Source organism: Rhodococcus sp. P4_B6, assembly GCF_056402215.1.
Window position 1 is genome coordinate 1 of record NZ_JBFUHV010000042.1, and the last position, 57,493, is coordinate 57,493.

At 68.9% G+C, this 57,493-nt stretch carries 53 protein-coding genes, 2 pseudogenes and 2 riboswitches (1 of these 57 cut by a window edge); of the genes and pseudogenes, 37 read left to right on the forward strand and 18 right to left on the reverse strand.

The genetic code is table 11. From position 1 onward, the window contains the following. Window positions 1-641, forward strand: a pseudogene (locus AC1DWT_RS20885) (anti-sigma-D factor RsdA); the annotation flags it as partial. Between the two features lie 100 nt (window positions 642-741). On the opposite strand, the gene AC1DWT_RS20890 reads toward AC1DWT_RS20885, so the two are convergent. Then, window positions 742-1,146: a DUF5319 domain-containing protein gene (locus AC1DWT_RS20890; protein WP_005239778.1), complete on the reverse strand. Its 405-nt coding sequence runs from the start codon at window positions 1,144-1,146 to the stop codon at window positions 742-744. A 241-nt stretch (window positions 1,147-1,387) separates the two neighbouring features. On the opposite strand from AC1DWT_RS20890, the gene guaB reads away from it, so the two are divergent. The 4 genes from guaB to guaA all read left to right on the forward strand — a co-directional run bounded on the left by guaB (window position 1,388) and on the right by guaA (window position 7,673). Then, complete coding sequence (gene guaB / locus AC1DWT_RS20895) at window positions 1,388-2,911, forward strand: IMP dehydrogenase (protein ID WP_005239781.1); 1,524 nt, start codon at window positions 1,388-1,390, stop codon at window positions 2,909-2,911. Between the two features lie 33 nt (window positions 2,912-2,944). Then, entirely contained in the window at window positions 2,945-4,084 is a 1,140-nt protein-coding gene (locus AC1DWT_RS20900) for a GuaB3 family IMP dehydrogenase-related protein (RefSeq protein ID WP_072945780.1), read from the forward strand. A gap of 210 nt (window positions 4,085-4,294) precedes the next feature. Next, window positions 4,295-6,037 (forward strand): GMC family oxidoreductase N-terminal domain-containing protein, encoded by a 1,743-nt coding sequence (locus tag AC1DWT_RS20905; RefSeq protein ID WP_206015200.1) that lies wholly within the window; start codon window positions 4,295-4,297, stop codon window positions 6,035-6,037. A gap of 64 nt (window positions 6,038-6,101) precedes the next feature. After that, the gene (gene guaA / locus AC1DWT_RS20910) at window positions 6,102-7,673 is read left to right on the forward strand and encodes a glutamine-hydrolyzing GMP synthase (protein WP_477922002.1); all 1,572 of its coding nucleotides are present in this window, start codon (window positions 6,102-6,104) and stop codon (window positions 7,671-7,673) included. Window positions 7,674-7,734: 61 nt separating this feature from the next. Here the strand turns inward: guaA and AC1DWT_RS20915 are convergent, their stop codons facing one another. Next, complete coding sequence (locus tag AC1DWT_RS20915; protein ID WP_072945785.1) at window positions 7,735-7,962, reverse strand: hypothetical protein; 228 nt, start codon at window positions 7,960-7,962, stop codon at window positions 7,735-7,737. Next, window positions 7,955-9,421, reverse strand: a complete 1,467-nt coding sequence (locus AC1DWT_RS20920; protein ID WP_206015202.1) for a PspC domain-containing protein — start codon at window positions 9,419-9,421, stop codon at window positions 7,955-7,957. The genes AC1DWT_RS20915 and AC1DWT_RS20920 overlap by 8 nt, the downstream gene beginning before the upstream one ends. A 68-nt stretch (window positions 9,422-9,489) precedes the next feature. Between AC1DWT_RS20920 and AC1DWT_RS20925 the strand changes: the two genes are divergently transcribed. The 5 genes and pseudogenes from AC1DWT_RS20925 (at window position 9,490) to AC1DWT_RS20945 (ending at window position 13,001) form a co-directional block, all read left to right on the forward strand. Continuing rightward, a complete protein-coding gene (locus AC1DWT_RS20925; RefSeq protein WP_072945790.1) occupies window positions 9,490-10,866 on the forward strand; it encodes an ATP-binding protein in 1,377 nt (458 codons plus the stop codon). 213 nt (window positions 10,867-11,079) lie between these two features. Next, window positions 11,080-11,223, forward strand: a pseudogene (locus tag AC1DWT_RS20930) (YbaB/EbfC family nucleoid-associated protein); the annotation flags it as partial. A gap of 211 nt (window positions 11,224-11,434) precedes the next feature. After that, on the forward strand, window positions 11,435-11,749 hold the full coding sequence (locus AC1DWT_RS20935) for a WXG100 family type VII secretion target (protein ID WP_206015203.1): 315 nt from the start codon (window positions 11,435-11,437) through the stop codon (window positions 11,747-11,749). A 39-nt stretch (window positions 11,750-11,788) separates the two neighbouring features. Continuing rightward, window positions 11,789-11,929, forward strand: coding sequence for a hypothetical protein (locus tag AC1DWT_RS20940; RefSeq protein ID WP_206015204.1), 141 nt, complete (start codon window positions 11,789-11,791; stop codon window positions 11,927-11,929). Window positions 11,930-12,341: 412 nt separating this feature from the next. Next, window positions 12,342-13,001, forward strand: coding sequence for a response regulator (locus AC1DWT_RS20945; protein WP_015889975.1), 660 nt, complete (start codon window positions 12,342-12,344; stop codon window positions 12,999-13,001). 12 nt (window positions 13,002-13,013) lie between these two features. Here AC1DWT_RS20945 and AC1DWT_RS20950 read toward each other — a convergent pair whose 3' ends face one another. Further along, window positions 13,014-14,225 carry a serine/threonine-protein kinase gene (locus AC1DWT_RS20950; protein WP_206016243.1) on the reverse strand — a complete coding sequence of 404 codons (1,212 nt, stop codon included), beginning with the start codon at window positions 14,223-14,225 and terminating at the stop codon, window positions 13,014-13,016. Between the two features lie 211 nt (window positions 14,226-14,436). Between AC1DWT_RS20950 and AC1DWT_RS20955 the strand changes: the two genes are divergently transcribed. From AC1DWT_RS20955 to AC1DWT_RS20990, 8 genes are all read left to right on the forward strand, one after another. Next, window positions 14,437-15,276 (forward strand): hypothetical protein, encoded by an 840-nt coding sequence (locus tag AC1DWT_RS20955; protein ID WP_206016244.1) that lies wholly within the window; start codon window positions 14,437-14,439, stop codon window positions 15,274-15,276. Beyond that, complete coding sequence (locus tag AC1DWT_RS20960; RefSeq protein WP_206015205.1) at window positions 15,273-16,826, forward strand: DNA polymerase Y family protein; 1,554 nt, start codon at window positions 15,273-15,275, stop codon at window positions 16,824-16,826. Before AC1DWT_RS20955 ends, AC1DWT_RS20960 begins: the two co-directional genes overlap by 4 nt. A gap of 164 nt (window positions 16,827-16,990) precedes the next feature. Further along, the gene (locus tag AC1DWT_RS20965) at window positions 16,991-17,374 is read left to right on the forward strand and encodes a VOC family protein (RefSeq protein ID WP_015889979.1); all 384 of its coding nucleotides are present in this window, start codon (window positions 16,991-16,993) and stop codon (window positions 17,372-17,374) included. A 39-nt stretch (window positions 17,375-17,413) separates the two neighbouring features. Next, window positions 17,414-18,199, forward strand: coding sequence for an alpha/beta fold hydrolase (locus AC1DWT_RS20970; RefSeq protein WP_206015206.1), 786 nt, complete (start codon window positions 17,414-17,416; stop codon window positions 18,197-18,199). A 92-nt stretch (window positions 18,200-18,291) separates the two neighbouring features. Then, window positions 18,292-19,266 carry a R2-like ligand-binding oxidase gene (locus AC1DWT_RS20975; protein ID WP_072945806.1) on the forward strand — a complete coding sequence of 325 codons (975 nt, stop codon included), beginning with the start codon at window positions 18,292-18,294 and terminating at the stop codon, window positions 19,264-19,266. A 35-nt stretch (window positions 19,267-19,301) separates the two neighbouring features. Further along, the gene (locus AC1DWT_RS20980) at window positions 19,302-19,814 is read left to right on the forward strand and encodes a hypothetical protein (protein WP_095860894.1); all 513 of its coding nucleotides are present in this window, start codon (window positions 19,302-19,304) and stop codon (window positions 19,812-19,814) included. 10 nt (window positions 19,815-19,824) lie between these two features. Then, window positions 19,825-20,403, forward strand: a complete 579-nt coding sequence (locus tag AC1DWT_RS20985) for a YdeI/OmpD-associated family protein (RefSeq protein ID WP_095860893.1) — start codon at window positions 19,825-19,827, stop codon at window positions 20,401-20,403. Between the two features lie 29 nt (window positions 20,404-20,432). Further along, window positions 20,433-21,311, forward strand: coding sequence for a sucrase ferredoxin (locus tag AC1DWT_RS20990; protein WP_206015207.1), 879 nt, complete (start codon window positions 20,433-20,435; stop codon window positions 21,309-21,311). Window positions 21,312-21,316: 5 nt separating this feature from the next. Here AC1DWT_RS20990 and AC1DWT_RS20995 read toward each other — a convergent pair whose 3' ends face one another. Both AC1DWT_RS20995 and AC1DWT_RS21000 read right to left on the reverse strand, forming a co-directional pair. Further along, complete coding sequence (locus AC1DWT_RS20995; protein WP_206015208.1) at window positions 21,317-23,311, reverse strand: SDR family oxidoreductase; 1,995 nt, start codon at window positions 23,309-23,311, stop codon at window positions 21,317-21,319. 32 nt (window positions 23,312-23,343) lie between these two features. After that, the gene (locus AC1DWT_RS21000; RefSeq protein WP_095860890.1) at window positions 23,344-25,464 is read right to left on the reverse strand and encodes an MMPL family transporter; all 2,121 of its coding nucleotides are present in this window, start codon (window positions 25,462-25,464) and stop codon (window positions 23,344-23,346) included. Between the two features lie 93 nt (window positions 25,465-25,557). Further along, window positions 25,558-25,698: riboswitch (cobalamin riboswitch) on the forward strand. Between the two features lie 99 nt (window positions 25,699-25,797). Here AC1DWT_RS21000 and AC1DWT_RS21005 point away from each other — a divergent pair. From AC1DWT_RS21005 to AC1DWT_RS21035, 7 genes are all read left to right on the forward strand, one after another. Next, window positions 25,798-26,793 carry an ABC transporter substrate-binding protein gene (locus AC1DWT_RS21005; protein ID WP_206015209.1) on the forward strand — a complete coding sequence of 332 codons (996 nt, stop codon included), beginning with the start codon at window positions 25,798-25,800 and terminating at the stop codon, window positions 26,791-26,793. After that, on the forward strand, window positions 26,790-27,875 hold the full coding sequence (locus tag AC1DWT_RS21010; RefSeq protein WP_206015210.1) for a FecCD family ABC transporter permease: 1,086 nt from the start codon (window positions 26,790-26,792) through the stop codon (window positions 27,873-27,875). Before AC1DWT_RS21005 ends, AC1DWT_RS21010 begins: the two co-directional genes overlap by 4 nt. After that, the gene (locus tag AC1DWT_RS21015) at window positions 27,872-28,648 is read left to right on the forward strand and encodes an ABC transporter ATP-binding protein (RefSeq protein WP_206015211.1); all 777 of its coding nucleotides are present in this window, start codon (window positions 27,872-27,874) and stop codon (window positions 28,646-28,648) included. The genes AC1DWT_RS21010 and AC1DWT_RS21015 overlap by 4 nt, the downstream gene beginning before the upstream one ends. Next, complete coding sequence (locus tag AC1DWT_RS21020; RefSeq protein ID WP_206015212.1) at window positions 28,641-29,384, forward strand: (2Fe-2S)-binding protein; 744 nt, start codon at window positions 28,641-28,643, stop codon at window positions 29,382-29,384. Before AC1DWT_RS21015 ends, AC1DWT_RS21020 begins: the two co-directional genes overlap by 8 nt. Window positions 29,385-29,517: 133 nt before the next feature. Beyond that, window positions 29,518-32,772, forward strand: coding sequence for an error-prone DNA polymerase (locus AC1DWT_RS21025; RefSeq protein ID WP_206015213.1), 3,255 nt, complete (start codon window positions 29,518-29,520; stop codon window positions 32,770-32,772). Window positions 32,773-32,796: 24 nt separating this feature from the next. After that, a complete protein-coding gene (locus AC1DWT_RS21030; protein WP_206015214.1) occupies window positions 32,797-33,690 on the forward strand; it encodes a DUF4349 domain-containing protein in 894 nt (297 codons plus the stop codon). After that, window positions 33,687-33,995 carry a rhodanese-like domain-containing protein gene (locus AC1DWT_RS21035; RefSeq protein WP_072948971.1) on the forward strand — a complete coding sequence of 103 codons (309 nt, stop codon included), beginning with the start codon at window positions 33,687-33,689 and terminating at the stop codon, window positions 33,993-33,995. The genes AC1DWT_RS21030 and AC1DWT_RS21035 overlap by 4 nt, the downstream gene beginning before the upstream one ends. Window positions 33,996-34,016: 21 nt before the next feature. On the opposite strand, the gene AC1DWT_RS21040 is transcribed toward AC1DWT_RS21035, so the two are convergent. Continuing rightward, window positions 34,017-35,066, reverse strand: coding sequence for a TDT family transporter (locus tag AC1DWT_RS21040; RefSeq protein ID WP_095860884.1), 1,050 nt, complete (start codon window positions 35,064-35,066; stop codon window positions 34,017-34,019). 89 nt (window positions 35,067-35,155) lie between these two features. Between AC1DWT_RS21040 and AC1DWT_RS21045 the strand changes: the two genes are divergently transcribed. After that, a complete protein-coding gene (locus AC1DWT_RS21045; RefSeq protein WP_072948974.1) occupies window positions 35,156-36,100 on the forward strand; it encodes a LysR family transcriptional regulator in 945 nt (314 codons plus the stop codon). Here the strand turns inward: AC1DWT_RS21045 and AC1DWT_RS21050 are convergent. Further along, on the reverse strand, window positions 36,081-36,548 hold the full coding sequence (locus AC1DWT_RS21050) for a tRNA (cytidine(34)-2'-O)-methyltransferase (protein ID WP_095861070.1): 468 nt from the start codon (window positions 36,546-36,548) through the stop codon (window positions 36,081-36,083). The genes AC1DWT_RS21045 and AC1DWT_RS21050 overlap by 20 nt on opposite strands. A 43-nt stretch (window positions 36,549-36,591) precedes the next feature. Between AC1DWT_RS21050 and AC1DWT_RS21055 the strand changes: the two genes are divergently transcribed. From AC1DWT_RS21055 to AC1DWT_RS21065, 3 genes are read left to right on the forward strand one after another with little or no spacing between them, the layout of a single operon-like run. After that, the gene (locus AC1DWT_RS21055; RefSeq protein WP_095860883.1) at window positions 36,592-37,197 is read left to right on the forward strand and encodes a pentapeptide repeat-containing protein; all 606 of its coding nucleotides are present in this window, start codon (window positions 36,592-36,594) and stop codon (window positions 37,195-37,197) included. Between the two features lie 57 nt (window positions 37,198-37,254). After that, window positions 37,255-38,115, forward strand: a complete 861-nt coding sequence (locus tag AC1DWT_RS21060) for a bifunctional methylenetetrahydrofolate dehydrogenase/methenyltetrahydrofolate cyclohydrolase (RefSeq protein ID WP_174705571.1) — start codon at window positions 37,255-37,257, stop codon at window positions 38,113-38,115. 1 nt (window position 38,116) lies between these two features. Then, a complete protein-coding gene (locus AC1DWT_RS21065) occupies window positions 38,117-38,401 on the forward strand; it encodes a DUF3017 domain-containing protein (protein ID WP_072948979.1) in 285 nt (94 codons plus the stop codon). A 30-nt stretch (window positions 38,402-38,431) separates the two neighbouring features. Here the strand turns inward: AC1DWT_RS21065 and metX are convergent, their stop codons facing one another. Next, a complete protein-coding gene (gene metX, locus AC1DWT_RS21070) occupies window positions 38,432-39,556 on the reverse strand; it encodes a homoserine O-acetyltransferase MetX (RefSeq protein WP_072948981.1) in 1,125 nt (374 codons plus the stop codon). Further along, the gene (locus AC1DWT_RS21075) at window positions 39,553-40,836 is read right to left on the reverse strand and encodes a bifunctional o-acetylhomoserine/o-acetylserine sulfhydrylase (RefSeq protein WP_072948983.1); all 1,284 of its coding nucleotides are present in this window, start codon (window positions 40,834-40,836) and stop codon (window positions 39,553-39,555) included. The genes metX and AC1DWT_RS21075 overlap by 4 nt, the downstream gene beginning before the upstream one ends. Before the next feature lie 116 nt (window positions 40,837-40,952). After that, window positions 40,953-41,073: riboswitch (SAM riboswitch) on the reverse strand. Window positions 41,074-41,348: 275 nt separating this feature from the next. Here AC1DWT_RS21075 and AC1DWT_RS21080 point away from each other — a divergent pair. The 5 genes from AC1DWT_RS21080 (at window position 41,349) to yhjD (ending at window position 46,954) form a co-directional block, all read left to right on the forward strand. Beyond that, window positions 41,349-42,572, forward strand: a complete 1,224-nt coding sequence (locus AC1DWT_RS21080) for an NADP-dependent isocitrate dehydrogenase (RefSeq protein ID WP_072948985.1) — start codon at window positions 41,349-41,351, stop codon at window positions 42,570-42,572. A gap of 202 nt (window positions 42,573-42,774) precedes the next feature. After that, window positions 42,775-43,998, forward strand: a complete 1,224-nt coding sequence (locus AC1DWT_RS21085) for an MFS transporter (protein ID WP_083395565.1) — start codon at window positions 42,775-42,777, stop codon at window positions 43,996-43,998. A gap of 35 nt (window positions 43,999-44,033) precedes the next feature. After that, window positions 44,034-44,840, forward strand: coding sequence for an exodeoxyribonuclease III (locus tag AC1DWT_RS21090; RefSeq protein WP_095861069.1), 807 nt, complete (start codon window positions 44,034-44,036; stop codon window positions 44,838-44,840). Between the two features lie 52 nt (window positions 44,841-44,892). Continuing rightward, entirely contained in the window at window positions 44,893-45,927 is a 1,035-nt protein-coding gene (trpS, locus tag AC1DWT_RS21095) for a tryptophan--tRNA ligase (RefSeq protein ID WP_095860882.1), read from the forward strand. Window positions 45,928-45,931: 4 nt separating this feature from the next. Beyond that, window positions 45,932-46,954, forward strand: coding sequence for an inner membrane protein YhjD (gene yhjD, locus AC1DWT_RS21100; RefSeq protein ID WP_095860881.1), 1,023 nt, complete (start codon window positions 45,932-45,934; stop codon window positions 46,952-46,954). Window positions 46,955-46,964: 10 nt separating this feature from the next. Here the strand turns inward: yhjD and AC1DWT_RS21105 are convergent, their stop codons facing one another. The 6 genes from AC1DWT_RS21105 to sdhC all read right to left on the reverse strand — a co-directional run bounded on the left by AC1DWT_RS21105 (window position 46,965) and on the right by sdhC (window position 52,910). Beyond that, the gene (locus tag AC1DWT_RS21105; RefSeq protein WP_072948996.1) at window positions 46,965-48,245 is read right to left on the reverse strand and encodes a D-alanyl-D-alanine carboxypeptidase family protein; all 1,281 of its coding nucleotides are present in this window, start codon (window positions 48,243-48,245) and stop codon (window positions 46,965-46,967) included. Window positions 48,246-48,363: 118 nt separating this feature from the next. After that, on the reverse strand, window positions 48,364-49,359 hold the full coding sequence (locus AC1DWT_RS21110) for a malate dehydrogenase (RefSeq protein ID WP_095860880.1): 996 nt from the start codon (window positions 49,357-49,359) through the stop codon (window positions 48,364-48,366). Between the two features lie 155 nt (window positions 49,360-49,514). Beyond that, a complete protein-coding gene (locus AC1DWT_RS21115; protein ID WP_005256985.1) occupies window positions 49,515-50,294 on the reverse strand; it encodes a succinate dehydrogenase iron-sulfur subunit in 780 nt (259 codons plus the stop codon). Then, entirely contained in the window at window positions 50,294-52,045 is a 1,752-nt protein-coding gene (sdhA, locus tag AC1DWT_RS21120) for a succinate dehydrogenase flavoprotein subunit (protein WP_477922014.1), read from the reverse strand. The genes AC1DWT_RS21115 and sdhA overlap by 1 nt, the downstream gene beginning before the upstream one ends. A gap of 15 nt (window positions 52,046-52,060) precedes the next feature. Continuing rightward, entirely contained in the window at window positions 52,061-52,504 is a 444-nt protein-coding gene (locus AC1DWT_RS21125) for a succinate dehydrogenase hydrophobic membrane anchor subunit (RefSeq protein WP_005239887.1), read from the reverse strand. Between the two features lies 1 nt (window position 52,505). Next, a complete protein-coding gene (sdhC, locus tag AC1DWT_RS21130) occupies window positions 52,506-52,910 on the reverse strand; it encodes a succinate dehydrogenase, cytochrome b556 subunit (protein WP_005239889.1) in 405 nt (134 codons plus the stop codon). A 255-nt stretch (window positions 52,911-53,165) separates the two neighbouring features. Between sdhC and AC1DWT_RS21135 the strand changes: the two genes are divergently transcribed. The 3 genes from AC1DWT_RS21135 to AC1DWT_RS21145 are packed head-to-tail and all read left to right on the forward strand — an operon-like array spanning window position 53,166 to window position 55,953. Continuing rightward, a complete protein-coding gene (locus AC1DWT_RS21135) occupies window positions 53,166-53,570 on the forward strand; it encodes a cytidine deaminase (protein WP_095860878.1) in 405 nt (134 codons plus the stop codon). After that, entirely contained in the window at window positions 53,563-54,858 is a 1,296-nt protein-coding gene (locus AC1DWT_RS21140; protein WP_477922017.1) for a thymidine phosphorylase, read from the forward strand. Before AC1DWT_RS21135 ends, AC1DWT_RS21140 begins: the two co-directional genes overlap by 8 nt. Before the next feature lie 9 nt (window positions 54,859-54,867). Next, window positions 54,868-55,953, forward strand: a complete 1,086-nt coding sequence (locus AC1DWT_RS21145) for an adenosine deaminase (protein ID WP_095860877.1) — start codon at window positions 54,868-54,870, stop codon at window positions 55,951-55,953. A 19-nt stretch (window positions 55,954-55,972) separates the two neighbouring features. Here the strand turns inward: AC1DWT_RS21145 and AC1DWT_RS21150 are convergent, their stop codons facing one another. Then, window positions 55,973-57,220 carry a primosomal protein gene (locus AC1DWT_RS21150; RefSeq protein ID WP_095860876.1) on the reverse strand — a complete coding sequence of 416 codons (1,248 nt, stop codon included), beginning with the start codon at window positions 57,218-57,220 and terminating at the stop codon, window positions 55,973-55,975. Between the two features lie 167 nt (window positions 57,221-57,387). Further along, a protein-coding gene (locus tag AC1DWT_RS21155; protein ID WP_095860875.1) for a YbaB/EbfC family nucleoid-associated protein crosses the window boundary here: on the reverse strand, window positions 57,388-57,493 show its 3' end. It continues 200 nt past the right edge of the window; only the last 106 of its 306 coding nucleotides appear in the window; its start codon lies off the right edge, out of view — the gene reads right to left on this strand; the stop codon is at window positions 57,388-57,390.

The window sequence follows — 57,493 nt, forward strand, 5'->3', positions numbered from 1 at the left end:
GGAGCGTCAAGTCGGTCGTGTTCAGCCAGCAGGCCGATTCGACCGTCGCGCAGATCGACACCACGTCCCAGCTGCAGGAGGCCGAACGGCTGATCGCCGCGGGCGACGCGGAGTCGGCGAAGAACCTGCTCGACGGCGCCGCCGACCGTGCCGGCGGGGTACGCGACGCCGACATGCGCAACGAACTCGACGTGTGGCGGGCGAAGCTGGCCGCGGAGGTCGAGAAGATCGCTCCCACCACGCCGCCGGCGACGACGGCGCCGGGAACCACCACAACCGGCGCGCCGACGCAGGCCACCGAGTTGCCTGCCACCGTGCCGGGGACATCCGGTTCCACGACGGTGCCGGGAGTCGGGCAGTTGCCGGGAACCCTGCCGACGGATCTGCAGATTCCGGGACTGCCGCCCATTCCGCTGCCGCAGCTGCCCACCTTGCCGCCGCCGCCGCCGCCGCAGCTTCCGCTTCCGCCTGAGACGATGCCGTCCACGAGCCCGGATCCGACAATCATGCAGTTGCCGATACTGCCGCCGGACAATCCGACCACGCAGCCGCCCACTCAGCAGCAGCCGTCTCAGCAGCCCTCGACGGTGCCGCTGCCCACCACGACGACCCCGGTCCCGGTGCTGCCGCCCACCAGCTAGCGGTTAGGCGGCCCACCCGCACAGACGACTGTGGCCCGACACTTCGCGTGTCGGGCCACAGTCGTCTGTCAGTACAGGGTTTGGATCGGGTTGTGCCGGATCAGGCGTCGAAGCCGTCTCCGTGCAAAGCGTCGTTCATCGAGGCGTCCGCGTAGCCGCGGCAGTAGTCCCATGTGACATATGCCTCGGGTGTCGGGTCGTAGGCGGGCTCGTGCGGGCGCACGGTGCCGTCGACCAGGAGCTGGAGGAGGTTGGCACGGAGCATGTCCCAATCGTGGTAGTGATCTTGCTGGCAGTCTTCGCAGCAGACGACGAGACCGCGGATCCCACGATGCGCCAGCAGCGCCTCGTACACGGCGAGGTCGGCCAGATCTTCCTCCACGGCGAGACGCTCATGGGGGTCGAGTGGCTGGCCCGGTTCGATCGCATCGAGAGCTGCGGACGGGTCGGCGGGGTCGCCGGCGAAGGGGTCCGGGGGCAGACCTGGAGGCAGTTGATCGCGCACAGCACCACGGTACGCAGGTCAGCCCGGTCTGCGCCAGCCGTTCGGCGTACGCCCAGCGTGGGTGGGCTCCGTGGCGATCACGTCGAGCCGATATCATGGTGTGCGGAGCTGGGAATATCGATCGTCGCTCCGGCCTTTCCCTGTATCCGTGTTCGCGCAAGTTTCACCAGATCGAAGATCTGAATGTCCGCAGACGGCGCCACCGGCGCTGCACCTATGTTCCATGGAGGGCCCGAACCGCATGACAAGTTCAGCAGGGCATGTACACACCGGCGGTGACGACCCGAACAAGGTCGCGATGCTGGGTCTCACGTACGACGACGTCCTGCTCTTGCCGGCGGCGTCGAATGTCATCCCCGGCCAGGTCGACACGTCCAGCCAGCTGACCAGGGACATCCGGCTGCGGGTGCCGCTCGTCAGCTCCGCGATGGACACCGTCACCGAGGCGCGGATGGCCATCGCCATGGCCCGTGCAGGCGGCATGGGCGTGCTGCACCGCAACCTGTCCGTCGAGGCGCAGGCCGGGCAGGTGGAGACGGTCAAGCGGTCCGAGGCCGGAATGGTCACCGACCCGGTCACCTGCAAGCCGTCCGACACCCTCGCCGAGGTCGACGCCAAGTGTGCGCGGTTCCGGATCTCCGGACTCCCGGTCACCGACGCGGCCGGACAGCTCGTCGGCATCATCACCAACCGCGACATGCGTTTCGAGGTCGACCAGAACCGCGCCGTGTCCGAGGTCATGACGAAGGCGCCGCTGATCACCGCCCAGGAGGGTGTCACCGCCGAGGTGGCGCTGGGACTGCTGCGCCGCCACAAGATCGAGAAGCTGCCGATCGTGGACGGCCAGGGCAAGCTCACCGGGCTCATCACGGTCAAGGACTTCGTGAAGACCGAGCAGCACCCGGACGCCACCAAGGACCGCGACGGCCGGCTCCTGGTCGGTGCCGCCGTGGGTGTGGGCGACGAGGCGTGGAGCCGCGCAATGGCTCTCACCGACGCCGGGGTCGACGTGCTCGTCGTCGACAGCGCCCACGGTCATTCGGCCGGTGTGCTGGACATGATCTCCAAGCTCAAGGCCGAGGTCGACGAGCGCGTGCAGATCATCGGCGGCAACGTCGCCACCCGCAGTGGTGCGGCCGCCCTCATCGAGGCCGGTGTGGACGCGGTCAAGGTCGGTGTCGGCCCCGGCTCCATCTGCACCACCCGCGTCATCGCCGGTGTCGGCGCCCCGCAGATCACCGCGATCCTCGAAGCGGTCGCCGCGGCCAAGCCGCACGGTGTGCCGGTGATCGCCGACGGTGGGCTGCAGTTCTCCGGCGACATCGCGAAGGCCCTCGCGGCTGGCGCGTCGACGGCGATGCTCGGTTCGCTGCTCGCAGGCACCGCGGAGTCGCCCGGTGAGCTGATCCTGGTGAACGGCAAGCAGTACAAGAGCTACCGCGGCATGGGGTCGCTCGGCGCGATGCAGAGTCGTGGGGCCGCCAAGTCGTATTCGAAGGACCGCTACTTCCAGGACGACGTGCTGTCCGAGGACAAGCTGGTCCCGGAGGGCATCGAGGGCCGGGTCGCGTTCCGCGGTCCGCTGTCCCAGGTCACACATCAGCTCACCGGTGGTCTGCGGGCCGCCATGGGCTACACGGGAGCGTCGTCGATCGAGGAACTGCAGAACGCGCAGTTCGTGCAGATCACCGCTGCGGGCCTGAAGGAGAGCCACCCGCACGACATCACGATGACGGTCGAAGCTCCCAACTACACCGCTCGCTAGCAACCAGTCACGATTCACGAGAAAGGGGCGCGCGTGCGCGACCTCGTTGAGATCGGCATGGGCCGAACAGCCCGACGAACCTATGAGCTGGACGACATCGACATCGTCCCCTCCCGCCGGACCCGCTCCTCCAAGGAGGTGTCGACGTCCTGGCAGCTCGACGCGTACCGGTTCGACATCCCGGTGCTGGCGCATCCGACCGACGCGCTCGTGTCGCCGTCGTTCGCGATCGAACTCGGCAAGCGCGGTGGCCTCGGCGTCATCAACGGTGAGGGGCTGTGGGGCCGGCACGCGGACGTCGAGGCGAAGCTCGCGGAACTCGTCGCGCTGGCGGAGTCGGACGTCGACGTCGAGGCGCCGATCAAGAAGCTGCAGGAACTGCACGCGGCACCGTTGCAGCCGGGGCTCCTGGCCGCTGCCGTGGCGCAGGTCCGCGACGCGGGTGTCACGACCGCCGTGCGGGTGAGTCCGCAGAACGCGCGGGCGCTGACCCCGCAACTGCTGGAGGCGGGCATCGACCTGCTGGTCGTGCACGGCACGATCATCTCCGCCGAACACGTCGCCCACGGCGACAGCGAACCGCTGAACCTGAAGACGTTCATCTCCGAACTGGACGTTCCCGTCGTGGCCGGTGGGGTGAGCGATCACCGCACCGCTCTGCACCTGATGCGCACGGGCGCGGCCGGGGTGATCGTCGGGTACGGCTCCACCGAGGGCGCCACGACCACCGGTGAGGTCCTCGGCATCGGTCTCCCGATGGCGACGGCCATCGCGGACGCCGCGGCCGCCCGCCGCGACTACCTCGACGAGACGGGTGGACGCTACGTCCACGTCATCGCGGACGGCGACATCACGTCTTCGGGCGACCTCGCGAAGGCGATCGCCTGTGGCGCGGACGCCGCGGTCCTGGGCGCACCGCTGGCCGTTGCCGCGGAGGCTCCCGGCGGCGGCTGGTACTGGCCGTCGGCCGCCGCGCACCCGTCGGTGCCGCGCGGCACGATGCTGCCGGTCTCGTTCGGTGACCGGCCGTCGCTGGACCGGGTCCTCACCGGCCCGTCGGACGACCCGTTCGGTTCCCTGAACCTGGTCGGTGGACTGCGCCGCTCGATGGCGAAGGCGGGGTACTCCGATCTGAAGGAATTCCAGAAAGTAGGCCTGACGGTCCGCGCCTGAGGCGTACGTCCGTCACTGCTTCTCTCGTCGCCCGATGTCGCATCGGTGCAGTTCAACTGCGCCGGTGCGGCATCGGGCGACGTGCGTTTGYGGGTATCGCGACCGTTCCTGATACCTCTCGTTACAGTTAAGGTAACCCTTGTGGCAGCTGTCACAACCGCCGGGTGCATACTGGCGAGTAATAAACTCAGGTTCGTTGGAGGTCGAGTGATGAGCAAGCAGCGCACAACGGATTACGACGTCCTCATCGTCGGTTCCGGATTCGGTGGCAGTGTCACCGCGCTCCGGTTGGTCGAGAAGGGGTACAAGGTCGGCATCCTCGAGGCGGGCCGTCGCTACGCCGACGCGGACTTCGCGAAGACCAGCTGGGATCTCAGGAAGTTCCTCTGGGCGCCCGCCCTCGGGTTCTTCGGCATCCAGCGCGTCCACTTGCTCCGCGACTGCCTCATCCTCGCCGGCGCCGGCGTCGGCGGCGGGTCACTCAACTACGCGAACACCCTCTACAAACCGCCTGCCTCCTTCTTCCAGGACAAGCAGTGGTCGCACATCACGGACTGGCACGACGAGCTCACGCCGCACTACGAGCAGGCCCGCAAGATGCTCGGCGTCGTCCAGAATCCGCACATGACCCCCGCGGACGAGATCATCAAGTCGGTCGCCGAAGACATGGGCGTGGGCGACACGTTCGTCCAGACCCCGGTCGGCGTCTTCTTCGGAGAAGCGGGCAAGACCGTGCCGGACCCGTACTTCGGCGGCGTCGGCCCCGACCGCACCGGATGCATCGAATGCGGCGAATGCATGACCGGATGCCGGCACGGCGCCAAGAACACCCTGCTCAAGAACTACCTGGGCCTCGCGGAGAAGGCCGGCGCGGAGATCATCCCGATGACAACGGTCAAGGGGCTGCGCGAGGCGTCCGACGGCACCTGGGACGTGTTCACCCGGCGCAGCGGGCCGCGGAAGAACCGGAACCGCAAAACGTACACCGCGGCGAACGTCGTCCTGGCCGCCGGCACGTGGGGCACGCAGCATCTGCTGTTCGACCAGAAGGAGTCGGGCGCGCTGCCGAAGATCTCCGACCGGCTGGGTGTGCTCACCCGCACCAACTCGGAGTCGATCCTCGGCGCCGCCAAGAACAAGGTGGACCCCGCGCTCGAGCTCACGAAGGGCGTCGCGATCACGTCGTCGTTCCACCCGACGCCCGACACCCACGTGGAGCCGGTGCGCTACGGCAAGGGGTCGAACTCGATGGCGATGCTGCAGACGCTGCTGACCGACGGCGGCGGCAGGCGGTGGATGACGTTCCTCAGGGAACTCGCGAACGATCCGACGGCACTGAAGGTCCTCACCCCGTACAAATGGAGCGAGCGCACCATCATCGCGCTGGTCATGCAGAACCTCGACAACTCCATCACCACGTACACGAAGAAGGGCCTGTTCGGCCGGCGCAAGGTCACCAGCAAGCAGGGACACGGTCAGCCGAACCCCAGCTGGATCCCGGCCGGCAACGAGGCGACCCGGCGGATCGCGGAGAAGATCGACGGTCGCGCAGGCGGCACCTGGGGCGACGTGTTCAACATCCCGCTCACTGCGCACTTCCTCGGCGGCTGCACGATCGCGTCGGAACCGTCGAACGGCGTCATCGACCCGTACCACCGGGTGTGGGGTTACCCGACGCTGAGCGTGGTCGACGGTTCGGCCGTGTCCGCGAACCTGGGCGTCAACCCGTCGCTGACGATCTCGGCGCAGGCCGAGCGTGCGGCGTCGCTGTGGCCGAACAAGGGTGAAGTGGATCTGCGTCCGGCGCAGGGGGAGGGATACCGGCGCCTGAACCCGGTCGCGCCGATCAAGCCGGTCGTCCCGGAAGGCGCGCCCGCCGCGCTGGTGCTGCCGATCGTCGAGATCCGAAACGGCTCGGTGCTGCCCGACACCCGGAAGCACGGCGTTGCATAGCGCCGGCGAGGGCCGGGTCGTGGGGTCGCGCAGACCACAGAGCTGCGCCGATTAGACTGATCCGGTGGCAGATATCGAGCAACAGAGACCGGTCCTCGTCGTCGACTTCGGCGCGCAGTACGCGCAGCTGATCGCCCGGCGGGTGCGTGAGGCCAAGGTCTATTCCGAGGTGGTCCCGCACACCGCGACCGTCGAGGAGATCGCGGCCAAGAATCCGCTCGCCGTGGTGCTGTCCGGCGGGCCGTCGAGCGTCTACGCCGACGGGGCGCCGCAGCTCGATCCGGCCCTGTTCGATCTGGACGTTCCGGTGTTCGGCATCTGCTACGGATTCCAGGCCATGGCCGGTGCGCTGGGCGGGACGGTCGCCCACACCGGCACTCGTGAGTACGGCCGCACCGACCTGAAGGTGCAGGGCGGTCTGCTGCACGAGGGGCTGCCGTCCAATCAGCCCGTGTGGATGAGTCACGGCGACGCGGTCACCGAGGCCCCCGAAGGCTTCGAGGTGACGGCCACCAGCGAGGGCGCACCCGTCGCCGCATTCGAGGACCGGGCCCGCAGGCTCGCCGGCGTGCAGTACCACCCGGAGGTTCTGCACTCGCCGCACGGCCAGCAGGTGCTCAGCCGGTTCCTCCACGAGATCGCCGGCATTCCCCCCGCCTGGACGGCCGCGAACATCGCCGACGCCCTCGTCGAGCAGGTCCGCGAGCAGGTCGGCGACGGCAAGGCGATCTGCGGACTCTCGGGCGGTGTGGACTCCGCTGTCGCGGCGGCGCTCGTGCAGCGCGCGATCGGCGACAACCTGACGTGTGTGTTCGTCGACCACGGCCTGATGCGGGCCGGGGAGCGTGCGCAGGTCGAGCAGGATTTCGTCRCCGCCACCGGCGCCCGGCTCATCACGGTCGACGCGGCCGACACCTTCATCGGTGAACTGGCCGGGGTGTCCGATCCGGAGACCAAGCGCAAGATCATCGGCCGCGAGTTCATCCGCAGCTTCGAGGGTGCCGTCAGCGACGTGCTCGGTGAGAATGCCGCGCACGGCGACACGGTCGAATTCCTCGTGCAGGGCACGCTGTACCCCGACGTCGTGGAATCCGGCGGCGGCACCGGCACGGCCAACATCAAGAGCCACCACAACGTCGGCGGCCTGCCCGAAGACCTGCAGTTCACGCTCGTGGAACCGCTGCGCCTGCTGTTCAAGGACGAGGTCCGCGCGGTGGGGCGCGAGCTGGGCCTGCCGGAGGAGATCGTGGGACGCCAGCCGTTCCCCGGCCCCGGGCTCGGCATCCGCATCATCGGCGAGGTCACCCAGGAGCGGCTCGACCTGCTGCGTCACGCGGATTCCATTGCGCGCGAAGAGTTGACGGCCGCCGGGCTCGACGGCCAGATCTGGCAGTGCCCGGTGGTGCTGCTCGCCGACGTCCGCAGCGTCGGCGTCCAGGGCGACGGACGCACCTACGGGCACCCGATCGTGCTCCGCCCTGTGTCCAGCGAGGACGCGATGACCGCGGACTGGACGCGACTGCCCTACGACGTTCTCGAGCGGATCTCCACCCGGATCACCAACGAGGTTCACGACGTCAACCGGGTCGTGCTGGACATCACGAGCAAGCCGCCGGGCACCATCGAGTGGGAGTGACGCACTGTGCGCGGTGGGCGAGTCGCCTGACTCGCTCACCGCGCACGGTGCGCGTCAGCGCCTATCGTCGCCGGTTGGGTGCGAACACGAGTACCACGCCGACCAGCACCGCGACCACCACGAACAGCCAGCGGAATTCGACGTTCGCGAGCGGCTCCAGCGAGAACGGCCCCGCGAGCGCCCATCCACTCACCAGCAGTGCTGCCACCCCCGCGAGGAGCAGGAGCGGTGACGGGCGCTTGCGCGTCCGGGTCTGCTCGCCGTCCTGAGTGTCGTCGACGTCATCCACGGCGCACCTCCATACTTCCGAACCGGACATCTGCATTGAGGGTCAGGACGTGACCGTCCGTTCCGTCGGCACCGCCGTCGAGACCGTCTGGGAGACACTGTGCGTCGCCGAACTGTGCGGTGCAGTGGTTCTCGACGTTCATGCCGGGCGGCAGGAGCACCACGACCTCACCGAACTGACCGCTGACGTCGACCGTCTTGTCCTCGGTGAGCGTGACGTTCCGGAGGTCGAGCGTGAAGCTGCCGAACCCACCGGAGTAGGCGGGTTCGATGTCGGCGGCCGTCAGGGGCACCCAGGTCCGGTCGCCCATGTTCTCGCTGTTCAGGTCGAGTGACCCGACGAGCGAGGCGAGGATCACGAAACCGATCAGCGGGCCTGCGACGACGAGAAGCCCGTAGCCCTTGCGCAGGAAGCCGCCGATCAGCAGCCCCACTCCGATGACGGCGAGCGCGACCGCGCCGATGCGACCGGGATTCAGCCAGTCGGATCCGGTGGCGACCGCCAGCGCCGTCGCTGCCGCGGCTGCGAGGATGGCCAGTCCGATCACCATGGTGGTCAGGCGGGAATGCGTGCGCTCCGGTTGCACTGCGGGAGTGCTGGTTCTGGCCGGCTCGGGCAGGTCCCACGCGAACGGAGCGACACCGAGCGGGTCCCATGCGGGGGGACGCGGTTCGAGCGGCGCGAACGGCGCCGACGGTGCGTCGACCCGCGGACCGGCGGTCGGGGACTTCTCGAACGACACCGGATCGGTCTGGGCGGCAGCGGTTTCGGGTTTCAGTGCCTCGGTGGGGGCCTCGCCGGTCGCGTCCGCCGGCTGCCCCGTGGTGGGAGGCGTGCTCGGCGTGTAGGAGTCGGGAAGCTTCGTGTACGGACCGTACGCACCCGAACCGTACGTGCCCGGGCCGAACGGGTTGGCGCCGAACTGTCCGGGCGAGAAACTCGTCCCGGGATAGCCGGTGCCGACACCGGGGGCGACGGCTCCGACGGGCGACGGCGGGGGGATCGGCTGCCGCTGGTACAGCAGCCACAGGCCGCCGAGCATCAGCGCCATGCTGATCAGCCCGGAGCCGCCGAGGCCGACGCCGAAGGGGCCGACGGTGCTCACCGCGATCGCCAGTGCGACGAGAAGGACGATGGTTTTGGTGCCCGAGTCGGAGCTGTGACCGCGTCCCATCAACGACTCCGCGGGGGAGGCCGGGTCGCCCGACTTCGTGAGGGCGAGCCAGCACGCCAGGTAGAGGAGCACGCCGGCGCCGCCGAAAATGGTGGACACGACGAACGCGACTCGTATCAGTACGGGATCGACGCCGTAGCGGTAGCCGATTCCCGCACAGACACCGGCGACGTGGCCACGGCCGGGCAACCGCACCGGTCGGGTCCGCCACAGATCCTGTATCTGCTCTTGGAAGCTCCCATTGCTCATACCACCATCGTTCCGGTCGCCGCATCGCGCGTACATCGGGAAGTACCCTGATCTTTCCGGTCGGGGTGGGCCGGAACGCGGCCCCAAGTCAGGGTCGGACCCTGATGCCGCGGCCCGGGGATCGTGCCAGTATCGAAGGTGTGCAACCTGTGAACACGTCCGCGGGCGGCGCCCAGTACGCGGGCGCCGTCACCGCGCCGGTACCGCCCGGCGGTCTCCCCATGCCGCGGCTCGAACGCCGGACCGGTGGCCGCATCGTCGGCGGCGTCGCAGGTGGTATCGCCGACCAGCTGGATGTCGACGTGATGAAGGTGCGGGTCGCGTTCGCCTGTCTCGCCGCGCTCGCCGGCGCGGGCATCGTCGGCTACGGGCTGTTGTGGATCTTCACGGCCGCGGGTTCGGACACGGAGAAGCCCAGTGCGTCCGAGCGGCGCAGAGCGTACGGGCTGATCGCGATCGGTCTGGCCGGTGCGTCCGCGTTGTCGTGGTTGTTCAGCGGCCGGGTCGGTTCGGTGATCGCACCGATCATCGTGGTGGCGGTCGGCGCGGCCCTGGTGTGGCGCGAATTCGATTCGGAGGGGCCGCGCACCGTCATCGGGCTGCCGCAGCGCCCCACCGTCCTCACCTGGGCGCGGGTCCTCGGTGGCGTGACACTGATCGTGTCGGGTCTCGGCGTGGTGATCCTCGCGCAGGTCGACTTCGCCGCGCTGCGTTCGTCGTTGCTGGCCGTGGTGGTCACCCTGGTCGGCGCCGGACTGCTGACCGTGCCCCTGTGGTTGCGGCTGTGGCGGGCGCTGGGGGCGGAGCGCGCCGCGAGGATCCGCAACGACGAGCGCGAGGAGATCGCGTCACACCTGCACGACTCCGTCCTGCAGACCCTGGCGCTGATCCAGAAACAGGCCGACCATCCCCAGGAGGTCGCGCGGCTCGCCCGGGGGCAGGAACGGGAACTGCGCAAGTGGTTGTTCGGTGGGGGAGACACCGACCATTCGAGCCTGGCGGAGGCGTTGCGCATCATCGCGGGCGAGGTGGAGGACCACCACGGCGTCACCGTGCGGCCGGTGACGGTCGGCGACGTGGCCCTCGATGTCGACGGCACCGGCGAGGGACTGTCGAAGGAGAGTTTCACGGCGGTGCTCGGCGCGACGCGGGAGGCTCTGGTCAACGCGGCCAAGCATTCCGGGGAGACCGACATCAATCTGTTCGCCGAGTCCGAGCGCGAGCAGGTCAGCGTGTTCGTCCGGGACCGCGGCGTCGGATTCGACGTCGACGAGGTGTCGCCGGACCGTCAGGGGCTGGCGAAGTCGATTCGCGGGCGGATCGAACGGCGAGGCGGGCACGTCGACGTGCGGTCCACGCCAGGCAAGGGCACCGAGGTGCGAATCCACATGCCGCGGAACGGCCGGACGCGCGCGGGAGCGGGGGCCGCCGACAGCGCGGACACCGGCGTCGAGGACGTGCCGTTCAGTCAGGGCGCGTGAGCACTACTTTCGTCGTGTCGGTTCCCCTCGTGCGCAGCGCCTGCTCGCTGCTGTCCTCGTGAGGGGTAGTGTTCGCCCGCGACGCGACTGTGGGGGTCGTGCGGTCACACCGTGCTGCGGCGGGGTGCGACGCGAGACGTCAAGGGGGGATTCATGTTCGACCGTGAACGCCTGCGGGTGCGTGAGCAGGAACTGCAGGGTCAGATCGATTCGATGCTGGCCACGCTCGACCGGCAGACGCAGGATCTGCATGCCGCTCAGCGACAGGTGGCACAGCTGCGCGTTACGGGTGAGTCCGCCGACGGGCTGGTGCAGGTGGTGGTGAACTCGGTCGGCGGGGTGGTCGAGGTGCACCTGGCACCGGACGCGTTCCAGCGCTCCACCCCCGAATCGCTGGGACGCGCGATGACCGACGCCGCCGCCGCGCCGGCGAGGCCGCGCACGCCGAGTCGATGCGCATCATGGGATCGATCGTGTCCGCGACCGAGACCCTGCCGGATCTGCCGGACCTCGTTCCCGACCCCGACGACGGGTCGTGGAATCGGCCGCTGCTGCGGGACGGCTGGCAGTGAGCGCGCAGCTGTGGGTGGACCCGGCGCATCTGCGCGGCGTCGCACCCCGATTCGATGCCCTGTCGCAGCGGATGGCCGAGGTCGCCGCCACCCTGACCGCGACCCTCGACGGTGAGGGCGAGTGCTGGGGCGCCGACGAGACCGGGACGACGTTCGCGAGCGGGTATCTGCCGTCCGCGGACGCGGCCGAACACTCGCTGGGGTTCGCCGTCGCGGCGCTGGCAGCGGTCGGGTCGAAGCTCCGGAGTACCGCCGACTCGTTCGACGACACCGACCACGGCACCGCGTCCAGCCTCGCCGGGCTGTTCTGATGGGCCATCGACGAGGCCGATGCCGCGATCCGGTCGGCGTTGTCCGGTGTCAGTGGTGACGTCGAGACCGCGATGGCGAAGGAGTGGATCGGCGCGGACGGTGCGTTGCGTGAGTTGTCGGGGTTGTTCCACGAACTCGGTGACACCCTGGACTGGTCGGCCGACGACCCAGTGCACTGAACGGCACTCAGCATGAACGGCATGCTCGGCTCCTACGTGCAGGAGGAGACCGTGGGCACACCGAGGTTCGGCGACGCCGTCGTCGAGTGTGGCCGGGGGGACTGCGGGGCTCGCCGCGGTACCGGCGTGGATCGTCGTCTCTTTCGCCCACCGGACCGATTCCAGGCGCGATTCCATGCGACGTTCGGCATGTGGATGACGGGTCTGTGCGTCGTGCGGCCGGAGGACGGAACGTGGCCGAGCTTCGGATATCTGGTGAAGGCCTGGTTCCGAAGTGTCTTTGCCATCGTCGAATCGGATATCGCCACGGACGGCGAAGACGGGATGCCCGCGGTGGTGCGGCGATCTGGTGAATCGTGCGACACGCTCTACAGTGGGGTGACACTACCGCCCACGCCGAGGAACAGCCGCAGTGACTTTGCCTGAAACACCCCCGTACCGTGTCTTTCTCGTCGACGATCATGCCGTGTTCCGCTCCGGTGTCCGTGCCGAGCTCGGTAGGGAAGCGGACATGGAGGTGGTGGGCGAGGCGGGCGGTGTCGCGGAGGCGGTGTCCGGGATCAACGCCACCTCGCCGCACGTCGTCCTACTCGACGTCCACATGCCCGACGGCGGCGGTGTCGCGGTGCTGCGGGGCATCGAGTCGGGTCCGGTGTGCCTGGCGCTGAGTGTGTCCGACGCCGCCGAGGACGTGATCGCCGTGATTCGCGCGGGCGCCCGCGGGTACGTCACCAAGACGATCTCGGGGGCCGAGCTGGCCGACGGCGTCCGCAGGGTCGCCGGCGGTGACGCCGTGTTCAGTCCGCGGCTCGCGGGTTTCGTGCTGGACTCCTTCACCGGACGTTCCAATGCTCCTGAGCCGCAGCTGGATCCGGAGCTGGATTCGCTGACGCCGCGGGAGCTGGAAGTGCTGCGCCTCCTCGCCCGCGGTTACACGTACCGCGAGATCGCCGAGGAACTGGTGATCTCGGTGAAGACGGTCGAAACGCATGCGTCGAACGTGCTGCGGAAGACGCAGCAGTCCAACCGGAATGCGCTCACGAGGTGGGCGCACCGCAGGCGGATCGACTGACGTCCCCGGGGGTCAGGGCTGCGCGAGCAGGACGATCACGGCCACGAGCACGGCCAGGATCAGGATCGCGACCATGACACCCATGGCGATCGGCGCCCACGCGACCACCTGGTCGCGGACGGTGGGGGCCGGCGAACCCGGAGCGGGCTTCGCCGGGCGCGGAGGCCACTGCAACCGGCCGAGCGGACGCGGCACGTTCTTGAGCGGGGTGCTCTGATGCACGGCGGGCAGACCGGCCTGCGTGGAACCGACCAGTTTGCCGCGGCGCCGTGAGTCGGGCAACGGTGTCGAACGGTGAGCCCACGCCGGGATGGTGCCGTCCGCGGAATAGACGGGCGAGCCGACGAGGTGCGCGACGTTGCCGTCCCCGGCCATGGCCACCCGGGCCAGGGCGTCGCGGGCCTCGGCCATCGTCGGACGACGCGCCGGGTCGGGTTCGAGAAGATGCAGCAGCGTGTCGGTGAGGGGTCCGGCCTTGCTCGGTCGGTAGATCTCGGCCTTCGCGACCCGGTGCAGGAGTGCGATGGAATCGGAGTCGATCCCGAACGGCGGCTGCCCTTCGACGACGGTGTACAGCGTGGACCCGAGCGAGAAGACGTCGCTGGCCTCGGTGGGGTCCTGGCCGCGGGCGACCTCGGGGGAGAAGTACGCGGGCGTGCCGGTGATGACCCCGTTCGCGGTGTCCGCGGAGTCGCCCTTGGCCCGGGCGATACCGAAGTCGCTGATCTTGACGGTGCCGAGTTCCCGGCCGCGGTCGGCGACGAGGATGTTGCCCGGCTTGATGTCCCGGTGCACGATCCCCGCGGCGTGGGCGGCGGTGAGCGCGTCGGCCACCTGTGCGCCGATCTGGGCGACCTCGAGCGGGGGCAGGGTGTCGGCGATGTTCATCGCCTGGGCGAGGCTGCGGGACGGCAGGTATTCCATGACGAGCCAGGGCTCCCCGGCCTCGAGCGCCACGTCGTACATCGCGATGGAATGCCGGTGCGCGAGTTTGGCGGCGTTGCGGCCTTCCCGCATGGTGCGGTCGCGGACCCGGCGGGCCTCGTCGGGGTCGAGTCCGGCTGTCGTGGTGACCTGTTTGATAGCGACTTCGCGGTGCAGCAGGGTGTCCCGTGCGAGCCAGACCGCGCCCATTCCGCCGCCACCCAGTTTGGACCGCAGGCGGTACCTTCCGGCCACCAGGTATTCGGGTCCGATGCCCCTTTCGCTCTGCTCCTGCTCCATCACGCGTTCAGGTTAGAGGATTGTGCGGACACGGGACGCGCGGCCGTCCTGACCTGGTCGTTCGGCGTCCACTTGACGGGCATGCACGGACCCGCTTTACTGGGAACGGGTTCGAAAATATGTTCGAACAAAGCGTCTGTTCGAGCCGCGTCTTCCCCGTGGTTGCCGACCGCTGTTGGTGCCGAGTGTCAGGGGTGTCGAGTTGGTTGAAGTGGCCGGCGAGCCGGGGTTGCCGGTGCCGGGGGCTCCCGAGTTGTCCGGGCTGTCCCGGCAGGAGCGTCTGGACTACCTCCGGCGACGGATGGCCGCCGTTCCCGCACGCGGGGAATCGGTGGCGAGCCGGGCCCCGGTGGAGGGCGGATTTCCTGCGACGGGCACGTCCGCGGCTCCCGATTCCCACGCCGCCGGGGTGCTTCCGGTTCCGGCCGCGCTGGCAGGCCTCCTTCCCCGGGGCGGGCTGGTGCGCGGTTCGGTGGTGTCGGTGTCGGGTGCCACCTCGCTCCTGCTGGGGTTGGTTGCGTCCGTGACCGCGGGCGGCGGTCACGTCGCGGTGATCGGGCATCCCCGGCTCGGGGTGCTGGCCGCGGTCGAGATGGGCGCGCAACTGGAACGGCTGGCCCTGATCCCGGACCCGGGCGCCGATCCGGTGGAGATCGCCGCGGTGCTGCTGGACGGAATGGACCTGGTGGTGCTCGGGCTGGGAGGGGCGTCGGTGGCGCCGTCCCGGGCGCGTGCGGTGGTGGCCCGCGCCCGGAGCAAGGGGGCGACCCTGGTCGTCACGGACGGGCACTGGGACGGCGCGGAGATGCGTCTGGAGGCGCGGGTGCACGGTTATGCCGGGCTGGGCAACGGATCTCAGGACGGGGGCTGCAGGCGATTGCGGTCCCTCAGCCTGGCAGTGTACGCCCGGGGGCGGTCGTTCCAGCCGCGCACCACCCGGCTGGACGTGCGGTCGGCGCAGGGCCGGGTGGAATGGGTGAGTGCTCCGGAACCGATGGTGTCCCTCGGGAACGTCCCCTTCCCGGATCCGGTGGAGGTGGTGGGCCTGTGAGCCGGGTGCTGGCGTTGTGGTGCCCCGACTGGCCCGCGGTCGCGGCGGCCGCCGCCGCGGATCTCCCGCCCACCCATCCGGTGGCGGTGACGTCGGGCAACCGGGTGATCGCCTGCTCGGCACCGGCCCGCGCGGACGGGGTGCGGCGAGGTCTGCGCCGCCGCGAGTCCCAGGCCCGGTGCCCCCGGTTGCATGTGGTGGCAGCCGATCCCGACCGCGACGCGCGACTGTTCGAGCCGGTCGCCTCGGCAGTCGACGCGGTGGCACCCGGCGTCGAGGTGTTGCGGCCCGGTCTCGTGGTGCTGTCCGCTCGCGGCGTCGCCCGGTATTTCGGTTCGGAGGAGGCCGCCGCGGAACGGCTGGTGGACCAGGTGTCGGCGGTGGGGGTGGAATGCCAGGTCGGTATAGCTGATCAGCTGTCCATGGCCGTGATCGCCGCGCGCAGAGCAACTCTCGTGCCACCCGGCGAGGGGGCGGCCTTCCTGGCGCCGCTCCCGATGCGGGAACTTGCCGCGGAGCCGAGCCTCGCGGCGCCGCATCGCGGGGAGCTGGTCGATCTGCTGCACCGGCTCGGGTTGCGCACAATCGGTAGTTTCGCCGCGCTGTCGGCGGGCGACGTGGCGTCGCGGTTCGGAACCGATGCGGTGCTGGCGCATCGGGCCGCGCGCGGTGAGCCGGAGCGTCCCCCGTCGGGGCGGTCGCTGCCTCCGGACCTGGATGTCGAGGAACGGTGCGATCCCGTCATCGAACGGGTCGACGCCGCCGCCTTCGCGGGACGGGCGTTGGCGGAGAAGCTTCATCGCACGCTGTCGGACGCCGCGGTGGCCTGCACCCGGCTGTCGATCTCGGCGAGCACCGGCAACGGTGAACAACTGTCCCGGATCTGGAGGTGCGCGGAACCGCTGACCCCCGAGGCGACGGCGGACCGGGTGCGGTGGCAGCTGGACGGGTGGCTGACCGGGCGCAGCGAGAAGCGGCCCACCGCCGGTATCGCCGTCCTGCGGCTCGAACCGGTGGAGGTGGTGGCGGCAGGCGCCCTGCAGTTGGGGCTGTGGGGTGGGGTCGGCGACCAGGACAAACGGGCCCGGCGGGCCCTGGTGCGGGTGCAGGGCCTGCTCGGCGGGGAAGCCGTGCAGGTGGGGGTCCTCAGCGGTGGGCGGGGACCGGCGGAGCGCATCACGTTGCTGCCGTTGGGCGACGAGTTGATTCCTCGCAACGATCCGTCGGAGCCGTGGCCGGGCACGTTGCCGGAACCGGCGCCCGCCGCGGTGCTGACCGCGTATCCGGAGGTGTGGATGTCGGACGAGCGGGGTATCGCTGTGACGGTCACGGAACGTGGTGTGTTCAGCGCGCCTCCCGCGCGGCTGCGGTGGGGGAGCAGAGAGTGGGCGGTGTGCGGATGGGCCGGACCGTGGTCGGTGGACGAGCGGTGGTGGGACCCTCCGGCGGCGCGGACGGCGGCCAGGGCGCAGGTGCTGCTGGAGGAGTCGCGGGCGCTGCTGGTGATCTGCACGGCAGGCCGCTGGTCGGTGGAGGGAATCTACGAGTGACACCTCCATGAGTGACACAGGACGCGCGCAGGCATCGCTTGCGGACCGGCCGTCCGAAATGCTTTGCTGTGCAGAGGGTCGCGTGCCGGTGGCGGACAGCGTCAGGCATGGAGGCCGGCCACAGTCGCGTCGTCGGCTCGTGGCATATCCCGAAAGGGTCGAATGTGACCATTTCCTTTAACCACACCATCGTCGCCGCCAAGGACAAGCAGGAGTCGGCGACCTTCTTCACCACGCTGTTCGGGCTGCCGGACGCCGTGCCCGCCGGACATTTCCTGGCGGTCGCCCTCGACAACGGGGTGTCTCTCGACTTCGCGGAACCACCGATCGAATTCCAGCCGCAGCACTACGCGTTCCTCGTCGGGGAGGACGACTTCGACCGGATCTACGGCCTGATCGTCGAGTGGGGTCTCGACCACTGGGCGGATCCGCGGCAGACGCTGCCGGGCACCATCAACACCAACGACGGCGGCCGGGGCGTCTACTTCCTCGACCCGTCCGGACACTACCTGGAGATCATCACCCGCCCGTACGGGTCGGGCCGGTAGTCGCGGCCGGGTTGCCGGTGCTCGCTAGTCTGGACTCTCGTGGAGACGAGCAGGACTACCCCGACGCGCACCGGCATCGAGATCGCCTACCGGGACAGCGGTGAGCCGTCGGTGGCGGGGTCGGCGGACGTCCCTCCCGTGCCGGTGGTGCTGGTGCACGGGATGGGCGGTGACGGCGGCACCTGGCACAGATTCGCCCGCGCACTCGTCGCCCGCGGGCGACGCGTTCTCGTCCCGGATCTGCGGGGGCACGGTCGCAGTGCCCGCGCCGCGTCGTACCAGTTCGAGGAGTTCGGCGCCGACGTGGTGGAGGTGTGCGACAACCTGGGGCTGACGAGAGTGGATCTCGTGGGGCACTCGCTCGGCGGTCATGCCGCGTCGCTCGCGGCGCAGGCCCGACCCGGACTGGTCCGCCGGCTGGTGATCGAGGAGGCCCCGCTCCCGTTGCGTCCCGGTGACCCGGAACAGGTGTTCGCGAACCGGCTGCCGTCGCTGCCGGAACTCTGGCACGCGACGACGAGCGTCATCCGGCATCCGCGGGCCGTGTTCGCCTTCGACCGGTCGATGACGGGCTCCGCGATCGAACAGTTCCGCCGCCCGGATCCGTTGTGGTGGGACCGATTGCCGGGCATCGAGGCCGACACGCTCATCCTGCGCGGTGGACCGGGCGGGATGGTCGACCCGCACAAGCTCGAGTCCGCGGTCGCGGCGATACCGAAGTGCCGGGTGGTGGTGTTTCCCGGCGGGCACAGCATTCACCGCGACCGGTACGGCGAGTTCGCGGCGCAGGTCCTGCCGTTTCTGATGCAGCCCCAGACGAGCTGACAAAAAGTCCGAAAATGTAAACCGCAGCGGCCTCGACAGGACTAGCGTGGAAACGGAAAGCGGGGGCTCGGAACGAGGAAGAAGGACCCACGATGTCGACACTCACGCCCGGACGTCCCTACGCGCCCGGCAGGCAAGGGTTCAGCTCGCTCCGCGACGGGGGACTCAACTGGGACGCGTTCCCGTTGCGGCTGTTCACGAAGGGCAACGCCAAGTTCTGGAACCCCACGGACCTCGACTTCAGCCGGGACGCGGAGGACTGGGAGGGGCTGAACTCGGAGCAGCAGCGCAACTCCACGTATCTGGTCGCGCAGTTCATCGCCGGTGAGGAAGCGGTCACCGAGGACATCCAGCCGTTCATGAAGGCGATGGCCGCCGAGGGGCGTTTCGGCGACGAGATGTATCTGACGCAGTTCTGTTTCGAGGAGGCCAAGCACACCCAGGTGTTCCGGTTGTGGATGGATGCGGTGGGCCTGACCCGGGACCTGCACCCCTTCGTCGCCGAGAACCCGTTTTACCGGCAGTTGTTCTACGAGGAGTTGCCGGGATCGCTGAAGGTCCTCGAGACCGATCCCAGCCCGGCCAATCAGGTGCGGGCCAGCGTCACCTACAACCACGTCATCGAGGGCAGCCTCGCGCTCACCGGGTACTACGCGTGGCAGAAGGTGTGCACGACGCGCGGAATCCTGCCGGGAATGCAGGAACTCGTCCGCAGGATCGGCGACGACGAACGACGCCACATGGCGTGGGGGACGTTCACCTGCCGCAGGCACGTCGCCGCCGACGACGGCAACTGGGGCGTGGTCCAGGAGCGGATGGCGGAGTTGATGCCGTTGGCGCTGGGCATGATCGACTGGGTCAACAAGCAATTCGAGGTCCAGCCGTACGGGCTCGACGAACAGGAGTTCATTGCGTATGCCGCGGACCGGGCGCAGCGCAGGCTGGGGGCGATCGAATCCGCGCGCGGACGCCCGGTCGAGGAGATCGACCTGGACTACTCGCCCGAGGCGCTCGAGGAGAAGTTCGGCGAGGAGGACGCCAAGGCGATGTCCGAGGCCGCCGGCTGAGACACACTGCGCGGTGGCAATGGCAGGATCTGCTCATGGCGCTCACCGCACTCGACCGCAGACTCCTCGGCTGGTCCGCAGCATTCGTGATCTCGCAGGCGAACATCATCCGCCTGCTCGGTCCCGTGGCACCCCGGCTCGCCGAGATCCAGACGGCCCGCTCCGCCCGGGACTACACGGCGATCCTCGACGGAATGACCGACTCCGACACGGCGCGCTACCGCAGCCACTACTACCCGGACTTCGTCCACCCGCTGATCTACGCCGTCGCGCTGCGCACGGGCGCCCGGCGGTTGGCGGAACTGACCCCGCTGTCGCCGAGAACGCGGAAGGTGCTGGCGGCGGTGCCGGTGATCTCGGCGGCGGGCGACTACGCCGAGAACGTCGTCGGGCTATACCTGCTGTCCCACCGTGAGCACATCACCGACGCGACCGTGCGGGCCACCACCGCGGTCAGCGTCACCAAATGGGTGCTGGCGCTCGGTGCGCTCGGGTACCTGTCCCAGGGATTCGTGAGGGTCTGGGCGGGAAAGCTGTTCTCCCGCTAGATTCAGGCGCATGGGTGCTGCCGAGTTGAGCGTCGAGTACTTCACCGGCCAGGCCGAGTTCCGGGAGTGGCTCGCCGCCCATCACGCCTCCTCGCCCGGTATCTGGCTGAAGATGGCCAAGAAGGGATCGGCGCAGTCGTCGATCGACTACGACCGGGCTCTGGAGGTCGCGCTGTGCTACGGCTGGATCGACAGCCAGGTGCGCCGTGTCGACGACGACTTCTTCGTGCAGCGGTTCACCCCGCGGTCGTCGCGGAGTCCGTGGTCCAAGCGGAACCGCGAGTTCGCGGAGAAACTCGCCGAGGCCGGTCTCCTCGAGCCCGCGGGCGTGGCCGAAGTCGAGCGGGCCAGGGCGGACGGCCGCTGGGACCGCGCGTACGCAGGACAGAAGGCGGCGGAGATGCCGCAGGACTTCCTGGACGCCCTCGCGCGGAATCCCGAGGCCGAGGCCTTCTACGCGACACTCGACAGCCACAACCGGTACGCCGTCTACTACCGCCTGCAGGACGCCAAACGCCCGGAGACGCGTGCCCGCCGCATCGAGAAGTTCGTCCAGCAGCTGGCGGAGCGCAGGAAGTTCCACGACTGACCGATTTCCGCTACTGACACAATGGCAGCGTGCCTGACACGATCACCGCCACCTGCTCCGCGCTGTCCGCGACCGACGAACCCCTCGCGGGCACCGCTGCGCACGTCAGGGGCTGGGTGTGCCTGGAATTCCCCGGAGCGTGGGGCCGGGACGTGCTCGACGGCGCGGCGCTCGGCACGGACCTGGCCCGCGAACTCGACGCCCGCGCCGACGCCGCCGGGGTGCGGATCATGTTCATCCGGAGGCCTGGCCGCGGCACCGCGTCACCGGATCGGCGAACGGTGCTGCTGGCACAGTCGCACCCCACGCGGTCGTGGTGCGAGCGGCTCGAGATCGGCTACCCGGAGGACCTGCTCGACCTGGACCTCGGTCTGGTCGCGGGGCCCGCACCCGGTCTGGGCACGCCGGTGACGGACCCCGTCGCCCTGGTGTGCGCGCACGGGAAGAGAGATCAGTGCTGCGCCGTGCTCGGGCGGCCGGTCGCGGCCGGTCTGACCGCGGAGTTCGGCGACGCGGTGTGGGAGTGCTCGCACACGGGCGGGCATCGTTTCGCGCCGTCGCTGATCCTGCTGCCGACGGGCTACACGTACGGCCGGCTGTCGGTGCAGCAGAGCATCGACGCGGTCCGCGCCGCCGCCCGGGGCGAGGTGTACCGGACCGGGCTGCGCGGCCGCAGTTGCTGGGACACCCAGGGGCAGGTGGCGGAACTCGCCGTCCGCGATCTGGTGGACGCCACCGCCGACGAGCTGACGGTGGACGCGAATTCGGTTGTCACCCATCGCGACGGGCGTCGCTGGGTCGTCGACCTCGAGGAGTGGGAACTGCCGCCGCGGCCGGCGAGTTGCGGGGCGGCGCCGAAGCCGGTGCGGCCCGTCATTGCCACCGGAGTTCGCGCCCTCACCCCCTGAGGCGGTCACCAGTGGGTGCCGGGCACCAGCCTTCCGACCTTCCGGGCGGCGCGGCCGAGCACCGACGACGTGTGGTGCCGGGGTTCCGGCGTGCGCCGAGGGGCCGGCGTCGCGTCGTCCGTGCTCGTTCCCTTCGCGGCCGGTGAATCGGGGAACATGCGATACATCTGGTGCATCACGCGGTCCTTGACCGCCGGTGCGAAGACGTGGCCGAGTTCACCGAGCGTGCCGGTCGGGACGTCGATGCGTTTGGGGCGTTCGATCAGCGCACGAACGACCATGGCGGCCGCCTTCTCCGGGGACGTGATCGGCCCGATGTTGTACCGGCCGGTGGGCGCGATCATCGGCGTCTCGACCAGCGGCATGTGGATGGTGGTGAACGTGATTCCGTCCGAGAGGGTTTCGGATGCCGCGACGTCGGTGAATCCGTCGAGGGCCGATTTGCTGGCGACGTAGGCGGCGAACCGCGGGGTCGCGCCCTGGACCCCGGCGCTGCTGATGTTGACGATGTGGCCGAACCGCCGCTCGCGCATCTGCGGGAGGAAGGCGAGAACGAGTCGGACCGCGCCGAAGTAGTTGACGGCCATGGTCCGTTCGAAATCGTGGAACCGGTCCGTCGAGTGGTACAGCCCCCGGCGAATCGAACGACCCGCGTTGTTGACGAGCATGTCGACGTGATCATGTTCGGCGAGAACGGCTTTGACGGTGTGTTCGACCGACTCGTCGTCGGTGATGTCGCAGGGGTAGCCGTAGGCCTCGCCGCCCGCCGCGCGGATCTCCGCGACGACGGCGTCGAGTTCCGCGGTGCGTCGGGCGAGCAGGATGACCTTCGCGCCCTTACGGGCCGTCGCGATCGCGGAACTCCGGCCGATCCCGGACGACGCCCCGGTGATCACGACATGCCTGCCCACGAGCGGTCCGGCGGGGTGGGGCCTGCGCGCCCGGTCGGGGTCGAGGTTCTCGCGCCAGTACGACCACAGCGTGCCGGCGTACGAGGCGAAAGGCGGCACCTCGATGCCGGTGCCGCGCAGCGCCTCCCGGGTGTCGCGGTCGTCGAACACCGTGGGCAGGGTCAGGTTCTCGACGAGCGCCGGCGGGATGCCGAGTGCGCCGAGCACGGCCTTGCGGCCCGCGTCGAGGGCGGAGTCGGGGGTGGGGGTGAGGAACGGGCGGACGAGTTCGCCGGGCAGTCCGATCGCGGGGTGCGGTGCGCCTGCCGCCTCGGCGAGCGCGGCGTAGATCTCCCGGACCGGCTGGGGGCGCGGATTGACGAGGTGGAACGTCTGGCCGTCCCGTCCCGGCGCCGTCATCAGTTCCACGACGGCCGCGGCGACGTAGTCGACGGGCACGACGTTGGTCGCGCCGATCCGCGGGACGGCCACGGGCAGCGCGGCGGGGAGTTTCGCGAGCGCCGCGATGGCGGGGAAGAGGTAGTACGGGCCGTCGATCTTGTCCATCTCGCCGGTGACCGAACTGCCGACCACCGCGGCGGGGCGGTAGATGCGTGTGCGCAGGCCCTCGGCGTTGCGGACCAGTTTCTCGGCCTCGAACTTGGTGCGGTGATACGGGGTGGGGAAGCTCTGGCCGAGATCGAAATCGGTTTCCCTGAACGGCCCCTCGTGATCTCCCGCGACGGCGATGGAGGAGACGTGGTGGAGAGTCGCATCCAGTTCCCGGGCCAGCGCGATGACAGAACGGGTGCCGTCGACGTTCGTGGCGGCCTGCTCGTCGCCGGCCGTGAGGTCGTAGATCGCGCCGAGGTGCAGGACGTGGTCGGCCGTGGGCACGGACCCGAGTCCGAGGCCGGGCTCGGTCAGGTCACCGATCAGGGGATGCACGCGTTCGCCGCCGGGCATGCTGTCGACGAGTGCCTCCAGCCGCGCGACGGACGCGCGCCGGACGAGGACGTGGATCTCGGCTGATGCATCGCGGTCGAGGATCAGGGGCAGCACGTGCCGACCCAGGAATCCGGTACCGCCGGTGACGAGGTAGGTGGCCATGCCCCGAACTTACTCCAAAGTAAGATGATGTACTAGTGGCCGAGACCCACCTTGGCGTGCACCTTTTTCATCCAGGCCGGAGCCCACCAGTTGGCCTCGCCCATCAGCTTCACCAGGGACGGAACGAGGAGCATCCGGACCACCGTCGCGTCGACGAGCAGCGCGACGATCATGCCCACGCCGAGGAACCGCATGATCGACAGACCGGAGATCGTGAACGCCCCGGTCACCACCACGAGCAGCAGCGCGGCGGCCGTCACGATCCGGCCGGTGCGCTCGGTGCCGAAACGCACCGCTTCCTCCGTCGTCGCGCCCGCCTCGTGCGCCTCGACCATGCGCGACATCAGGAACACCTCGTAGTCGGTGGACAGGCCGAAGACGACGGCGAGAATGAGGACCACGAACGTCGCCTCGAGCGGTGCCGGACTGACCCCGAGCAGGCCCGCGCCGTGTCCCAGCTCGAAGATCCAGGTGAGCACCCCGAACGTGGCGGCGAGACTCAGCCCCGCCATCGCGACCGCTTTGATCGGCAGCACCACCGAGCCGAACGCCAGGAACAGCAGGACCAGCGTCGAACCCACCATGATCGCGATCATGACCGGCATCCAGTGCACGATCGCCGCGTTGCCGTCGTCGACGGTCGCCTGGCCGCCGCCGACGAGCAGTTCGGTTCCCTCGGGGACGGAGATGGCGCGGAGACCGTCCACCGCCGCGCTCTGGTCGTCGGTGGTCACTCCCTCGGAGTAGACGGCCTGCACCGCCACCAGTTCGCCGTTGGACGCGACGACGGTGGCGGCGCCGATGCCCGGCACCTGGCCGGCGGCCTGTGCCACCGCGGCTCCGTCGGCGGCGGTCGGCGCGGTGCCGTCGGTGCCGCGGAGGATCAGGGTGGCGCCGTTCCCGGTGGTGGGAAATTCGGTGGTGAGGGTGTCGGTGGCGATACGGGCGGGATCGTTCTCGGGCAGCGCCGTGTACGTGACCTCGCCGAGTGACGCGCTGAGCAGCGGCGCGGCCAGGACCATCAGACCCGCGACGATTCCGACCGCGATGGCGACCGGCCGACGCATCACCCAGGTGACGACGGAGCCCCAGAACTTGCGGGCGCGCACCTCACCGCGCTGCGCCGCGTCCTTGCGCCAGCTCAGCGCGTTGATGCGGTGACCGAGGATCGCGAGCAGCGCGGGCACCGCGGTGAGGGACAGCAGCGCCGCACTCGCGACCGCGGCCATCGCACCGAACCCGAGCGACTTGATCACGTCCTGCGGAAACACCAGCATCCCCGAGAACGCGCACACCAGAAGCAGACCGGAGAACAACACGGTGCGACCCGCGGTCAGGACGGTGCGCCGGGTCGCCTCGGCCACGTCGGCGCCGGACTCCAGTTCCTCGCGGAAACGGCCGACGATGAACAGGCCGTAGTCGATCGCGAGCCCCAGGCCGAGCAGGGACGCCACATTGATCGCGAACGAACTGACGTCGGTGAACAGGGTCAGCAGGCGCAGCGTCGCGAGGGCGCTGAAGATCGAGAGCAGCCCGACGAACACCGGAACGGCGGCGGCGACCAGTCCGCCGAAGATGAAGACCAGCAACACGAGAGTGATCGGCAGCGCGATCGCCTCGGCCAGCACCAGGTCCTGCTGCAGCCGGTTGTTGAACGCCACACCCACCACCGAGTTGCCCGCGAACTCGGTGTCGACGCCCTCCACCTCGAGCTTCGGCAGCAGATCGTTGAACGTGGCGGCGGTGATCCCGGCATCCGGGTCGACGGTGATCGCGGCCGACGCCTTGGTGCCGTCCTCCGACACCATCAGGTGCTTCCTCGTCGCGTCCGCCGTCCAGTACGACGTCACCGAATACGTCGGCACCTCGGCGGCGAACCGGTCGAGACTCGCGGTGACCTGGGGGCCGATGTCGTCGAGGGTCTTCCCGTCGGGTGCGGTGTAGATGGCGATGATGTCCGGCGTTTGCGGACCCAGATTGTCCTCGACGATTCGCGCCACCTCGGCGGATTCGCTACCGGGGTCGATGAATCCGCCGGAGCTGAGCTTTGCGAACACACCGGTGCCCCACACGCCGCTCACCACAACGGCGAACACGGCGAGGGTCAGGACCCACCATTTGCGTGAAACAACGGTCGAGGCCCAACGTGTCATGCGTCAACTCCGGGTGATCGGGGGCGGTCGGCTGCGACTGCCGACTGTAGTGCGGATCGAGGGATTGCCGGTGGGGGTGTGACGCTGGTCCCGGCAAATCGTGCATACTCGGCAGTGCACTTGCAGTCACACGCACGGGGGAAGCCGGTCCGAATCCGGCGCTGACCCGCAACGGTAGGCCACCAGAGCATTTCGGTGGCGAGCCCGATTACCCGGCGTGTGGTGTGCGACATCCTTTTCGTCGTGGTCTACGAAGCGGAGTCCCGCAGGCGCGCCTGCACGTGGGCGTCTGCCGGCTTCTCATTCGTGGCTCTGAGCCGCAATGAGGTTTACATGCACTGTCAGTTGTTCCGAAGTTCCGCTCTGGTCACGCTCGCCGTGGCCGCGCTGGTGGTCGCCGGATGTTCGCGCGGGGAGTCCGTGGGGCAGACCGCTTCCGCCGAATCCTTCGCCGAGCCGGTGTCCGTCACCAACTGCGCGCGAACGGAGACGTTCGACGCGCCGCCGCAGCGCATCGTCAGCATGAACGATCACGTCACCGAGGTGCTGATCGAGATGGGGGCCGGTGATCGCATCGTCGGCACGGGGTACGGCGACGCGACCCCGCTGCCGGAGTTCGCGGATGCCTTCGCGAAGATCCCGAAACTCGCGAAGGAATACCCGACCCGGGAACAGATCCTCGACCTCGACCCCGACCTGGTGGTCGGCGGCATGCGCAGCGCGTTCGACGAGAAGGAGGGACGCTCGCGCGAATCCCTCGGCGAACAGGGCATCCCCACCTTCCTGTTCTCCGAGTACTGCGGGCAGGGTTTCCCCGACATCGGACTGCTGCGCAGCGATTACACGCAGCTCGGTGAGATCCTCGGCGTCCCGGACGAGGCAGTCGCCGTCAGCGAACGGGTGACGTCCGGGTTGCAGGCCGTGCGGGACGAGATCGCAGGCACCGCCCCGGTTCCGACGTTCTTCTACGATTCCGGCGAGGACGTTCCGCTGACGATCGGCGGTGTGGGTGTCGGCCAGCTCATCGCGGACCACGCGGGTGCGGCCAACCTCTTCGCGGAGGGGGAGAAGCCGTATTCGAAGTCCACGTGGGAGATCATCGGTGAACGCGCCCCGGAGGCGATCGTCGTCCTCGACTACGGCACGACGAGCGCGCAGGCGAAGATCGACTTCCTGAAGTCGCACCCGATCATGTCGACGACGCCCGCAGTGAAAGCCGGCCGTTTCGTGGTGGTGCCGCTCGACGACTTCTTCGAGAGCCCGCGCCTGGTGCGGTCGGTGGAGACGATCGCGCGGGCGCTGCATCCGGACGCCGTCGGCGCGCGATGACCACGACCGCCGAACGTGCGGCGCCACACGCGTCGCCCACGCACCCCTCCCGGGCGCGCGTCGGGTTCGCGGGCCTGGTGATGCTGCTCGCCCTGACGACCCTGTTCGTCCTTGGCCTCGCCGTGTCGTTCGGTTCGGTGCGCATCCCGGTCGGCGACGTCTGGGCGATCGTCGCGCACCGGGTGGCCCCGGGTGCGTTCGAGCCCTGGTGGTCGCAGGCCCGGGAATCGATCGTGCTGGACTCCCGGTTGCCGCGGGCGCTGACCGCCGCGGTCGTCGGGGCGGCGCTCGCCCTGGCAGGAGCCGTGGCGCAGGCGGTGACACGTAATCCGCTGGCCGATCCGTATCTGCTCGGCGTGTCCTCGGGTGCGGGTTTCGGCGTGGTGGTGGTGACGGTGCTCGGGCTCGGAGTGGGAGCGCGCGGCGTGTTCACGATTCCCGCCGCGGCGTTCCTGGGCGCCATGGTGCCGCTGTTCCTGTCACTGGCGATCGGCGGCCGGTATCCGCAGCCGACCGCGGTCATTCTCGTCGGTGTCGCGTCGGCGCAGGTGTTCTCCGCCCTCATCACCTTCTCGATCCTGGTCGTCGCCGACGAGCACCAACTGAGTTCGGTGATGCACTGGCTGGCGGGCGGTTTCGGCGACTCACGCTGGTCGACGGTGATTTTCCCGGCTCTCGCACTCGCGACGGTGGGGGCGGCGATGATGCTGAGCGCGAGCCGTGTCGACCTGCTGCAGGCGGGAGACGAAGGCGCCGCCGCCCTGGGGATGAACGTGCGGCGCTTCCGCGTCGTGCAGTTGCTCGGGGTGTCGATGCTGGCAGGGGCGGCCGTGTCCGTCGCCGGCGGCATCGGCTTCATCGGCCTGCTCGTGCCGCACCTGGCCGGGTACGTCGTGGGTGCCCGCGCGGTCAGGCTGCTGCCCGTCGCCGCGTTCCTCGGCGCGATCGCGATGGTCGCGGCGGACACGGCCGCGCGGTCGGTCGCGCGGAGCATCGAGGTCCCGGTGGGCGTCGTCACCGCCCTGGTGGGAGCACCGATCTTCGTGTGGATGCTGTACCGGCAGTACGGGAGGGCCGAGTGACCGCGCTGAGCCTGCACCGGGTCCGCGCCGAACTCGGATCGCGGGAAGTGCTGCACGGCGTCGACCTCGCCGTCCGTCCCGGTGAGGTGCTGGCGCTGGTCGGGCCCAACGGTTCCGGGAAGACCACGGCGCTGCGCTGCTGCTACCGCGCGCTCACCCCGACCGCGGGCGCCGTCGTCGTCGACGGAACGGACAGCGCCGATCTGGGCAGACGAGAACTCGCCCGCACGATCGGCGCGAGCACCCAGGAACCGCGGGTGTCCGCGGGACTGACCGTGCGCGAATCCGTGTCGCTCGGACGCGTCCCGCACCGGGGCTGGTTCGAACGGGCGAACGGGGTCGACGGCGAAATCGTGGAGACGTGTATACGGCAGGTGGGGCTGGCCGAACTCGCCGGCCGCGACGTGCAGGCGCTGTCCGGTGGGGAACGCCAGCGGGTGTCGATCGCCCGGGCTCTCGCGCAGCAGCCGCGGGTCCTGCTGCTCGACGAACCCACCAACCACCTCGACCTGCGGCATCAGCTGACGGTGATGAACCTGCTGCGCGACCTCGCGCGCGACGGTCTCGCGATCGTCGTGACCATGCACGACCTCCGGCTTGCCGTGGAGTACTGCGACACCCTTGCCGTGCTGCACGATGGACGGGTGATCAGCACCGGTCCGCCCGCCGACGTCCTGGACGACACCGTGCTCGGCGGGGTGTTCGGCATCCGCGCCGTCGTGCGGTCGAGTCCGCGGCTGACGATGGAGATCCTGGGGCTGGCCGATGGATGAGCAACTGCGGCGCGCGTACGAGCTGACCGCACGCCGCGTCCCGATGATCGCCGACCAGATCGCACACCCCGGCGCAGCCTCGTTCCCGGCCGTGCGCCTGACCGATCCCGGCTGGCTCGCGGACCGGGTCGCGGACACGGCGAGGCGGTGGGGCAGCGACGATCCCCGGGTCAACGGGACGCTGTGGTGGTACTCGGCCAGTTCGACGCTGACCGGGATCCCGATCGCGACCGCGCTCGTCACGGGTGTCGCCGCCCACCCGGGGCTCGGCGACGCCGTGGCATTCCTCCGCGACGACGGGTACCTCGGGGGCATCACCGCGTCGTCGGGGCTGCCGGTCACCGAGGGGCTGTCCGAACTCGCGGCCGAGATGGCCGCGGCACTGACGCCGATCGTCGATGCGCTCGCCGCGGTGTCCGGGGTGCGGCACGCCGCGATGTGGGCGATCACCACGGATTCGATCGCCAACCGGGCCCTCGACGCGGGAACGGCGTGCGGCGACCGCGCCCGCGGCAGCATCTTCGCCCGGGGTCTGGTGGACGCACTTCGCCGCGCCGGTGTCGTGCTGCCGGACCCGCGGTTCGTCGACGTCCGGGCCGGGGCGCTGTCGCGCCGGTTCACGCAACGGGCGTCGTGCTGCCTGATCTACGAGACCCCCGGCTCGGGCAAGTGCGTGAGCTGCCCGCGAAGGCCTGCCGAGGACCGTCTGAGAGGTCTGGCCGCGCTGGTGAGGTGACCCGCATTGACCGGTCCGCGAGGGTGATGGCACACTGACAGCATTCGAACTCCCGTTCGAATGATGCGCCTTCCCCAGCGGCATCTTCTGTGATCTCGGCACGCACGTGCGCGGGTAGAAGAGGTGTAATCAGATGGGTTGGGGAAACGGTCCGCCGACGTGGTCCGAGATGGAACGCGTCCTGTCGGGCAGGCCGGGGCGGGTCGACCCGGAGTCGATGTATCCGGGCGACGGCGGCGACAGTCCCGCATGGTCGCGTAAACGGGGGGAGTACCGGGCGGGCCGTCAGGAGCGTCCCGGTTCCACCGTGCCGTACGCCGAACTGCACGCGCACTCGGCGTTCAGCTTCCTCGACGGCGCCTCCCCGCCGGAAGAGCTGGTGGAGGAGGCCGTCCGGCTCGGTCTCGAGGCCATCGCGCTCACCGACCACGACGGGTTCTACGGTGTGGTCCGGTTCGCCGAGGCGGCGAAGGAACTGAACATGCGCACCGTGTTCGGGTCCGAACTGACGTTGGACGACGCGCACCTGCTGGTGCTGGCGCGAGGCCAGGAGGGGTACCGGCGACTCTCCCGGGAGATCGCGGCGGCGCATCTCGCGGGAGGGGAGAAGGGCAGGCTGCGCTACGACCTCGACGGCCTCGCCGATGCCGCCGGCGGGCACTGGCAGATCCTGACCGGCTGCCGGAAGGGGCATGTGCGTCAGGCGCTGGCCGGTGGCGGCCCGGACGCCGCGGCCGTCCGGCTCCGGGACCTGATCGACCGATTCGGGGCCGACCGGGTCACGGTGGAGCTCACCCATCACGGCGTCGCGGAGGACGCTGAGCGCAACGCCTGCCTCGCCGAACTCGCACAGCAGTACGGACTTCGGGTGATCGCGTCCACGGCGGCACACTTCGCGGGACCGCCGCGAAGGAGACTGGCCATGGCGATGGCCGCCGTCCGGGCCCGGCAGAGTCTCGACGACGCGGCCGGGCACCTGGCGCCCGCCGGGGGAGCGCACCTGCGGTCCGGTGAGGAGATGGCGCACCTCTTCGCCGCGTACCCGGACGCCGTCCGCGGTGCGGCGGAGCTCGGCCTGGAGTGTGCGTTCGACCTGCGGCTCATCGCGCCGCAACTGCCCCCGTTCGACGTTCCCGACGGACACACCGAGGCCGGCTGGCTGCGCAGGCTCACGATGGACGGGGCCCGTCGCCGCTACGGCGCGCCTGCGGACCGGCCGGAGGCCTACCGGCAGATCGAGCACGAACTGGACATCATCACCGGGCTGAACTTCCCGGGTTACTTCCTGGTGGTCCACGACATCGTGTCGTTCTGCAAGAACAACGATATCCTCTGCCAGGGAAGGGGTTCGGCGGCCAACTCCGCCGTCTGCTACGCCATCGGCATCACCAACGTGGATCCCGTCCGCAACAAATTGCTGTTCGAACGTTTCCTCTCACCCGAACGCGACGGCCCCCCGGACATCGACGTCGACATCGAATCCGACCGCCGCGAGGAGGCCATCCAGCACGTCTACACCAAGTACGGACGCCAGTACGCGGCGCAGGTGGCGAACGTCATCACATACCGCGGAAAGTCCTCGGTCCGGGACATGGCCCGGGCGCTGGGTTTCTCGCAGGGGCAGCAGGACGCGTGGAGCAAGCAGGTCAGCCGCTGGGGTGGGATCGGGAAGGAGGCCGGCACCGACATCCCGCCCGCCGTCCTCGAACTGGCCGCTCAGATCGAGGGGTTTCCGCGGCACCTCGGCATCCACTCGGGTGGCATGGTGATCTGCGACCGGCCGATCGCCGACGTGTGCCCGGTGGAGTGGGCGCGCATGGCGAACCGCAGTGTTCTGCAGTGGGACAAGGACGATTGCGCTGCGGTGGGTCTGGTGAAATTCGACATGCTGGGCCTCGGCATGCTCTCCGCGCTGCACTACATGATCGACCTCGTGGCCGAGCACAAGGGGATCGAGGTCGATCTGGCGCAGCTGGACCTCTCCGAGGAGGCCGTCTACGAGATGCTGCAGCGGGCAGACTCGGTGGGGGTGTTCCAGGTGGAGTCGCGGGCCCAGATGGCCACCCTGCCGAGGCTGAAACCGCGGAACTTCTACGACCTGGTGGTGGAGGTGGCGCTCATCCGCCCCGGCCCGATCCAGGGCGGATCGGTGCACCCGTACATCCGCCGCCGCAACAAGCTCGAACCGGTGACCTACGACCACCCGTCTCTGGAGAAGGCGCTGAAGCGGACGCTGGGTGTGCCGCTGTTCCAGGAACAGCTGATGCAGATGGCGGTCGACGTGGCGGGTTTCAGCCCGGCCGAGGCCGACCAGCTCCGCCGGGCCATGGGGTCCAAGCGGTCGCCCGAGAAGATGGAACGGCTGAGGGGGCGGCTCTACCAGGGCATGCGGGACCTGCACGGAATCGGCGAGGACGTCGCCGACCGGATCTACGAGAAGCTGTACGCTTTCGCGAATTTCGGTTTCCCCGAAAGTCATTCGCAGAGTTTCGCGGCCCTGGTGTTCTATTCGTCGTGGTTCAAGCTGCATCACCCGGCGGCGTTCTGCGCCGGTCTGCTGCGGGCGCAGCCGATGGGGTTCTACTCGCCGCAGTCGCTGGTGGCCGACGCCCGCAGGCACGGGGTGCGGGTGCACGGCGCGGACGTCAATGCGAGCCTCGCGCACGCCACCGTCGAGGCGGGCGGGACGGAGGTGCGGCTCGGGCTCGGGGAGGTGCGGCACATCGGGACCGCGCTGGCCGAGCGGATCGTCGAGTCCCGCGGCGACGGCGGGCCGTACACGTCCTTCCTCGACCTCACCGGCCGGGTGGAACTGAGCACGGCACAGGCCGAATCGCTGGCCACCGCAGGTGCTCTCGACAGTTTCGGGTTGTCCCGGCGGGAGGCGCTGTGGGCGGCGGGCGCCGCGGCGGGAGAGCGTCGCGACCGGCTGCCGGGGATCGGGGCGTCCACCCGCGCGCCGACCCTGCCGGGGATGAGCGATCTCGAACTGGCCGCGGCGGACGTGTGGGCCACCGGGGTGTCACCGGACACGTATCCCACCGAGTTCCTGCGCCCGCAACTCGATGCGCTCGGGGTGATCCCGGCGGCGCACCTGCTCGACGTTCCCGACGGCGACCGGGTTCTGGTGGGTGGGGCGGTGACGCACCGGCAGCGCCCGGCGACGGCGGCGGGGGTCACGTTCATCAACCTCGAGGACGAGACCGGCATGGTCAATGTCGTCTGTTCGGTGGGGTTGTGGGCGAAGTACCGCAAACTCGCCAACACGGCACCCGCACTGCTGGTCCGCGGCAAGGTGCAGAACGCCGAAGGCGCGGTGACGGTGGTGGCGGATCGGTTGCAGCTGATGGATTTGCGGGTGTCCGCCAAATCCAGGGACTTCCGATGAGCCCCGCACCGCTAGCATCTGGTCATGAGGAGATACGTGTTGTCGGCGATCGTCGTGGCTACGCTGACGCTCGCGGGGTGTGGTGAGACCGACAGCGACTCCTCCCAGCAGACACCCGCCCCGTCGCCCGGGGACTCGAGTCAGATGGAAATCGGCGGGGCAGTGCAGGCGCCCGCGAAAGACCAGGCCCCCACCGACCGCCAGGAGATCATCACCGGTCAGGTCGCGCTCACCGCGGACGACCCGGTGGCCGTCGGCAGGCAGATCGTGGACAAGGTCGACGATCTGGGCGGGCGCGTCGACCAGCTCACCGAACAGCCGGGCTCCGACGACCAGGACGCCAGCAGTTCCCTGACCATCCGGGTGCCCGCCGACTCGCTCACCCGGACGTTGGACGATCTGCGGGAACTGGGCAAGGTCACCAGCGTCAGCGTCACGAAGAGCGACGTGACGATGCAGTCGCAGGATCTCGACGCCCGGATCAACGCATTGACGGCGTCCGTCACCCGTCTGCAGGGGCTCATCACGTCGGCCGCGAACACCGCGGATCTGATCGAGGCCGAGAAAGCGTTGTCGGAGCGGCAGGGCGAACTGGACAGCCTCACCGCCCAGAAGCGGACGCTGAGCGACCAGGTGGCACTGGCCACACTCATGGTCGACGTCACCTCCACCGATGTCGAGCCGCCCAGTCCCGGTCCGGACAACTTCTGGGAAGGCGTCGTCGCGGGCTGGAACGCCCTGCTGTCGGCGATCGCGGCCGGCGCCGTGGTCGTCGGGGCGCTGATTCCCTGGTTCGGTTTCGTGGCCGTCATCGCACTGGTCGTGTACGGCGCGTACCGTCTGCGCCGGATGTACAACAGGCCGCCCGGACCCCCGTCGGGACCGGCGCCGGAACGAGAAGAGGCGAAGACGCAATGATCGAAGTCGACCTGAATGCCCTGGACGGCGCGTTGGCGTCGGGTGCCCCCGTCATCGACGTGCGCGAGGCCGACGAATACGCCCAGGCCCGGGTTCCGGGAGTGACACTGATTCCGCTCAGCGAGTTCGTCGCGCGCGTGGACGAGATCCCGGAGGCCGACGTCGTCTACGTGATCTGCGCGGTCGGCGGCCGGAGCCTGCAGGCGGCGGAGTACCTGAATGCGCGGGGGATCAACGCCGTGTCGGTGGCGGGCGGGACGTCCGCGTGGATGCAGTCCGGACGCCCCGTCGAGTCGGGCGCCTGACTCCCGAGTCACGGTTCGTGGTCAGCGCGCCGAGCTGAAGGCGTGGGCTGCGGAATCGTCCCGGGCGCCGCGCTCACCCAGTCGCCCGGCGGCGTGCCGCAGTGTGTGGACCGCGACGGTGCCCCAGATGACGACCAGCGCGCACCACAGGGTCACGCCTGCGCCGACGATCACGACGGAGTCCGTCGCCAGGCCGAGGGAGTTCGCTCCCAGCGCGCAGGTTCCGACGGGGAACGTGAAACTCCACCAGCTGGGGGTGAACGTCAACCCGCGGCGAAAGGCCCTGGCGGTCACGGTGACCACGGCCGCGAGGGCGAGGACGCCGAGCGCGCCGACGGTGGTCCCGTAGACGACGCCCACCGCGTGGAGCCAGGCGTGGCCGGACGCCGCGCCGAGCAGATTGATCGCCGCCACCGACTGCCCGATCACGCCGAGCGGAATCCAGAGCGTCGGCACGAGCGGGTTGGCGGGGAGCCCGTTGCTCAGCAGATGGCGGCCGACGACGACGGCGACGGTCACTGCGGCGCTCAGCGCCAGCGCGAACAGCGAGTAGCAGACCACCAGCATCGCGATCTGAGGTGCGCCCTCGGGAAGGTGTTTGACCAGTGCGGATCCGGAGGCGGCCGACACCATGGGCGGTACTACGGGCATGAGCCAGGACGGCACCGGTGTCACCTGGTGGGGCCGGGTCAGCCTGCGGGCCATGACGGCGTAGGTGACGAGCCCGATGCCGGTCCCGATCGCCCAGAGTGTGGCCGAGGCGGGGACGGCGACGTCGCCGAGAAGTGCGTGACCCGCGGATCCGGTGCCGGCGCCGACGGTCAGCACTGCCATCGACACGGCGCCGTAGAACGGGAACATCGTGTGGCTGCGCGCGTCGGCGAGTGCGTCGTCGCGGCGGCGGATCCAGTGCCGAACCAGTGCGGTCGTCAGCAGCACGAGCAGCGTCACGGCGATCAGCCAGAAGACCTCGGAGGCCGTCCGGACCACCGGAACGCCGGCCGGAAATGCGGCGGCGACRACTGCGAGGATGCCGGTGCCCATCACTGCTGCGAACCAATTCGGGGTCATACCCAGAGCTTGCCGTCGCATCGTCGTGGCCGGTAGAAGGCTTGTCGTTGAATGCCCACAAATCACGTTTGTGGGACTAGCCTTGGGTTGTGCCGCTGTCTCCCCGAGTACCCGAACTCAGTGCCCTCGACGTCCTGTTGTCCGTCGAGCGGCTCGGAAGCATGGGTGCGGCGGGGCGCGAGCACGGGCTCAGCCAGCAGGCCGTCAGCGCCCGGGTGCGGTCGGCCGAGCGCCAGTTCGGCATCAAGGTGTTCAGCCGCGGCGCCAGCGGGGTGCGGCCCACGTCGGAGGGTGCGCTCATCCTCGAATGGGCGAGTCACATCCTCGCCACGGCGGAGGAGCTGGCGTCGGGAGTCGCGGCGCTGCGAGGGGAACGGCAGGCCGGCCTGACGGTCGCGGCCAGCATGACGATCGCCGAGTATCTGGTTCCCGGGTGGACCGTCGCGATGCGGCGCAAGTACCCGAATGTGGTCACGAACGTCCGGCTGCTGAACTCGTCGGAGGTGACCGCCCGGGTGCTGTCGGGCGAGGCCGATCTCGGGTTCGTCGAGGGCCCGGACATTCCGGCGGGACTGCAGGTGCGGGAGATCGGCCGCGACCACCTGGTGGTCGTGGTGCCGCCGGGGCACGAATGGGTGCGCCGGTCGCCGATTCCGGTGTCCGAACTCGCGGCGACGCCGATGATCCAGCGGGAATCCGGGTCCGGAACACGCACCACCCTCGAGAATGCGGTCCCGCAGTGCGTCCCGCCGCTGCTGGAGCTGACGTCGTGCACGGCGGTGAAGGCGGCCGTCGTGGCGGGCAACGCTCCGGCGGTGCTGTCCTCGCTGGCGGTCGCCGCCGACCTGACGGACGGCCGGCTCGCCTCCGTTCAGGTGGAGGGGCTGACGCTGCCGCGGCGGTTGTCGGCCGTCTGGGACCCGGTGCGCGGGGTGCAGGGTGCGGCCCGCGACTTCCTCGACATCGCCCTCGGTGCGGGCGCCGCCGCGGGCGTCGGGGCCATGGCTGCCGGAGCTACAGCGCAGCCCCGCTGAATCCGTGCTGGCGCCACGCCTCGTACGTCACGAGGGCCGCGGCGTTGGACAGGTTCAGCGACCGACGGCCGGGCAGCATCGGGATGCGGAGCCGCTCCGTCACATGCGGATCGGCCAGCACCTCCGCCGACAGTCCGGTGGGCTCCGGACCGAACAGTAGGACGTCGCCTGGCCGGTAGGCGATGTCGGCGTACGACACGGTGGCGTGCGCGGTGAACGCGAACACCCGCGCCGGTTCCACCGCGGCCCAGGCCGCCTCCAGGTTCTCGTGCACGGTCACCGACGCCAGGTCGTGGTAGTCGAGCCCGGCCCGTTTGAGTTTCGGCTCGGACAGGTCGAACCCGAGTGGTCCCACGAGGTGCAGTTCGCAACCGGTGCCCGCCACCATGCGGATGGCGTTGCCGGTGTTGGGTGGGATTCGGGGTTCGTGGAACATCACTCGGAACACCCGCACAGCTTAGGGCCACACCGGGAGGCGGCATGATGGACGCATGGATCCGGTCGAAGAGGTGGTGGGTGAGGACTACGGCGACGCACGACTCCCCGCGCAGAACTGGCAGCGGCGGCACTACACGAAATGCAACTTCCGTGACGCCGACCTGAGCGAACTCCGCACCGAGTCGGTGATCTTCACCGAATGCGATTTCACGGGCGCCGACCTCGCCGAGTCGCACCACGTGGGGACGGCGTTCCGCTCGTGCGCGTTCACCAGAACGACGCTGTGGCACAGCGAGTTCCGCAATTGCAGCTTCCTCGGTTCGGAGTTCGACAACTGCCGGCTGCGCCCGATGGTCTTCGACGAGTGCGACTTCACGCTCGTGTCGCTGGGCGGTGCCGACCTGCGCGGACTCGATTTCACGGACTGCCGGTTCCGGGAAGCCAACCTCGTCCGCACGGACCTCCGCCGGGCCGTGCTCCGCTCGGCGGACCTGTTCGGGGCCCGCACGGGCGGCGCGAAATTCGACGGCGCGGACCTGCGCGGGGCGCACGTCGACGCGAACCTGTGGACGGCGGCCTCACTGGACAAGGCGCAGATCGAACTCACCCAGGCCATCGCGTACGCGACGGCCAACGGGCTCGTGGTGGAACCGACCTGACACTGGTTCGGCGAACCTGCCTGACACTGGTTCGGCGAACCTGAGAGAATGGGGCACGTGACTGCAACGATCCTCGATGGCAAGGCGACCCGCGACGAGATTTTCGAAGACCTGAAGGTGCGGGTGAGCGCCCTGAAGGACAAGGGCATCACGCCCGGTCTCGGCACCGTTCTGGTGGGGGACGACCCGGGGTCGGCCGCTTACGTGCGCGGCAAGCACAACGACTGCGCGAAGGTCGGGATCACCTCGATCCGCCGCGACCTGCCCGCGGACATCACGCAGGAGAAGCTCGACGCCACCATCGACGAGCTCAACGCCAACCCCGACTGCACCGGGTACATCGTGCAGCTCCCGGTGCCGAAGCAGCTCGACGAGAACGCCGCGCTCGAGCGCATCGACCCCGACAAGGACGCCGACGGCCTGCACCCGGTCAACCTCGGCCGCCTGGTGCTGGGCAAGGAAGCGCCGCTGCCGTGCACGCCGCGCGGAATCCTGCACCTGCTGCGCCGCTACGAGGTCCCGATCGAGGGGGCGCACGTCGTCGTCGTCGGTCGCGGTGTCACCGTGGGCCGCCCGATCGGCCTGCTGTTCACCCGGCGCAGCGAGAACGCCACCGTCACCCTCTGCCACACCCGCACGCGGGACCTCGGAGCGGAGGTCCGGCGCGCCGACATTGTCATCGCGGCGGCGGGTGTTCCCGGGCTGGTGACGGCCGACATGGTCAAGCCCGGCGCCGCGGTACTCGACGTGGGCGTGAGCCGCACCGAGGACGGGCTGCGCGGCGACGTGGCGGCGGACGTCGCCGAGGTCGCCGGTTTCCTGTCCCCGAACCCCGGCGGGGTCGGACCGCTGACCCGCGCGTTCCTGCTGACCAACGTCGTGGAGCGGGCTGAGCGTGTCGCAGCGTCTCTCGGCTGAGATGGCCGACTGGGGGCAGTTCGCGAAGAAGAACCTGCCGATGCTGGCAGTCCTCGTCGTCATCGTCGTGGCCGTGGTGTTCGTGCTCGCGGACCGGTGGCGGCGGGGAGCGTTCGTGTTCGGTATCGCCACCCTGCTCGCGGCAGCGTTCCGGTTGACGATGCCGTCGGAGCGCGTCGGACTGCTCGCGGTGCGCAGCAAGGCCTTCGACGTGGGCGCACTCGTGGCCGTCGGCGGCGCGATTGTCTGGCTGGCCGTGTCGATCGACCCGCTCGGAACCGACTGACGGTCCGAGCGGGCGTCGCCCGGCGCGGGATCAGCGCCCGGCGCGTGCCAGTTGCATCGTTTCGGACAGCAGTTTCGCGACGGCGGCAGCCTCGGTGAGGAACCCGTCGTGGCCGTCCCGCGAGTTGAGTACCCGCAGGCCGTCGCAGGTGGGGATGTCCTCGGCCAGATCCTCCTGCAGGCGGATCGGGTACAGGCGGTCGGAGTCGACGCCGCCCACGATGACGGGTGCGGTGATCGCCCCCAGCGCCGCCGAGATACCCCCGCGGCCGCGGCCCACGTCGTGCCGGTTCATGGCCTCGGACAGCAGCACGTACGTGCCCGGGTCGAACCTGCCGACCAGCTTGTCGGCCTGGTGCTGGAGGTAGCTCTCGACGGAGTACCGCCCGCCGCGCCAGGGGTCCTCGCCGTCCTGCGGCGAGTTCGCGAACCGAGAGTCGAGTTCGCTCTCGGTGCGGTACGTGAGGTGCGCGATCCTGCGGGCGATGCGCAGTCCGGTCCGGGGGGTCCGGCCGGTGCCGTGGTAGTCGCCGCCCAGCCAGTCGGGGTCGCTGGTGATGGCCTCGATCTGCGTGGTCTGCGTGCCGATCTGATCCGCGGTCGCACGGGCGCCGACCGCGAGAACGAGCGCCGACGCAACCTGGTCCGGGTACGTCACGGCCCACTCGAGCGCGCGCATGCCGCCCATCGAACCACCGACCACGGACGCCAGCTTGTCGATCCCCAGAAGGTCGGTGAACTTCTTCTCGGCCGCGATCTGGTCGCGGATGGTGATCTCCGGGAAGCGGCTGCCCCACGGGCGCCCGTCCTCCGCGACCGAACCGGGACCGGTGGTGCCGCGGCAGCCACCGAGGACGTTGGTCGCGACGACGCACCACTCGTCGGTGTCGATCGGCGCACCCGGACCGACCATTCCGCTCCACCATCCGGGGGAGGGGTGCTCGTCGGTGACGGGGCCGGTGACGTGGGAGTCGCCGGTGAGGGCGTGCTCGACGAGCACCACGTTGTCACGGTTCGGGGACAGTTCGCCCCACCGCTGCACGGCGAGAGTCACGGACGGGATCACCGCGCCGTTCTCGAGTTCGAGCGATCCGATGTCGACGGTGCCGAGACGTCCGTCGGCCACGGGGAGGTTCTGCACTGCGCTCACGGTCAAGATGCCGCCGCCGTAATTCCGGACTCGATATCGGCGATGATGTCGTCGATCCCTTCGATGCCGACCGCCAGGCGGACCAGTCCGGGGGTGACGCCGCTGGCGGCCTGCTCCTCCGGGGTCAGCTGGGAGTGTGTGGTGGACGCCGGGTGGATCACCAGCGAGCGGACGTCACCGATGTTCGCGACGTGGCTGTGGAGGGTGAGTGCGTTGACGAACTTCTTGCCCGCGTCGATGCCGCCGGCGAGTTCGAACGTCACGATGGCACCCGCACCCCTCGGCGCGATCTGCTTCGCCCGGTCGTACCACGGTGACGACGGGAGCCCGGCGTATCCGACGGACACGATCTCCGGCCGTGCCTCCAGGTACTGGGCGACGGCGGTCGCATTGGACACGTGCCGTTCCATCCGCAGGCTCAGCGTCTCGAGGCCCTGCGCGATGAGGAACGCGTTGAACGGGGAGATCGCGGAACCGAGGTCGCGGAGCAACTGCACGCGGGCTTTGAGGGCGAACGCGGGCGGTCCGAGTTCGGAGTAGACGACGCCGTGGTAACTCGGGTCCGGGGTGGTGAAGCTGCTGTGCCGGCCCTGGGTCCAGTCGAACGTGCCGCCGTCGACGATGACGCCCGCGATGGCCGTGCCGTGACCGCCGAGGTACTTGGTGGCCGAGTGCACCACGATGTCCGCGCCGTGCTCGAGCGGGCGGATCAGGTAGGGGGTGGCCACGGTGTTGTCGACGATCAGCGGGAGTCCGTGCTGGTGTGCGACGCCGGAGATGCCGGGCAGGTCGAGCACGTCGTTGCGGGGATTGGAGATGGTCTCGCCGTAGAACGCCCTCGTGTTGTCCCGGATCGCGTTCTTCCACTGCTCGAGGTCGTCGGGGTCTTCGACGAACGAGACCTCGATGCCGAGCTTGGGCAGCGTGTAGTGGAAGAGGTTGTAGGTGCCGCCGTACAGGCGCGGGCTGGAGACGATGTGGTCGCCCGCCTCGGCGAGGTTCAGGATCGCGAACGTCTCGGCGGCCTGCCCGGACGACAGCATGAGGGCGGCGACGCCGCCTTCGAGGGCGGCGATGCGCTGCTCGACGGCGTCCTGGGTGGGGTTCATGATGCGGGTGTAGATGTTGCCGGGCTCGGCCAGACCGAACAGCGCGGCAGCGTGATCGGTGCTGTCGAACGTGTACGAGGTGGTCTGGTAGATCGGCAGCGCCCGCGCCTTGGTGGTCGCGTCGGACGTCTGCCCGGCGTGGATCTGCTTGGTCTCGAACGACCAGTTCTCGGTCATGTGCTGTCTACTCCAGTGGTCTGACGAGGCGCGGACGAGGAACTGGTTCGTTCGCGCACAGGGCTGTCTGGGGTCTATCTACGACAACAACAACGCATCATGAACCTCCGATGTCGGACCCGCGCTTGTCACCCGACTGTTGTATGAATCAGGGAACCAGGTCATCACCCGGGGCACCCCACCGCGGCGGAGGGTTGCCGGCCAGCTAGCCGGGGCTCGTTGCTGGCACTCATGACCTCTGTTGAATCTTAGCGGCTGCGGCGAAGCGACCGGAAACGGCACCGATCAGGCCCGCTGGCAGCGAAAAGTTACCAGCTGGTAGGGAGGGGGATTTCGCACCCACATCTTGCGCGCCCCGGGCATAGCAGTACGCTTGTCTTGTTTAAGTGCGGTCTCTCCAGCGGCCGCATCGACCGTCTACGTTTGACAAGCGAACCGTTCGCGGACCCACTCACGAAGTGCGCCCGCAACCGTGTAACCAGGGAATCTTCCTAGGAGGACGCGAAGCACCCATGTCCAAAATCAAGGTTGAGGGCACCGTCGTCGAACTCGACGGCGACGAGATGACACGCATCATCTGGCAGTTCATCAAAGACAAGCTGATCCATCCCTACTTGGATGTGAACCTGGAGTACTACGACCTCGGTATCGAGTACCGGGACGAGACCGACGACCAGGTCACCGTCGACGCGGCCAACGCCATCAAGAAGCACGGCGTCGGCGTCAAGTGCGCGACGATCACCCCGGACGAGGCACGCGTCGAGGAGTTCGGCCTCAAGAAGATGTGGCGGTCGCCCAACGGCACCATCCGCAACATCCTCGGTGGCACGATCTTCCGCGCGCCGATCATCATCTCCAACGTCCCGCGACTGGTTCCGGGCTGGACGAAGCCGATCATCATCGGCCGTCACGCCTTCGGCGACCAGTACCGCGCCACCGACTTCAAGGTCCCCGGCCCCGGCAAGGTGATGATCACCTACACGCCCGAGGACGGCAGCGAGCCGATCGAGCACGAACTGGTGAACTTCCCCGACGGCGGCGGCGTCGTCCAGGGTCAGTACAACTTCACCAAGTCCATCGAGGACTTCGCGCGCGCCTCGCTCAACTACGGCCTGCAGCAGAATTACCCGGTGTACCTGTCGACCAAGAACACCATCCTCAAGGCGTACGACGGCGCGTTCAAGGACATCTTCCAGCACGTCTACGAGACCGAGTTCAAGCCGGAATTCGACGCGGCAGGACTCACCTACGAGCACCGCCTCATCGACGACATGGTCGCGTCGGCGCTCAAGTGGGAGGGCGGCTACGTCTGGGCCTGCAAGAACTACGACGGCGACGTCCAGTCCGACACCGTCGCGCAGGGCTTCGGATCGCTCGGCCTCATGACCTCCGTGCTGCTGACCCCGGACGGAAAGACGTGTGAGGCCGAGGCCGCACACGGCACCGTGACGCGTCACTTCCGTCAGCACCAGCAGGGCAAGCCGACGTCCACCAACCCCATCGCGTCGATCTTCGCGTGGACCCGTGGACTCGAGCACCGCGGCAAGCTGGACAGCACCCCCGACGTCATCGGCTTCGCGCAGAAGCTCGAAGACGTGGTCATCAAGACCGTCGAGGGTGGCCAGATGACCAAGGACCTCGCGATGCTGGTCGGCGGCGACCAGGGCTACCTGACCACCGAGGAATTCCTCGGTGCACTGGACATCAACCTCCAGAAGGCCATCGCCGAGCAGTAGGCACCGACGCCGCAGCAGTACGAAACGGGACGCCCCTCGCCGGGGTCGTCCCGTTTCGCGTCTCCGGGGCCGGGTGAGTCATCTCACGGCCGCTCGCGGCGCGAAACGCGGAATCCGGGGAAGAGAATTCCGGTGTGGGTCGTTGCGCTACGAGGCGCCGTGCGCCGCGTAGTCGTATTGCTGCCTAGTCGAAAGTCCTGCTGTGAGCACTTCCACCCCGGTCCGCCCCGAGCACCTCGGTGTCATCGCGCAACATCCGTCCGTCCGCAAGCTCGCCATGATCGCGCTCGCGCTCGGCGGCTTCGGGATCGGCACCACCGAGTTCGTGGCGATGGGACTGCTTCCCGAGATGGCGTCGAGCCTCGGGATCACCGAGCCGACGGCCGGGCACGTCATCTCGGCGTACGCCCTGGGCGTGGTCGTGGGCGCGCCGCTCATCGCCGCGCTCACCGCGCGGGTGCCCCGCAAGACGCTGCTGATCGCGTTGATGGCGGCGTTCACGATCGGCAACGCCGCCACCGTGTTCGCACCGAACTACGGGGTGCTGATGGCCGCGCGGTTCGTCGCGGGCCTCCCGCACGGCGCCTACTTCGGCGTCGCGGCCCTGGTGGCGGCGCACCTCGCCGAGCGCGGCCAGCGCGCCAGGGCGGTCGCGCTCGTCATGATGGGACTGTCGGTGGCCAACGTCGTCGGTGTTCCCGCCGCCTCGTGGCTGGGCCAGGCCTTCGGCTGGCGCAGCGCCTTCGCCCTCGTCGCACTGATCGGTGTCGTGACGCTGGGCGCGATCTGGTCCTGGGTTCCCGCGCTCGCCGCGATGCGGATGACGAATCCGCTCACCGAACTCGGTGCCCTGCGCCGTGCGCAGGTGTGGATGACGCTGATCATCGGCATGGTCGGGTTCGGTGGCATGTTCGCCGTCTACACCTACATCAGCACGACCCTCACCGACGTCGCCGGGCTGTCGCGGTCGCTGGTGCCGCTGGCCCTGATGATCTACGGGCTGGGCATGGTCGCGGGCAATCTGATCGGCGGCGCGCTCGCCGACAGGGCGCTGATTCCCGGTCTGTTCGCCGCGATGACGGCGCTCGGGGTGGTGCTCGGCATCTTCGTGATGGCCTCGCACAACCCGTACACGGCGCTGCTGCTGGTGTTCTTCGTCGGCGCCGCGGGCGCGTCGATGGTTCCCGGCCTGCAGACCCGGCTGATGGACGTCGCCGCCGACGCCCAGACCCTCGCCGCGTCGCTCAACCACGCGGCCCTCAACATCGCGAACGCGTTCGGGGCGTGGATCGGTGGCGTCGTCATCGCCGCCGGCTACGGCTACACGGCACCCGCCGCGGTGGGTGCGCTGCTCGCCGTCGCGGGCCTCGTGGTCCTCACCGTGGCCGTCGCGATGGAACGCCGCAGCGCCCGTTCGTCTCGGTAGCCGCGCTGTCGTACGCGTCCGCTACGGTGCTTGCCGTGCCACACATCATCACCACCGTCAATGTCAACGGAGTCCGCGCGGCCGCCCGCAAGGGGCTCACCGAGTGGATGGAGCGCACGGAGGCCGACGTCGTCTGCCTGCAGGAGACGCGGGCGTCGGACGAGCAGCTCGCGGAGACCCTCGCGCCCGCCCTGGAGGGCGGATGGAACCTGGCGTCCGCGGAACCGTCGTCGAAGGGGCGCAACGGCGTCGCGATCCTGTCCCGGAAGCCGGCCGACGCCGTCCGCGTCGGCCACGGTGACGAGGAGTTCGCGGCCGCGGGCCGCTACATCGAGGCGGACTTCGACGACCTCACGGTGGCGAGTCTGTACCTGCCTTCGGGGGAGGCCCAGACACCCCGGCAGGAGGAGAAGGAGCGGTTCATGGACTCCTTCGCCCGGTACCTCACCGCCACCGCCGAGGCCGCCGTCGCGGCAGGCAGGCACGTCGTGGTCTGCGGCGACTGGAACATCGCCCACACCGAACTCGACCTGAAGAACTGGAAGACGAACAAGAAGAACTCCGGGTTCCTGCCCCACGAGCGGGAATGGATGTCCGCGCTGTTCGCCGAGGACGCGCACTGGTCCGACGTCGTGCGCCTGCTCGAACCGGACGTCGCCGGACCGTACTCGTGGTGGTCGTACCGCGGGAAGGCGTTCGACAACGACTCCGGCTGGCGCATCGACTACCAGATCGCCACCCGCGAACTGGCGGAGCGCGCCAAGCAGGCCGTCGTCGAGCGCGCCGAAACCTACGACCAGCGGTGGTCCGATCACGCGCCGGTCACCGTCCAGTACCGGTGACGGGCGGTATCTGATTCGTGTCGTCACGGCACACGTGAAAAGATCAATACTCATGTCGACCCCTGCAGCTCAGAAACCCACCGCGAAACCGCGGGTGCTCTCCGGCATCCAGCCCACCGCCGACTCGTTCCACCTCGGCAATTTCCTGGGTGCTCTGCAGCAGTGGGTGCCTCTGCAGGACGACTTCGACGCGTTCTACTTCATCCCCGACCTGCACGCGATCACGGTGGCGCAGGACCCGAAGGAACTCCGCCGCCGCACGAAGATCGCGGCGGCACAGTTGCTGGCGCTGGGCATCGACCCCGACCGCGCCACGCTGTTCGTCCAGAGCCAGGTCCCCGAGCACGCGCAGCTGGCGTGGGTTCTCAACTGCATCACCGGTTTCGGTGAGGCCAGTCGCATGACGCAGTTCAAGGACAAGTCGTCGAAGCAGGGCAGTGAGAACGCCAGCGTCGGGCTGTTCACGTATCCGGTGCTGATGGCCGCCGACATCCTGCTGTACCGCCCACAGCGGGTCCCCGTCGGCGAGGACCAGCGTCAGCACCTCGAACTGGCCCGCGACCTCGCTCAGCGGTTCAACACCCGGTTCGGGAAGGCGTTCGTCATTCCCGAGGCCCAGATCATCAAGGGCACCGCCAAGATCTTCGACCTGCAGGATCCGACGTCGAAGATGAGCAAGTCCGGTCCGAGCCCGGCCGGTCTGATCAACCTGCTCGACGACCCCAAGGTGTCGGCGAAGAAGATCAAGTCCGCCGTCACCGACAACGAGCGGGAGATCCGGTACGACCCGCAGGCCAAGCCCGGTGTGAGCAACCTGCTCACCATCCAGTCGGCGTTGTCCGGCACCCCCGTGGAGACGTTGGTTGCCGGGTACGAGGGCAAGGGCTACGGCGACCTGAAAACCGATACGGCCGACGTTCTCGCCGAATTCGTGACACCGTTGAAAGCGAAAGTGGAGGGGTACCTCTCGGACGAGGCGGAACTCGATCGTGTCATCGCGGCCGGTGCCCACCGGGCCCGTGAAGTGTCGTCGCAGACGTTGGCGGCCGTGTACGAGAAGGTAGGGTTCCTGACACCGAAGGGATAGCACTGTGGCTGACGAACCGAGTTTTCTCGACAAGCAGCGGGCAGCGCGCCCCTGGTTCGACCATCTGATGCGGGCCGCTCAGCGGTACCAGAATCAGAAGGGTGACTACTACGCGGCGGGTATCACGTATTTCAGTGTGCTCGCACTGATTCCGATCCTGATGGTCGCGTTCGCCATCGCCGGTTTCGTGCTCGCCGGGCAGCCGGAGTTGCTGCAGGAACTGCAGGACGGCATCACGAAGAACGTGCCCGGAAGTCTCGGTGACACGCTCAACACCATCATCGATTCGGCCATCGCGTCCCGCGCCAGCGTGGGTGTCCTCGGTCTGCTCGGTGCCGCCTACGCCGGTCTGGGATGGATGGCGAACCTGCGCGACGCGCTCACGGCGATGTGGGAGAGCCAGCGCGAAACGAAGGGTTTCGTGCGCACCAAGCTCGGCGACGCGGGCGCTCTGCTCGGACTGGGCCTGGCGATGATCGTCTCGATCGGATCGTCCGCGCTGAGCAGCGGTCCGGTGGCCCGCACGGTCGTCGAGGTGCTCAACCTCGACGAGGTGACCGGCGTCGACGCCGGACTGCGCGCACTGTCGACCGTGCTCTCGCTGGTCGCGACGTGGGCGGTGTTCGCCTGGGTGATTGCCCGACTGCCCCGGGAGCCCGTGACGTTCCGCAGTGCGATCAAGGCGGCCCTGCTCGCGGCCGTGGTGTTCGAGATCTTCAAGCAGGTCGGTGCCATCTATCTCACTGCGGTCACCGCGGGTCCGGCAGGAGTGGCGTTCGGCCCGATCATCGGTCTGCTCGTGTTCATCTACCTGACCTGCCGGATGCTGCTCTTCTCGACGGCGTGGGCCGCGACCACCAGGGCCAGCATGGCGCTCGCGTTCGTGCCTCCGCCGGATCCGGCCGTCATCACGCCGCGGATCGAGGTCCACGAGGGTCCGGGTGTGCGTGGGGGACTCGCCCTGGTCGGTGTGGGGGCCCTTGCCGCGCTCGGGTTGTCCGGACTGTTCACCCGCAACAAGCGCTGATCCGGGAGCGTCAGCGCCTGCGGGACAGCCGGCGTGCGCAGAGCACCAGCACGAGGACGACGGCCGCCCCGACGATCCCCACACCCGCCCGCAGGGCCAGCGTGTTGTCGGGATGGTCGGAACCCGAGGCGACGACGGAACTCGTGGCAGCGGCCGAATCCTGTTGCGGCGGTGCGGCGAGCACCGCGGACGAGCCGTCCTCGGCCGGGTACAGGTCCTCCAGCGAACCCACCCGGGCGTCGCGGTCGAGGGCGAAACCGTAGTCCAGCAGTCGCGCTGCCTGTTCCCACGGGCGGATCGGCTGCGCCTCGGCTCCCATCAGCGTCACCATCAGGCGGCGGCCGTCGTGGTCGGCGCCGCCGACGTACGTATGGCGCGCATCGTCGGTGAATCCGGTCTTGCCGCCCAGCGCGCCCGGGTAGTTGTAGAGCAGTTGATTGTCGTTGGCGAGCGCGAACGGCGGCCGGTCCTGGTCTTCCGGGATCGCGGGATCCTTCGGGAAGCCCGGGAACTGAACGGTTTCCGTGGAGATCAGCTCCGCGAACGTCGGGTTCTTCATCGCGTTGTGGAAGATCAGCGCGAGGTCGTACGGCGAACTGCTCATGCCGGGACCGTCGAGTCCGGACGGGGTCGCGGTCCTCGTGTCGTGAGCGCCGAGGGTGTCGGCGAGACGGTTCATCTTCTCGACCGTCGCGGCGTCGCCGCCGAGTTGCCGGGCGAGGAGGTGGGCGGCGTCGTTCCCCGACGCCATGACGAGGCCCTGCATCAGCTGCCGGTTCGTGTACTGACCGTTCTTGCCGATCCCGACCGCGCTGCCCTCCACCGCGGCGTCCTCGGCGGTGGCGGTCACGGTCTTGTCGAGGTCCAGTTCGCCCAGCGCCACGAGCGCGAGCAGCATCTTGATGGTGCTGGCCGGGCGGTACCGGCCGTGCGGGTCCTTCGCCGCGAGCACGTCGCCGCTGTCGATGTCGGCCAGCACCCAGCCGGACGCCACGATGTCGGCGGGCAGCGCGGGGGCGCCGTCGGGGAGCGTCACCCCGCATTCGGCGAGCTTCGGCCCGCCCACCGGCTGGTCGGGCACGGACACGGCGGTCGGTGCCGGATCACCGGGCTGCGGCACCTCGGACAGGTCGATCGCGGGGGCCGGGGCCGACCGGTGCGGGCAGTCGTCGGTGTTCGGGATGGTGAACGGCGCCGAGATGGGGGAGGAGGGGACCGGAGGCGGGATCGCCCCGGCAGCGCTCACCGAGAGTCCGGCCAGCAGGGTTCCGGACACAACCGCGGTACACACTCGACGCCACATCATCGAAGAGGCAGCGTATGCGACGACCGGTCGACTTCCGAAAACGGACACGTGTCGACACGCTTTCGTGACGTCGTTGCGACCGTTCCGGAAGAGTGACGCCGGATCAGAGGAAACCCATGCCCCGGACGGCGTCGCGTTCGGATTCGAGTTCGGCCACCGACGCGTCGATCCGTTTCCGCGAGAACTCGTCGATCTCCAGCCCCTCCACGACCTGCCAGGCCCCGTCGACCGACCGGACCGGGAACGAGCTGACGAGCCCCTCCGGCACCCCGTAGGCGCCGGTGGAGGGCAGCGCCACGGACGTCCAATCGCCGTCCGGGGTGCCGAGCACCCAGTCGTGCACGTGGTCGATCGCGGCGTTGGCGGCGGAGGCCGCGGACGATGCGCCGCGGGCCTCGATGATCGCGCTGCCCCGGTTCGCGACGGTGGGAATGAAGTCGCCGGTGAGCCATTCGCGGTCCGCGGCGAACTCGGCGCCGGACCGGTCCCCGACCCGCGCGTGGAAGATGTCGGGGTACTGGGTGCCGGAGTGGTTGCCCCAGATCGTGACGCGGCTGATGTCCTTCACCGCGGCGCCGGAGTGCCGTGCGAGCTGGGCGATCGCGCGGTTGTGGTCGAGCCGGGTCAGCGCCGTGAACCGCTCCGCGGGTACGTCGGGGGCGTTGTTCGCGGCGACGAGCGCGTTGGTGTTGGCCGGGTTGCCCACGACCAGCACCCGGACGCCTTCCGCGGCAACCTGATTGATCGCGCGACCCTGCACGGTGAAGATCTGCCCGTTCGCGGCCAGCAGGTCGCCGCGCTCCATCCCCTTGGACCGGGGACGCGAGCCGATGAGCAGGGCCACGTCGGTGCCGTCGAAACCCCGCTTCGGGTCGTCGTGCACCTCGACGTCGCGAAGGAGAGGGAAGGCGCTGTCGTCGAGCTCCATCGCGGTGCCTTCGGCCGCGGACACGGCGGACGGAATTTCCAAGAGCCGCAGTCGAATCGGAGTGTCGGGGCCGAGCATCGCGCCCGCGGCGATCCGGAACAGCGCCGCGTAACCGATACTTCCTGCCGCTCCGGTGACCGTGACCACTGCGGGAGTGGGCGACTGCGTCATGTGTGAACCTCGCTGTTCGTCGGGAGCATCCGTTCTCGACACTAGCGCGGGGATCTCACCGTGGGACGGCTCGGACAGTGAGCTTGGACACGACGCAGGGCGCCCCCGGCCGAAGTGGCCGGGGGCGCCCTGGAACGTGCTGAGAAGACCTCGGGTCAGCGTGCGAAGAGCAGCGCGCGCTTGACTTCCTGGATCGCCTTCGTCACCTGGATGCCGCGGGGGCACGCGTCGGTGCAGTTGAACGTGGTCCGGCACCGCCAGACGCCGTCCTTGTCGTTGAGGATGTCGAGACGCTCCGACGCACCCTCGTCACGGCTGTCGAAGATGAAGCGGTGCGCGTTGACGATGGCGGCGGGACCGAAGTAGCTGCCGTCGCTCCAGTACACCGGGCACGACGTGGTGCAGCAGGCACACAGGATGCACTTGGTGGTGTCGTCGAAACGGGCCCGGTCGTGCTGCGACTGGATGCGCTCACGGGTGGGCTCGTTGCCGGTGGTGATGAGGAACGGCTTCACGGCGCGGAACGCGTCGAAGAACGGCTCCATGTCGACGACGAGGTCCTTCTCCACCGGCAGGCCCTTGATGGGCTCGACGGTGATCGTCACCGGCTTGCCGTCCTTGGGCAGCATGTCCTTCATGAGGAGCTTGCAGGCCAGACGGTTGACGCCGTTGATCCGCATCGCGTCCGAACCGCACACGCCGTGGGCGCAGCTGCGGCGGAACGTCAGCGTGCCGTCGAGGTAGCCCTTCACGTACAGAAGCAGGTTCAGCATGCGGTCCGTCGGCAGCGCCGGAACCTGGAAGCTGTCCCAGTGCTGACCCTCGCCGGATTCCGGGTTCATCCGCGCGATCTTGAGGGTGACCATGACGGCGCCCTCGGGAACGGGAGGGAGATCCGACTTGTTCTCGCTCTTGTCGACTGCAGGTGCGCTCATCAGTACTTACGCTCCATCGGCTCGTAGCGGGTCTGGACTACCGGCTTGTAGTCGAGACGGATGTCGGAGAGCAGRCCGTCGCCCWCCTTGTAKGCCATSGTGTGCTKCATGTACTCGGCGTCGTTGCGRTCCGGGWAGTCCTCGCGGGCGTGKCCGCCGCGCGATTCCTTGCGGTTAAGCGCGCCGACGACCGTGACCTCCGCCATTTCGAGGAGGAAGCCGAGCTCGACGGCCTCGAGCAGGTCGCTGTTGTAGCGCTTGCCCTTGTCCTGCACCGTGATGTGGTTGTAGCGCTCCTTCAGTGCACGCACGTCCTTGAGTGCCTGGGTGAGGCGCTCTTCCGTGCGGAACACCGAGGCGTTGTTGTCCATCGACTGCTGCAGCTCGGTGCGGATGTCCGCGACCCGCTCGTGACCGTGGTCCGACAGGATGGTGGCCATCCACTCGTCGACCATCTTCTCGGGCGTCTCCGGCAGGGCGACGAACTCGCTGTTGTTGGCGTGCTCGGCGGCGGCGATGCCGGCGCGGCGTCCGAAGACGTTGATGTCGAGCAGCGAGTTGGTGCCGAGACGGTTCGCGCCGTGGACGGACACGCAGGCGCACTCGCCCGCGGCGTACAGGCCCTGGACGATCTCGTCGTTGTTGCGGAGGACCTCACCGTTGATCCTGGTGGGGATGCCGCCCATGACGTAGTGGCAGGTGGGGTACACCGGCACGGGTTCCTTGACCGGATCCACACCGAGATACGTGCGGGAGAACTCCATGATGTCGGGGAGCTTCTCGTCGAGGACTTCCTCGGGGATGTGGGTCACGTCGATGTAGACGTAATCCTTGTTCGGTCCCGCGCCGCGTCCCTCGAGGACCTCGAGAACCATCGACCGCGCGACGATGTCACGGGGTGCGAGGTCCTTGATGGTGGGGGCGTAGCGCTCCATGAACCGCTCGCCGTCGGCGTTGCGGAGGATGCCGCCCTCACCGCGCACGGCCTCGGAGATGAGGATGCCGAGCCCGGCCAGGCCTGTCGGATGGAACTGGTGGAACTCCATGTCCTCCAGCGGGAGGCCCTTGCGGAAGATGATGCCCATGCCGTCACCGGTGAGGGTGTGCGCGTTGGACGTCGTCTTGTACATGCGTCCCGAGCCGCCGGTGGCGAACACGATGGACTTCGCGTGGAAGACGTGGATCTCGCCGGTGGCCAGCTCGTAGGCGATGACGCCGGTGGCGACCGGGCCGTTCTCCGTCTCGGTGATCGCGATGTCGAGGGCGTAGAACTCGTTGAAGAACTCGACGTCGTGCTTGACGCAGTTCTGGTAGAGCGTCTGCAGGATCATGTGACCGGTGCGGTCCGCGGCATAACATGCGCGGCGCACGGGGGCCTTACCGTGATCGCGGGTGTGACCACCGAAACGACGCTGGTCGATCTTGCCCTCGGGCGTGCGGTTGAACGGCAGACCCATCTTCTCGAGGTCGAGCACCGCGTCGATGGCCTCCTTGGCCATGATCTCGACGGCGTCCTGGTCGGCGAGGTAGTCGCCGCCCTTGACCGTGTCGAAGGTGTGCCACTCCCAGTTGTCTTCCTCCACGTTCGCCAGCGCGGCGCACATGCCGCCCTGGGCCGCGCCGGTGTGGCTGCGGGTGGGGTAGAGCTTGGTCAGTACCGCGGTGCGGGCGCGGGGACCGGCCTCGATCGCTGCGCGCATGCCGGCGCCGCCGGCACCGACGATGACCACGTCATAACGGTGTTCCTGCATGAAGTCTGTGCTCCCCTAGCTCGCCGAGATATTGGGGTCGAAGGTGAAGATGACGTACGTGCCGAGGCCCATGATCAGGATCATCGAGAGAACGAGGATCGTGGTCAGCCAGAAGCGCGTGGAGTCCTTGCGGGAGTAGTCCGCGATGACCGTGCGGAGTCCGTTTCCGCCGTGCAGCTGGGCAAGCCACAGCATGGTGAGGTCCCAGAACTGCCAGAACGGGCTGGACCAGCGGCCTGCGACGAACGCGAAGTTGATGCGGTGCACACCGTCGTCGAGCATCAGCATGATGAAGAGGTGGCCGAGCACGAGGAAGATCAGTGCGAGACCGGAGAACCGCATGAACAGCCAGGCGTACAGCTCGAAGTTGTTCTTCGAGGTCCGGCGCGGAGAGCGCGGGTTGTCCAGGCTGGCGGGACGGTCGTAGGTCTTGCCGAGACTCTTGGCTTCTGTCGTCATGTCAGTGCCCCGCAAACATGTTGTAGAAGATGCGGCCTGCGCCCGGGATCATCACCAGGAACCAGATCGCGAGGATTACCCAGAGCATCAGGCGCTGGTACTGCGGTCCCTTGGACCAGAAGTCCACCAGCATCACCCGGACACCGTTCAGTGCGTGGTACAGCACCGCGGCGACGAGAGCGAGCTCCATGAGCCCGACGATCGGGTTCTTGTAGGTCTCGATGACACTGTCGTACGTGTCGGGATTCACCCGCACGAGCGCGGTGTCCAGCACGTGCACGAATAGGAAGAAGAACGTCATTACGCCTGTGATCCGGTGCAAAACCCAGGACCACATTCCGGGGTCGCCCCGGTAAAGCGACCGTGTGCGCTCCTTGGCCGGAGCGGCTTCRGTCGTAGTACTCATCGAGTGCTGTGCCTCCAACGTCATTGGTGGACGTGTCGAGTCTGCGCAGCGTTGCGGACATACCACAACTGGGGACCCGACGTGATCCTGAACCGACTTCTCTGAACTCTAAACCCAACAGAAACGCGGGAACTAATTCGAGTCGGGGTTCGTACCGCCCCTGCAAATGAACTTAGGTTTGCCTCTCCAATACGGACCGGGCCGTCCCGGGCGATTCTCTGCATCCATTCAGCCCACGTGATTGGATGGGTAACCATGGTCGAGATCGATTGGAAACTGTTGCGCGCCAACGCGCATGAGGTGATGGGTAGGGCCTACGCGCCCTACTCCGGGTTCGCGGTGGGATCGGCGGCGCTGGTGGACGATGGACGAATCGTCGTCGGATGCAATGTGGAAAATGTCTCATACGGTTTGGGGCTCTGCGCCGAATGCGTACTGGTCGGTAACTTGTTTGCGAGCGGCGGCGGGCGATTAATCGCCTTCACCTGCTGTGACGCGAGTGGCGACATACTCATGCCGTGCGGACGCTGCCGGCAGATTCTCTTCGAGCACGGCGGCCCCGGACTGCTCGTCGACCACCGGGCCGGCGTGCGCCCATTGGAACAGCTGCTGCCGGACGCTTTCGGTCCGGAGGAGAAGGGGAGAATCACCCATGCATGACGCGTCGTCGATCATCGCCGCCAAACGCGACGGCCGAGAACTGTCCGGTGCAGAGATCGACTGGGTGGTGGAGGCATTCACCCGAGGTGTCGTGGCCGACGAGCAGATGTCGGCTCTGGCGATGGCGATCTTCTTCCGCGGGATGACGCGCGAGGAGGTGAGTCGCTGGACCACGGCGATGATCTCGTCCGGTCACCGCCTCGACTTCACTMACCTCGGCCGCCCCACCGTGGACAAGCACTCGACGGGTGGTGTGGGCGACAAGATCACGCTCCCGCTCGCACCACTGGTCGCCGCGTGCGGCGCCGCGGTGCCGCAGCTGTCGGGGCGGGGGCTGGGCCACACCGGCGGAACCCTCGACAAGCTCGAGTCGATCCCGGGCTGGCGCGCCGACCTCGACACGTCGGAGATGGCCGAGATCCTGTCCGACCCCGAGGTCGGCGCCGTCGTGTGCGCGGCAAGCTCGGACCTGGCGCCGGCGGACCGGCGGTTGTACGCACTGCGGGACGTCACCGGGACGGTCGAGTCGATTCCCCTGATCGCCAGCTCGATCATGAGCAAGAAGATCGCCGAGGGCACCGGCGCGCTGGTCCTCGACGTGAAGGTCGGTTCGGGCGCGTTCATGAAGAAGCTCGACGACGCACGCGAGCTGGCCCAGACGATGGTCGACCTCGGGAACGACGCCGGGGTGCGGACGATGGCATTGCTCACGGCGATGGACGCGCCCCTCGGTCACACCGCGGGCAATGCGCTGGAGGTGCGGGAATCGCTGGAGGTGCTCGCCGGGGGCGGCCCGTCCGACGTCGTGGAGCTGACCCTCGAGCTCGCCCGAGAAATGTTGAAGGCAGCCGGAATCGACGGCGTCGACCCGGCCGACAAGCTGCGGGACGGCTCCGCCATGGACCGCTGGCGGAGAATGATCGCCGCCCAGGGCGGCGACCCCTACGCCCCGCTGCCGACGGCCCGGCACACCGAGGTGCTGCTCTCCGAGTCCGACGGTGTGGTGTGCGGTCTCGACGCCATGGCCGTCGGGCTCGCCGCGTGGCGGCTCGGTGCGGGCCGCGCACGGCAGGGCGAGCCGGTGCAGGCCGGGGCCGGCATCGAACTGCACGCGAAGCCGGGGGAGACGGTGTCGGTCGGCACCCCGCTCGTCACGCTGCACACCGACACGCCCGAACGGTTCGCCGCGGCGAAAGCCGCACTTTCCGAAGCCTGGACCGTCGTGGCTGACGCGCCGCCGGTGACGACACCGCTCGTCATCGAGCGGATAGAGGATCCCTCACGCTAACGTCGTCCCATGACCGCACTGGATCTGTCGGCCCTGCGCCGAGCGCCGAAGGTGTTGCTGCACGACCATCTCGACGGAGGTCTCCGGCCCGAGACGGTTCTCGAACTCGCCCGCGACTGCGGCTACGACGCGCTGCCCGCCGACACCGCGCCCGCGCTCGCGAAGTGGTTCCGGGAGGCCGCGGACAGCGGTTCCCTCGAGCGGTACCTCGAGACGTTCGCCCACACCGTCGCCGTCATGCAGACACCTGCAGGGCTCGAACGCGTCGCCCGTGAATGCGCCGAGGACCTCGCCGCCGACGGCGTGGTCTACGCCGAGGTCCGGTTCGCCCCGGAGCAGCACCTCGAAGAGGGGCTGACCCTCGACGAGGTGGTGGAACAGGTCCTGCTCGGATTCGAGGCGGGGGAGTCCGCGGCGGAGGTGCGCGGCCAGAACATCCGGATCGGCGTCCTGCTCACCGCGATGCGGCACGCGGCGCGGTCCCGGGAGATCGCGGAACTGGCGATCCGGTTCCGGGACCGAGGCGTCGTCGGATTCGACATCGCAGGCGCCGAGGCCGGGAATCCGCCCAGTCGCCACCTCGACGCCTTCGAGTACATGCGGGGCAGCAATGCGCACTTCACCATTCACGCGGGTGAGGCGTTCGGCCTGCCGTCCATTCACGAGGCCATTGCGTTCTGCGGCACGGACCGCCTCGGCCACGGGGTCCGGATCACCGACGACATCACGATCGGCACCGACGGCGTCCCGGTGCTCGGCAAGCTCGCGAACTATGTGCGGGACAAGAGGATTCCCCTGGAGTTGTGTCCCAGCTCCAATGTCCAGACCGGGGCCGTGGACGCGCTAGAGAACCATCCGTTCGACCTGCTCGCCCGGCTGCGGTTCCGCGTGACGGTCAACACCGACAACCGGCTGATGAGCGACACCAGCATGAGCCAGGAGATGCTCCGCCTGGTCGAGACGTTCGGCTACGGCTGGACGGATCTCGAGCGCTACACCATCAACGCGATGAAGTCGGCGTTCATCCCGTTCGATCAGCGGCTGCAGCTGATCGACGAGGTGATCAAGCCGGGATTCGCCGTGCTGGTCGGCTGAGCGTCCCGTCGGCGGGCGCTCAGACCTTCCGCAGGCGGGCCTCGAACTCCCGCTCGAGCGTCCGCCACGCCTCGGCCTCCGCGTCGAAGGGCGCGCTCGGCGCCATCCGCGTCGGGTCCGGGTTGAGGACGAACGAGACGTACCAGCCCAGCGGGTCGGACGACACGAGCGCGGTTTCCACCGAGTCGTCGTCGGCGAAATCGGCTGCATCGGTGAACAATTCGACGGCGAGGTCCAGCTGGTCCGCGTCGACGGACTCCGGGCCTGCGGCCAGGTCGTCGGCGAGACCGGGCAGGACGTACACGTTCTCGTCGGTGACCTCGACCTCGAGCGACCCGTCGACCGCCGCCACCTGGATCTCCTCGTACGTGCTGACCTGAGCGAGGGCGTGCTCGTGGTTGTCGGCGAGGTACCGGGCCAGTGCCCGCTCGGACGTGAATACGAAGATCGCGCCGTCACGCCCGAGGAAGATCGCGTCGTCGTCGAGGTAGCACCGGAGCGTGAAGTACGTCTCCCCGGACGTGATGATCTTGACGGGGTCGACACCCACCGCACCCCAGAACGAGTCGTCTTCCTCCTCGTCGTCCTCGGTGTTCAGGTCGAGTGCGACGAACTCCTCGTCTTCCTCGGCCTCCTCGGCGACGTCGTCCACGTCGACGGTGTTCTCGTCGGCGGCCACCAGTTCGGCCTCGGCCACGGCTACCGCCTCGGCGTCCACCTCGGGGGTGGCGACGATGTTGTCGACGGCGTCGAGGACGTCATCCCAGCCCTTCGCGATCGCAGTCCCGATCTGCGCCCACAGCTCCTCGCCCTCGCGTCCCTCGAAAGCGCTGGCGCCTGCCGGGAGCGCACCGAGAATGGGATTCGCGCTGAAGAACTTGGTGACCGCGTCCAGTTCGCAGACCTCACCGATGTTGCGCACCATGTTGAGCGTGTCTTCGAGTTCGCTCACGACGACGGCGTCGGGGTCACTCGCCGCCAGTTCGGGCACACCGATCAGATCGAAGCAGAAGTTCTCGTCGGGCTCGAGTTCGGCGGCGGAGAGCCCGGACACCACGCCCCACGCGGGGTGCTCGACGAGGTCATTGTCGGTATTGGTGCGGATGAAGGCAGCGAGTTCTGCCACTGATTCGAACCCGTAGAGGTCTTCCTCGTGACCAAGGAATGCTTCCCACTCGTCGTCGCCTTCACGCCACCGTGGTGCCCACAGTGTCACGAGGTCGCCGTCGGTGAGACCGAGTTCGATCGGGACGATGTCTCCAGCCATGGCGCGAAGCCTATCGACCCCGCGGCCAAAGTTATACCCGGGCTGTGTGCGGACCGTTTCCGACGCCCGTCGCCGCCGTGCCGCAGCGGCCGCGACGCGGTCGGCGACGCTCCCCGGAACCTTCGACCCGGCACGCCACGGTCCGCGACTTCGCCGGACAGTGAGGGTCACACCCTCCCGAACCCGTCCTGCAGCGCCGCCATGACCCGGGTCCGCTGTTCGGTGGCGAGCCGGGCCGCCTCCTGGGTGGTACTCGTGATCATGGCCGCGAGG

Coding starts and splice junctions, on each gene's coding strand:
- AC1DWT_RS21035 (WP_072948971.1), top strand. CDS start 33,687: ATGATCGAAGTCGACCTGAATGCCCTGGACGGCGCGTTGGCGTCGGGT.
- AC1DWT_RS21055 (WP_095860883.1), top strand. CDS start 36,592: ATGGATCCGGTCGAAGAGGTGGTGGGTGAGGACTACGGCGACGCACGA.
- AC1DWT_RS21000 (WP_095860890.1), bottom strand. CDS start 25,464: ATGACACGTTGGGCCTCGACCGTTGTTTCACGCAAATGGTGGGTCCTG.
- AC1DWT_RS21030 (WP_206015214.1), top strand. CDS start 32,797: ATGAGGAGATACGTGTTGTCGGCGATCGTCGTGGCTACGCTGACGCTC.
- AC1DWT_RS20980 (WP_095860894.1), top strand. CDS start 19,302: ATGGCGCTCACCGCACTCGACCGCAGACTCCTCGGCTGGTCCGCAGCA.
- trpS (WP_095860882.1), top strand. CDS start 44,893: ATGTCGACCCCTGCAGCTCAGAAACCCACCGCGAAACCGCGGGTGCTC.
- AC1DWT_RS21145 (WP_095860877.1), top strand. CDS start 54,868: ATGACCGCACTGGATCTGTCGGCCCTGCGCCGAGCGCCGAAGGTGTTG.
- AC1DWT_RS21135 (WP_095860878.1), top strand. CDS start 53,166: ATGGTCGAGATCGATTGGAAACTGTTGCGCGCCAACGCGCATGAGGTG.
- AC1DWT_RS20995 (WP_206015208.1), bottom strand. CDS start 23,311: ATGGCCACCTACCTCGTCACCGGCGGTACCGGATTCCTGGGTCGGCAC.
- AC1DWT_RS21010 (WP_206015210.1), top strand. CDS start 26,790: ATGACCACGACCGCCGAACGTGCGGCGCCACACGCGTCGCCCACGCAC.
- AC1DWT_RS21115 (WP_005256985.1), bottom strand. CDS start 50,294: ATGAGCGCACCTGCAGTCGACAAGAGCGAGAACAAGTCGGATCTCCCT.
- AC1DWT_RS21080 (WP_072948985.1), top strand. CDS start 41,349: ATGTCCAAAATCAAGGTTGAGGGCACCGTCGTCGAACTCGACGGCGAC.
- guaB (WP_005239781.1), top strand. CDS start 1,388: ATGACAAGTTCAGCAGGGCATGTACACACCGGCGGTGACGACCCGAAC.
- AC1DWT_RS21075 (WP_072948983.1), bottom strand. CDS start 40,836: ATGACCGAGAACTGGTCGTTCGAGACCAAGCAGATCCACGCCGGGCAG.
- AC1DWT_RS20905 (WP_206015200.1), top strand. CDS start 4,295: ATGAGCAAGCAGCGCACAACGGATTACGACGTCCTCATCGTCGGTTCC.
- AC1DWT_RS20950 (WP_206016243.1), bottom strand. CDS start 14,225: ATGGAGCAGGAGCAGAGCGAAAGGGGCATCGGACCCGAATACCTGGTG.
- AC1DWT_RS20920 (WP_206015202.1), bottom strand. CDS start 9,421: ATGTACGCGCGATGCGGCGACCGGAACGATGGTGGTATGAGCAATGGG.
- AC1DWT_RS21065 (WP_072948979.1), top strand. CDS start 38,117: ATGGCCGACTGGGGGCAGTTCGCGAAGAAGAACCTGCCGATGCTGGCA.
- AC1DWT_RS20975 (WP_072945806.1), top strand. CDS start 18,292: ATGTCGACACTCACGCCCGGACGTCCCTACGCGCCCGGCAGGCAAGGG.
- AC1DWT_RS21150 (WP_095860876.1), bottom strand. CDS start 57,220: ATGGCTGGAGACATCGTCCCGATCGAACTCGGTCTCACCGACGGCGAC.
- AC1DWT_RS20925 (WP_072945790.1), top strand. CDS start 9,490: ATGCCGCGGCCCGGGGATCGTGCCAGTATCGAAGGTGTGCAACCTGTG.
- AC1DWT_RS21025 (WP_206015213.1), top strand. CDS start 29,518: ATGGGTTGGGGAAACGGTCCGCCGACGTGGTCCGAGATGGAACGCGTC.
- AC1DWT_RS20985 (WP_095860893.1), top strand. CDS start 19,825: ATGGGTGCTGCCGAGTTGAGCGTCGAGTACTTCACCGGCCAGGCCGAG.
- AC1DWT_RS21125 (WP_005239887.1), bottom strand. CDS start 52,504: ATGACGACAGAAGCCAAGAGTCTCGGCAAGACCTACGACCGTCCCGCC.
- AC1DWT_RS21110 (WP_095860880.1), bottom strand. CDS start 49,359: ATGACGCAGTCGCCCACTCCCGCAGTGGTCACGGTCACCGGAGCGGCA.
- AC1DWT_RS21020 (WP_206015212.1), top strand. CDS start 28,641: ATGGATGAGCAACTGCGGCGCGCGTACGAGCTGACCGCACGCCGCGTC.
- AC1DWT_RS21005 (WP_206015209.1), top strand. CDS start 25,798: ATGCACTGTCAGTTGTTCCGAAGTTCCGCTCTGGTCACGCTCGCCGTG.